At 48.6% G+C, this 57,671-nt stretch carries 56 protein-coding genes, 2 tRNA genes and 3 pseudogenes (1 of these 61 cut by a window edge); 29 read left to right on the top strand and 32 right to left on the bottom strand.

Features of this window, described 5'->3' with window-relative positions; genetic code table 11:
* Positions 1–15 precede the first annotated feature (15 nt).
* The 4 genes from J07HQW2_RS14995 (at position 16) to J07HQW2_RS14980 (ending at position 2,167) form a co-directional block, all read left to right on the top strand.
* The gene (locus J07HQW2_RS14995; RefSeq protein WP_021056470.1) at positions 16–444 is read left to right on the top strand and encodes a PAS domain-containing protein; all 429 of its coding nucleotides are present in this window, start codon (positions 16–18) and stop codon (positions 442–444) included.
* Positions 445–620: 176 nt separating this feature from the next.
* Positions 621–926 (top strand): divalent-cation tolerance protein CutA, encoded by a 306-nt coding sequence (gene cutA, locus J07HQW2_RS14990; protein ID WP_021056469.1) that lies wholly within the window; start codon positions 621–623, stop codon positions 924–926.
* Between the two features lie 177 nt (positions 927–1,103).
* Positions 1,104–1,511 carry a peptide-methionine (R)-S-oxide reductase MsrB gene (gene msrB, locus J07HQW2_RS14985; RefSeq protein ID WP_021056468.1) on the top strand — a complete coding sequence of 136 codons (408 nt, stop codon included), beginning with the start codon at positions 1,104–1,106 and terminating at the stop codon, positions 1,509–1,511.
* Between the two features lie 32 nt (positions 1,512–1,543).
* On the top strand, positions 1,544–2,167 hold the full coding sequence (locus J07HQW2_RS14980) for a peptide-methionine (S)-S-oxide reductase MsrA (protein ID WP_021056467.1): 624 nt from the start codon (positions 1,544–1,546) through the stop codon (positions 2,165–2,167).
* A gap of 188 nt (positions 2,168–2,355) precedes the next feature.
* On the opposite strand, the gene J07HQW2_RS14975 is transcribed toward J07HQW2_RS14980, so the two are convergent.
* Positions 2,356–4,104, bottom strand: coding sequence for a hypothetical protein (locus J07HQW2_RS14975; RefSeq protein WP_021056466.1), 1,749 nt, complete (start codon positions 4,102–4,104; stop codon positions 2,356–2,358).
* A gap of 284 nt (positions 4,105–4,388) precedes the next feature.
* Positions 4,389–5,806 (bottom strand): annotated as a pseudogene (locus tag J07HQW2_RS14970) (RNA-guided endonuclease InsQ/TnpB family protein); the annotation flags it as partial.
* Positions 5,807–6,402: 596 nt separating this feature from the next.
* Here J07HQW2_RS14970 and J07HQW2_RS14965 point away from each other — a divergent pair.
* Complete coding sequence (locus J07HQW2_RS14965) at positions 6,403–6,885, top strand: hypothetical protein (RefSeq protein ID WP_021056462.1); 483 nt, start codon at positions 6,403–6,405, stop codon at positions 6,883–6,885.
* Positions 6,886–6,902: 17 nt separating this feature from the next.
* On the opposite strand, the gene J07HQW2_RS14960 is transcribed toward J07HQW2_RS14965, so the two are convergent.
* The 9 genes from J07HQW2_RS14960 to J07HQW2_RS14920 all read right to left on the bottom strand — a co-directional run bounded on the left by J07HQW2_RS14960 (position 6,903) and on the right by J07HQW2_RS14920 (position 17,393).
* On the bottom strand, positions 6,903–7,868 hold the full coding sequence (locus J07HQW2_RS14960; RefSeq protein ID WP_021056461.1) for a DUF3060 domain-containing protein: 966 nt from the start codon (positions 7,866–7,868) through the stop codon (positions 6,903–6,905).
* Positions 7,869–7,925: 57 nt separating this feature from the next.
* Entirely contained in the window at positions 7,926–9,995 is a 2,070-nt protein-coding gene (locus J07HQW2_RS14955; RefSeq protein ID WP_303704226.1) for a pentapeptide repeat-containing protein, read from the bottom strand.
* A 148-nt stretch (positions 9,996–10,143) separates the two neighbouring features.
* Entirely contained in the window at positions 10,144–10,662 is a 519-nt protein-coding gene (locus J07HQW2_RS14950) for a DUF2617 family protein (RefSeq protein ID WP_021056459.1), read from the bottom strand.
* Between the two features lie 2 nt (positions 10,663–10,664).
* Positions 10,665–12,494, bottom strand: a complete 1,830-nt coding sequence (locus J07HQW2_RS14945; RefSeq protein ID WP_021056458.1) for a spermidine synthase — start codon at positions 12,492–12,494, stop codon at positions 10,665–10,667.
* Between the two features lie 127 nt (positions 12,495–12,621).
* Positions 12,622–13,398, bottom strand: a complete 777-nt coding sequence (locus J07HQW2_RS14940; protein WP_303704225.1) for a hypothetical protein — start codon at positions 13,396–13,398, stop codon at positions 12,622–12,624.
* 367 nt (positions 13,399–13,765) lie between these two features.
* Positions 13,766–14,176 (bottom strand): universal stress protein, encoded by a 411-nt coding sequence (locus J07HQW2_RS14935; RefSeq protein WP_021056456.1) that lies wholly within the window; start codon positions 14,174–14,176, stop codon positions 13,766–13,768.
* Between the two features lie 214 nt (positions 14,177–14,390).
* Positions 14,391–15,149, bottom strand: a complete 759-nt coding sequence (locus tag J07HQW2_RS14930) for an SDR family oxidoreductase (RefSeq protein ID WP_048075727.1) — start codon at positions 15,147–15,149, stop codon at positions 14,391–14,393.
* A gap of 326 nt (positions 15,150–15,475) precedes the next feature.
* The gene (locus J07HQW2_RS14925; RefSeq protein ID WP_021056454.1) at positions 15,476–16,315 is read right to left on the bottom strand and encodes a hypothetical protein; all 840 of its coding nucleotides are present in this window, start codon (positions 16,313–16,315) and stop codon (positions 15,476–15,478) included.
* A 133-nt stretch (positions 16,316–16,448) separates the two neighbouring features.
* Positions 16,449–17,393: a hypothetical protein gene (locus tag J07HQW2_RS14920; protein WP_021056453.1), complete on the bottom strand. Its 945-nt coding sequence runs from the start codon at positions 17,391–17,393 to the stop codon at positions 16,449–16,451.
* A 197-nt stretch (positions 17,394–17,590) separates the two neighbouring features.
* On the opposite strand from J07HQW2_RS14920, the gene J07HQW2_RS14915 reads away from it, so the two are divergent.
* From J07HQW2_RS14915 to J07HQW2_RS14895, 5 genes are all read left to right on the top strand, one after another.
* Positions 17,591–18,820, top strand: a complete 1,230-nt coding sequence (locus J07HQW2_RS14915) for a PstS family phosphate ABC transporter substrate-binding protein (RefSeq protein WP_021056452.1) — start codon at positions 17,591–17,593, stop codon at positions 18,818–18,820.
* A 156-nt stretch (positions 18,821–18,976) separates the two neighbouring features.
* Positions 18,977–20,110, top strand: coding sequence for a phosphate ABC transporter permease subunit PstC (gene pstC / locus J07HQW2_RS14910; protein WP_021056451.1), 1,134 nt, complete (start codon positions 18,977–18,979; stop codon positions 20,108–20,110).
* Positions 20,110–21,738, top strand: a complete 1,629-nt coding sequence (pstA, locus tag J07HQW2_RS14905; protein WP_021056450.1) for a phosphate ABC transporter permease PstA — start codon at positions 20,110–20,112, stop codon at positions 21,736–21,738. Before pstC ends, pstA begins: the two co-directional genes overlap by 1 nt.
* A gap of 5 nt (positions 21,739–21,743) precedes the next feature.
* A complete protein-coding gene (gene pstB, locus J07HQW2_RS14900) occupies positions 21,744–22,667 on the top strand; it encodes a phosphate ABC transporter ATP-binding protein PstB (RefSeq protein ID WP_021056449.1) in 924 nt (307 codons plus the stop codon).
* A 453-nt stretch (positions 22,668–23,120) separates the two neighbouring features.
* Positions 23,121–23,714 carry a type 2 periplasmic-binding domain-containing protein gene (locus J07HQW2_RS14895; RefSeq protein WP_343122485.1) on the top strand — a complete coding sequence of 198 codons (594 nt, stop codon included), beginning with the start codon at positions 23,121–23,123 and terminating at the stop codon, positions 23,712–23,714.
* A 250-nt stretch (positions 23,715–23,964) separates the two neighbouring features.
* On the opposite strand, the gene J07HQW2_RS14890 is transcribed toward J07HQW2_RS14895, so the two are convergent.
* The gene (locus tag J07HQW2_RS14890; protein WP_303704224.1) at positions 23,965–24,153 is read right to left on the bottom strand and encodes a hypothetical protein; all 189 of its coding nucleotides are present in this window, start codon (positions 24,151–24,153) and stop codon (positions 23,965–23,967) included.
* Positions 24,154–24,343: 190 nt separating this feature from the next.
* Between J07HQW2_RS14890 and J07HQW2_RS14885 the strand changes: the two genes are divergently transcribed.
* The 3 genes from J07HQW2_RS14885 to J07HQW2_RS14880 all read left to right on the top strand — a co-directional run bounded on the left by J07HQW2_RS14885 (position 24,344) and on the right by J07HQW2_RS14880 (position 26,274).
* Positions 24,344–25,015 (top strand): Yip1 family protein, encoded by a 672-nt coding sequence (locus J07HQW2_RS14885; protein WP_021056445.1) that lies wholly within the window; start codon positions 24,344–24,346, stop codon positions 25,013–25,015.
* A 677-nt stretch (positions 25,016–25,692) separates the two neighbouring features.
* Complete coding sequence (locus J07HQW2_RS19120; RefSeq protein ID WP_303704223.1) at positions 25,693–25,848, top strand: hypothetical protein; 156 nt, start codon at positions 25,693–25,695, stop codon at positions 25,846–25,848.
* Between the two features lie 246 nt (positions 25,849–26,094).
* Positions 26,095–26,274, top strand: a complete 180-nt coding sequence (locus J07HQW2_RS14880) for a hypothetical protein (protein WP_021056442.1) — start codon at positions 26,095–26,097, stop codon at positions 26,272–26,274.
* A 102-nt stretch (positions 26,275–26,376) separates the two neighbouring features.
* On the opposite strand, the pseudogene J07HQW2_RS19115 reads toward J07HQW2_RS14880, so the two are convergent.
* Positions 26,377–26,756, bottom strand: a pseudogene (locus tag J07HQW2_RS19115) (zinc ribbon domain-containing protein); the annotation flags it as partial.
* Positions 26,757–27,035: 279 nt separating this feature from the next.
* Here J07HQW2_RS19115 and J07HQW2_RS14875 point away from each other — a divergent pair.
* Positions 27,036–28,007 (top strand): pentapeptide repeat-containing protein, encoded by a 972-nt coding sequence (locus tag J07HQW2_RS14875; RefSeq protein ID WP_021056440.1) that lies wholly within the window; start codon positions 27,036–27,038, stop codon positions 28,005–28,007.
* A gap of 239 nt (positions 28,008–28,246) precedes the next feature.
* On the opposite strand, the gene lpdA is transcribed toward J07HQW2_RS14875, so the two are convergent.
* The 3 genes from lpdA to J07HQW2_RS14860 all read right to left on the bottom strand — a co-directional run bounded on the left by lpdA (position 28,247) and on the right by J07HQW2_RS14860 (position 32,204).
* Complete coding sequence (gene lpdA / locus J07HQW2_RS14870; RefSeq protein WP_021056439.1) at positions 28,247–29,659, bottom strand: dihydrolipoyl dehydrogenase; 1,413 nt, start codon at positions 29,657–29,659, stop codon at positions 28,247–28,249.
* A 252-nt stretch (positions 29,660–29,911) separates the two neighbouring features.
* Positions 29,912–30,436 (bottom strand): HPP family protein, encoded by a 525-nt coding sequence (locus J07HQW2_RS14865; protein WP_021056438.1) that lies wholly within the window; start codon positions 30,434–30,436, stop codon positions 29,912–29,914.
* Positions 30,437–30,962: 526 nt separating this feature from the next.
* Entirely contained in the window at positions 30,963–32,204 is a 1,242-nt protein-coding gene (locus J07HQW2_RS14860) for an MFS transporter (protein WP_021056437.1), read from the bottom strand.
* 663 nt (positions 32,205–32,867) lie between these two features.
* Here J07HQW2_RS14860 and J07HQW2_RS19110 point away from each other — a divergent pair.
* Positions 32,868–33,020 (top strand): hypothetical protein, encoded by a 153-nt coding sequence (locus J07HQW2_RS19110; protein WP_021056436.1) that lies wholly within the window; start codon positions 32,868–32,870, stop codon positions 33,018–33,020.
* Between the two features lie 93 nt (positions 33,021–33,113).
* Here the strand turns inward: J07HQW2_RS19110 and J07HQW2_RS14855 are convergent, their stop codons facing one another.
* The gene (locus tag J07HQW2_RS14855) at positions 33,114–33,329 is read right to left on the bottom strand and encodes a hypothetical protein (RefSeq protein ID WP_021056435.1); all 216 of its coding nucleotides are present in this window, start codon (positions 33,327–33,329) and stop codon (positions 33,114–33,116) included.
* 610 nt (positions 33,330–33,939) lie between these two features.
* Between J07HQW2_RS14855 and J07HQW2_RS14850 the strand changes: the two genes are divergently transcribed.
* The 3 genes from J07HQW2_RS14850 (at position 33,940) to J07HQW2_RS14845 (ending at position 35,595) form a co-directional block, all read left to right on the top strand.
* Positions 33,940–34,719: a tyrosine-type recombinase/integrase gene (locus J07HQW2_RS14850; protein ID WP_021056434.1), complete on the top strand. Its 780-nt coding sequence runs from the start codon at positions 33,940–33,942 to the stop codon at positions 34,717–34,719.
* 63 nt (positions 34,720–34,782) lie between these two features.
* Positions 34,783–34,953, top strand: coding sequence for a hypothetical protein (locus J07HQW2_RS19655; RefSeq protein ID WP_343122467.1), 171 nt, complete (start codon positions 34,783–34,785; stop codon positions 34,951–34,953).
* A 396-nt stretch (positions 34,954–35,349) separates the two neighbouring features.
* On the top strand, positions 35,350–35,595 hold the full coding sequence (locus J07HQW2_RS14845; protein ID WP_021056432.1) for a hypothetical protein: 246 nt from the start codon (positions 35,350–35,352) through the stop codon (positions 35,593–35,595).
* Between the two features lie 106 nt (positions 35,596–35,701).
* Here J07HQW2_RS14845 and J07HQW2_RS14840 read toward each other — a convergent pair whose 3' ends face one another.
* The 3 genes from J07HQW2_RS14840 to J07HQW2_RS14830 form a co-directional block, all read right to left on the bottom strand.
* Positions 35,702–36,409, bottom strand: a complete 708-nt coding sequence (locus tag J07HQW2_RS14840) for a hypothetical protein (RefSeq protein WP_021056431.1) — start codon at positions 36,407–36,409, stop codon at positions 35,702–35,704.
* 404 nt (positions 36,410–36,813) lie between these two features.
* Positions 36,814–37,143, bottom strand: a complete 330-nt coding sequence (locus J07HQW2_RS14835) for a hypothetical protein (protein ID WP_021056430.1) — start codon at positions 37,141–37,143, stop codon at positions 36,814–36,816.
* A 310-nt stretch (positions 37,144–37,453) separates the two neighbouring features.
* Positions 37,454–37,705 carry a hypothetical protein gene (locus J07HQW2_RS14830; protein ID WP_021056428.1) on the bottom strand — a complete coding sequence of 84 codons (252 nt, stop codon included), beginning with the start codon at positions 37,703–37,705 and terminating at the stop codon, positions 37,454–37,456.
* 398 nt (positions 37,706–38,103) lie between these two features.
* Between J07HQW2_RS14830 and J07HQW2_RS14825 the strand changes: the two genes are divergently transcribed.
* A complete protein-coding gene (locus tag J07HQW2_RS14825; RefSeq protein ID WP_048075326.1) occupies positions 38,104–38,361 on the top strand; it encodes a hypothetical protein in 258 nt (85 codons plus the stop codon).
* Between the two features lie 389 nt (positions 38,362–38,750).
* Positions 38,751–39,242: a hypothetical protein gene (locus tag J07HQW2_RS14820; protein ID WP_048075325.1), complete on the top strand. Its 492-nt coding sequence runs from the start codon at positions 38,751–38,753 to the stop codon at positions 39,240–39,242.
* Positions 39,243–39,292: 50 nt separating this feature from the next.
* On the opposite strand, the gene J07HQW2_RS19105 is transcribed toward J07HQW2_RS14820, so the two are convergent.
* From J07HQW2_RS19105 to J07HQW2_RS14810, 3 genes are all read right to left on the bottom strand, one after another.
* Complete coding sequence (locus J07HQW2_RS19105; RefSeq protein WP_303704222.1) at positions 39,293–39,430, bottom strand: hypothetical protein; 138 nt, start codon at positions 39,428–39,430, stop codon at positions 39,293–39,295.
* 344 nt (positions 39,431–39,774) lie between these two features.
* Positions 39,775–40,239, bottom strand: coding sequence for a hypothetical protein (locus J07HQW2_RS14815; protein ID WP_303704221.1), 465 nt, complete (start codon positions 40,237–40,239; stop codon positions 39,775–39,777).
* 270 nt (positions 40,240–40,509) lie between these two features.
* Positions 40,510–40,707: a DUF7987 family protein gene (locus tag J07HQW2_RS14810; protein ID WP_021056425.1), complete on the bottom strand. Its 198-nt coding sequence runs from the start codon at positions 40,705–40,707 to the stop codon at positions 40,510–40,512.
* A 217-nt stretch (positions 40,708–40,924) separates the two neighbouring features.
* On the opposite strand from J07HQW2_RS14810, the gene J07HQW2_RS19100 reads away from it, so the two are divergent.
* Positions 40,925–41,047: a hypothetical protein gene (locus tag J07HQW2_RS19100; RefSeq protein ID WP_303704220.1), complete on the top strand. Its 123-nt coding sequence runs from the start codon at positions 40,925–40,927 to the stop codon at positions 41,045–41,047.
* Positions 41,048–42,153: 1,106 nt separating this feature from the next.
* Here J07HQW2_RS19100 and J07HQW2_RS14800 read toward each other — a convergent pair.
* Positions 42,154–42,228, bottom strand: a tRNA-Arg gene (locus tag J07HQW2_RS14800).
* A 176-nt stretch (positions 42,229–42,404) separates the two neighbouring features.
* Between J07HQW2_RS14800 and J07HQW2_RS14795 the strand changes: the two genes are divergently transcribed.
* Positions 42,405–42,480 (top strand) — tRNA-Lys (locus J07HQW2_RS14795).
* A 365-nt stretch (positions 42,481–42,845) separates the two neighbouring features.
* Here J07HQW2_RS14795 and J07HQW2_RS14790 read toward each other — a convergent pair.
* A complete protein-coding gene (locus tag J07HQW2_RS14790; RefSeq protein WP_021056423.1) occupies positions 42,846–43,316 on the bottom strand; it encodes an FKBP-type peptidyl-prolyl cis-trans isomerase in 471 nt (156 codons plus the stop codon).
* 231 nt (positions 43,317–43,547) lie between these two features.
* On the opposite strand from J07HQW2_RS14790, the gene J07HQW2_RS14785 reads away from it, so the two are divergent.
* Positions 43,548–44,408, top strand: a complete 861-nt coding sequence (locus J07HQW2_RS14785) for a geranylgeranylglycerol-phosphate geranylgeranyltransferase (RefSeq protein ID WP_021056422.1) — start codon at positions 43,548–43,550, stop codon at positions 44,406–44,408.
* A gap of 274 nt (positions 44,409–44,682) precedes the next feature.
* A complete protein-coding gene (locus J07HQW2_RS14780) occupies positions 44,683–45,117 on the top strand; it encodes a CoA-binding protein (RefSeq protein WP_021056421.1) in 435 nt (144 codons plus the stop codon).
* 217 nt (positions 45,118–45,334) lie between these two features.
* Here the strand turns inward: J07HQW2_RS14780 and J07HQW2_RS14775 are convergent, their stop codons facing one another.
* Positions 45,335–45,640 (bottom strand): DUF5798 family protein, encoded by a 306-nt coding sequence (locus J07HQW2_RS14775; RefSeq protein WP_021056420.1) that lies wholly within the window; start codon positions 45,638–45,640, stop codon positions 45,335–45,337.
* Positions 45,641–45,946: 306 nt separating this feature from the next.
* Here J07HQW2_RS14775 and J07HQW2_RS14770 point away from each other — a divergent pair, with 306 nt between their 5' ends.
* Positions 45,947–46,882 (top strand): class 1 fructose-bisphosphatase, encoded by a 936-nt coding sequence (locus J07HQW2_RS14770; protein ID WP_021056419.1) that lies wholly within the window; start codon positions 45,947–45,949, stop codon positions 46,880–46,882.
* Positions 46,883–47,075: 193 nt separating this feature from the next.
* Complete coding sequence (locus tag J07HQW2_RS14765; protein WP_021056417.1) at positions 47,076–48,335, top strand: Glu/Leu/Phe/Val family dehydrogenase; 1,260 nt, start codon at positions 47,076–47,078, stop codon at positions 48,333–48,335.
* A 317-nt stretch (positions 48,336–48,652) separates the two neighbouring features.
* Here J07HQW2_RS14765 and J07HQW2_RS19095 read toward each other — a convergent pair whose 3' ends face one another.
* A complete protein-coding gene (locus J07HQW2_RS19095; RefSeq protein ID WP_303704219.1) occupies positions 48,653–48,823 on the bottom strand; it encodes a hypothetical protein in 171 nt (56 codons plus the stop codon).
* A gap of 254 nt (positions 48,824–49,077) precedes the next feature.
* On the opposite strand from J07HQW2_RS19095, the gene pyrB reads away from it, so the two are divergent.
* The 3 genes from pyrB (at position 49,078) to J07HQW2_RS19090 (ending at position 50,973) form a co-directional block, all read left to right on the top strand.
* Positions 49,078–49,992 carry an aspartate carbamoyltransferase gene (pyrB, locus tag J07HQW2_RS14760; RefSeq protein WP_021056415.1) on the top strand — a complete coding sequence of 305 codons (915 nt, stop codon included), beginning with the start codon at positions 49,078–49,080 and terminating at the stop codon, positions 49,990–49,992.
* Positions 49,993–50,060: 68 nt separating this feature from the next.
* Complete coding sequence (pyrI, locus tag J07HQW2_RS14755) at positions 50,061–50,525, top strand: aspartate carbamoyltransferase regulatory subunit (RefSeq protein ID WP_048075723.1); 465 nt, start codon at positions 50,061–50,063, stop codon at positions 50,523–50,525.
* A gap of 322 nt (positions 50,526–50,847) precedes the next feature.
* Positions 50,848–50,973: a hypothetical protein gene (locus J07HQW2_RS19090; protein ID WP_021056412.1), complete on the top strand. Its 126-nt coding sequence runs from the start codon at positions 50,848–50,850 to the stop codon at positions 50,971–50,973.
* An 805-nt stretch (positions 50,974–51,778) separates the two neighbouring features.
* On the opposite strand, the gene J07HQW2_RS19085 is transcribed toward J07HQW2_RS19090, so the two are convergent.
* The 5 genes and pseudogenes from J07HQW2_RS19085 to menD all read right to left on the bottom strand — a co-directional run.
* Entirely contained in the window at positions 51,779–52,000 is a 222-nt protein-coding gene (locus J07HQW2_RS19085) for a zinc ribbon domain-containing protein (RefSeq protein WP_303704218.1), read from the bottom strand.
* A 1,238-nt stretch (positions 52,001–53,238) separates the two neighbouring features.
* Positions 53,239–54,330, bottom strand: coding sequence for a mandelate racemase/muconate lactonizing enzyme family protein (locus J07HQW2_RS14740; RefSeq protein ID WP_021056407.1), 1,092 nt, complete (start codon positions 54,328–54,330; stop codon positions 53,239–53,241).
* On the bottom strand, positions 54,330–55,289 hold the full coding sequence (locus J07HQW2_RS14735; protein WP_021056406.1) for a 1,4-dihydroxy-2-naphthoate polyprenyltransferase: 960 nt from the start codon (positions 55,287–55,289) through the stop codon (positions 54,330–54,332). The genes J07HQW2_RS14740 and J07HQW2_RS14735 overlap by 1 nt, the downstream gene beginning before the upstream one ends.
* A 140-nt stretch (positions 55,290–55,429) precedes the next feature.
* Positions 55,430–56,353, bottom strand: a complete 924-nt coding sequence (locus J07HQW2_RS14730; RefSeq protein WP_021056405.1) for a 1,4-dihydroxy-2-naphthoyl-CoA synthase — start codon at positions 56,351–56,353, stop codon at positions 55,430–55,432.
* 158 nt (positions 56,354–56,511) lie between these two features.
* A pseudogene (gene menD, locus J07HQW2_RS14725) lies at positions 56,512–57,671 on the bottom strand (2-succinyl-5-enolpyruvyl-6-hydroxy-3-cyclohexene-1-carboxylic-acid synthase) (it continues 735 nt past the right edge of the window).

The raw sequence follows: 57,671 nt of genomic DNA, 5'->3' as shown, positions 1-57,671 counted from the left end.
AGTGTTATCGCGATAATGGACTATGAAGAAATAGTTTCAGAGATCAGTGACGATGGAACGTTTGGGTGGGTTCTGGATCACTATCCAGAATGTATTATGATTACAGCTGGTCCTGCACATGAGAAGCCAGAGGAAGAAATTCTGTTTGTCAACAAGTACTTCGAGCAGATGACTGGGTACTCAAAACAAGAAGCACTTGGAGAGACGCCGAAAATGTTACAGGGTGAGGAAACCAGTCAACATGTGATTGATAAGCTGACGGAAAGTCTATCTGAAGAAGGACGCTTTATTGGGGAAACAACAAATTATCGAAAGAGCGGTGAAGCATACAAAGTCCGATGGTCGATTGATGCGCTTCAACCGACCGAGGATTCGGGTGTGACACATTGGATTTCTATCCAGCGTGATATGAGCGATGATCCGTTGACCAACGGTTTTCTTTAAATTGGCACTAAACGATAGAATCGTGAGATGCCACCACAGTGTATTTTTTATTTACGGTGACAGACCACATTGTACTCGTTTGAGGTAGTTTGCGAGACCATGTCGAGCAAGCGACGATATGAACGCAGACCTGTTTTTCATCGAATTTTAGTGAAAAGGACAACACCATTCGAATGATGACTACTGTATATATCACAGCCCCGAGAGGGACAGCGAGTGAACTAGCCAAATTTCTGGTTGAGGAACGATTAGCTGCATGCGTGAATATCGTTGATTGTGATTCCACTTATCGATGGGAAAATGAAATGTATGAAGATGAGGAGGAGGCTATCTTATTCGCGAAAACAACAGCAGAGCGATATCCAGAATTGAAAAGAGAGCTTACTGAACGGCACACAAACGATGTGCCCTGCATCGAACGGTTTGATCAAATTGATGTTATTGACTCATTTGCTAACTGGGTAGAAACTGAAACGCGATAGCTCGTGGTGGAACTCATGAGTACGTCGAAATCAGTTACTAATTATACGATCATGCTCTCAGGCTCTAATTGAGGTCCAGATTATCGGTAAGTATGTTTCCGCCTTTGGAGATTGCATGCCATCATCTGTATTGCAAATGAAGCCAACTTCAAACGTCCCGAGTTCTATATTTATACTATGTCTGAAAGTCGGATTAGTAATGATGTACCGGAAAGCGATGAAGAATGGCGTGACGTGCTGAATGAAGAAGAGTATCATATCCTGCGTGAAGCAGGCACTGAGCGCGCAGGCACATCGGATCTATTGAAAGTCAGCAAAGACGGTGTATTTCGATGCGCTGGTTGTGACTCAGAACTGTTTCAGTCAGATGAGAAATTTGAGTCCGGAACCGGGTGGCCAAGCTTTTGGGCTCCTGCTGATACAACTGCTGTTGAGACACGACCCGACCGCAGTCACGGAAGAGTTCGAACTGAAGTCATCTGTAGTACCTGTGAAGGTCATTTAGGTCATGTATTTGACGATGGACCAGAGCCAACAGGGAAGCGCTACTGTATTAATGGCAAAGCACTGGATTTTGACGAATAACACACTGTTCAAATTTAATCTATCATACACTTGTGACGCTAACACCAACACTCATTGAGGAGTATGATCGTGCTGCGCTGGGTCATGACGAGACGGAGACTGCAACCTTCGGTTTGGGGTGTTTCTGGGGACCAGAGGCGCAATTCGGTGCAGTCGATGGTGCTATCCGGACACGAGTTGGCTACGCCGGTGGGAGGAAGTCTGACCCGACGTATCACAATCTTGGAGACCATACTGAGGTGTTTCAGGTTGACTACGATCCAACAGTCCTTTCATATCAACAACTGTTGAGTCGGGCTTTCGAGAATCATCGACCAAATCAGCAGATAAGAAAAACACAGTATCAGAGTCTCATTCTGCCAGCGACATCAGAACAGCGAGAAACGCTCAATACATTCCTTGGAGAACGTGGTTTTACTGCCGACGCTATTGGGACTCGTATTGAGCCCCTCTTTCGATTCTATCTTGCAGAAGATTATCATCAAAAACACAGTCTTCGTACGGATCCAGCACTATCGGATGTGTTTGATGAGATTGGATATGATGATGAAACGCTTCGGGAGTCACCCGCCGCTGCGAAGCTCAATGGTCACGCGAGTGGGCATGCAATCTCTAAGGATGATCACCTCCAGACAGCGCTCGGTAGAACGGTCTGAGAGCAACTATCAAGTAGGTGCGAAATCGCTCAGATCAATTGTCACGCACTGTTCAACATATTTGAGTGGAGTCCCCTTCCTCAAGGAGTGAGCAAAGCGAACGAGTAGGGAGCGGTAGTTGACGTGAGCATTCATGACCGAAAATACGTATTCATTTTTGATCTAGTAGCAACGGCAGATCATAGTGATCAGGATGTTGCGTTATTCGTTGCTGACGATTCCGAAGCAGTTGGTGTCGTTACTGTTGTGTTGCGCTGGATGCTCTCAATCGTCGCGGTTTGATTTTCCGGAACTTGAATCCGGTCAATAACGTTTCCATTCTCGTCGCGAACAACAATTACATATCCAATATTATCGCTACCTGAGGCAGTCGTTGCGGTCCCGGTCTGCTCTGCGCTATCGTTATTTTGATCTGCAACAGGAGTAACTGACGCGCCGGCAAGGAACGAGACGACGTCTTTAGTCTCTCCGAGTTCAATCGCCTCTTCAGTGTCAGCGTTAACAAATACATTTCGCGTCACAGCAGTGTTATCTGTTGGTGATACCTTTGTATGCCACCACAGTTGAGAATCAATAATAACTGGGATTGGCTCAACAACTTTGAATTGCCCATCTCCATTAGAACCAGCCCAGTTCGTTCGACTATCCTCTGAACGAACAATCCCAACCGCCCGTTCAGGACCAAGCAGAGTCTCTCGACCGGTTGAGAATACCTTCCGCTCATTACTATCGGCGTCAAACAACCACACTTCGTCAAGACCACGAGTTGACTCACCGAATGGCTCCATCGCCATCACGTACGTCATTCCATCTGTCTCTGTATCAATAACAAACGGCTGTTCATTACTCGCCGTGACTGGGAGTGATGCGGGTTCGATAACACCACGGAATGACCCAACAACAGAAAGTTGATTGATGATGCCATTTCGGAACCGGAGTGATTCAGCCTCCTCACGAGCGAGTGTCAGTGGGTAAAGACGCTGTCCATCGAGCACTTCACTATCCTGTGCTTCCTCAGGTGATAAATGCTCAATCGTGCCGTCTGGATGGACAAGCCCAACGCCATCCCAGACTGGGACCGTATGTGGAATTGGGGTCAGCTTCCACTCATGACCGGTTTTTGGATACGCCATGTATGCCGTTCCATCGTGCACAAACTCAACAGGATCATCCTGATATGTGCTCCAGTAGCCACCAGTTGTCTTGAGTTGCCAACTTGCTGATCGGAACAAAAACATATTTTGTCCGTGCTTGAAGTCCTGGTCGTCAAACGCAGAGATACTGCGGTTCTCAATCGATGTCATATCGCTCAGTAGCACGCCTCGCTGATTCCCCGTAAGTTGGATACGGAATGGGTCAGGCTCAATGGCATAACTCCAGACCAGTGACCCATCTGGGGAGCGGGCAATATCGCTTGTTCCAAGTCGATGTTGCCGATAAGAAACCGACCCACGTGTTTGAACATCAGAAACCGGACGTGGGACAATCCGTGGATTCTCTTCAGCAATTGCTGGGAGTTCGTCGATCTCTTCGGCATTCACTGTTGTCCGCTCAGCAAGACTCTTACTTTCAAATATTCCGGTAATCCCTCCGACACCAATCGAGAGAAAGAAAACGAACACAATCGCAGTTCCAGCCACATTGATGTCATTAAATCTGACAGCGCTTCGAAATCCGGGGAATAAAAACAGTAATATGCCGACGGCGATGCCAACAGTTGCGGTTCCAAAGAGAATGAGTCCAGTCGGGCTGAATAACATCCCATAGACCCAGAAATGAATCACTGGTCGGGCAAGATAGAGGATCACAAGTCCGAGAACTACGACTCCGATTCGTAGCGCTAATGACAACGGAGATGGGTCTGGACCGGCACCAGAACTAAGCAGTGAATTCAAATTACTGGACCCAGGAAGAATGGAGTCATTGTCTGATGACATATATTCTACTCCTTATAATTGGTTTTCAGCCAGTCTGGACGGTACATATGCGAGCGCAGCGCCTCGTTTACTCAATTGAGGAGCTATAGAAATTAGTCGAGTCACGTTATTATGCATACATATAATCTGTGGTGAACGGGCATTTATGTATCGTTTTACAGATATGAATCATGATGACGATTATGATCATTGATGTGTTGGGTGTAGTGAGTGTAGATTGACATCCTCCTCCGCGTAACCGCGGAGGAATCCCACGGCACTGCACCGCTTGGGTTGGGATATGAGGGTTTGCAGTCTACCACTTGACCCTGCGGTTGGAATCCGCAGGACAAGTCGTGAAGGTAGACTCCGGGCTGTGCCAATCAGCCGAGCTGGTACTCCTATTCCCGTTCAAATTGGGCGAAGACTCGGAGTTACTTTTGATCAGGTCGAGACGGATATTCTCCGCCCCCGCCCCGTTCACATCAGCGTTGAACGCCGCATCACACGACTCACGGACAGAGAAGAGAGACCACGTCACGCTGACTGTCGTCTTCTGTCCCGCAGACACAACACGTCATGTCTTGCTTGTGTCGCGCTCTGACACTTCGCCGACTTCGATGCCCTCAGCCGTCGGCTTGTATTCGAGGATGTTTGAGAATCGGTCGAACGCCCACGCCCACGCCCACCCGTGCAGGTCGAGGTTGCCGTGCCGACCCAGACCCCAGTTCTTCGACTCGCCGTTGTCGTTGTCGGTGTCGTCTTCGCGGACACCAGCGAGTTGCCCAATGTTGAGACGGCTCACTTCCTGCTCGACACACCGGTCAATGATGTGTGTCGCTAAGGAGTGGACAAAATGGTTTCGGCACTCTGACTACTTCCCGTGGAGCCGAGTGGCTCGTTCGCCGCCCGAATCGTCGCAGTTGGCGATTTCCTTCGGGAAGTAGTATCCATCTTGTTTGAGACGGTTTCCGGGGTACAGGTCGGATTCTTCCGTGCTGTATGAGACGGCGGCAAAGTTACAGATACCGAACCGAGGTCAACTCCCGCCGTTTCGTTGCCGGGAGCCGTGGGTGTCTCGATTTCCATTTCGTCTGTGCAGACGAGGTGGAGTTCCCAACGTTGTTTTGCCTTGTCGGAGACGGCACGGACTTGTTGCAGGTTGTCGACGGTGACGCCGGGGCGTGTCTCGTATTCGACAACGACAAGGATGTATTCCCACGCTTTCGGGTGTTGGTTGTGGTGTGGGCCCTTCGAGAGGCGAAGGCGAAGGCGGTTGTTCTTCGAGTCGTGTCGTGTCGTGTCGTGTGTGATGCCGTTTTGTTTCCACGTCACGGTGCTCCGTGGGTGTTCTTCGTGGACGCGACAGCCTTGGTTGTCGTAGTAGTTTTGTTTGCGGTAGCCGGGCGGGTTCGCTCAGTCATCGGATTTCCTCTTTCCGTCCCACGACACGAGTTCGAGTTGAAGGCTTCAGCGAGTTCCTCCAGAACTCGCTGACTGGACTGACTGTGCAGTCGCTTGTACTTGTTGTGAGTCTTCAACTCGTTTTTAAGCTCGCGATAGTCAGGAATCTCGCCCGTCTCCTTCCAAACGTTGCGGGAGTGGTAGTTAGCGACGTTCCAGTGTAGAGTTTGCTGGCACTCCACCCGTGCAAGTCGAGCATTTCCTCTAGTTGTCCGTGGTTGAGGATTGTCGCTCGATGGGTGCGGTGGACTTCTAGCATTCTGAACGCCTGTATAAGTACTTATAATTGCTCTGTGGTAACGGTAAAGGTTAGTATCTGGAGTCGGTGGAGGTGGAATTGGAATATCCTGCCTTGCCATCGACGGTGGGTTGTGGAGGCGTTGTCGGTGTCGGATTCATCCCGCGGCTAAAGACGCGTTCTCCTTGAATTTCTATAATCGATTAACTCGTTTTATACGGCGCCTTCGTGCAAACTTTTCTCTTCCTTCCGTGTTTTTTGACCGATGCCGTTTTGATGAAGACGACCGCCGACGGTTCTCTCGAGACCGGATATGCCGGGCAGTGACGCTTGAGGATCGGTCGATGTCAATATCAGCCTTATCAAAATCATCGTCTCACGGTGGATAAAAAGATCTTATCAGGTATGGATCACCACCGGAATAGTAAGCTCCCACGCCCTGAAAAGCGTGGCACTCAGTGTGGACTCCCGTTCTAACCGCTGAGAGCGGTAGGCGAATGCTCGCCGTTTACCACAGGGAGGATGTCAGATCAGTATTATTACTGTGGATATTATTATTATACCAACGATAAGATGAAGAGTAGACATTCATCTGTTTGGAGTGTGAATACGTTAACATGAGTAAGGAAAGTCAAAAAGATCAAACGAAAACAACAGAGACGAATCGCGATGATACTGTGCGGACTTCGAGTTCACGATCAGGGTCTAGAGTGTCTCCTCGACCAGTCTCAGACCGTAGTAGTTGGTCTGGTTTGCTTACGCGAACGTTCAATATACTCAGTTCAAAAACACACACGGGACAAGGAGACGATTCACGCAGTACCGCTGTTCTCGCCGGGATGATGTTTATTGGGGCATTCATCACTGGGGCAATTCCGCTACCCCTGACATGGATTGGAGGCATCGCAGCCGGATCAATTATCGGAGCTAAGACCGAGAATGGGTCATTACTGTCTGCAACAGGGATTGCCGCATTAATCGGATTTGTCTTTGGGCTTACTTTCGCTCCAGCTCTTTTCGGATTGGGTGTCATTGTAACACTGATACTAACTGTTGTCAGTGCAGCGATTGGTGGAATTAGTTTTCTTCTTCTTGAGTAAAGAAATAAGTTAATTGATTAGCCTAACACTTGTTTTCGCTCCTCTTCGGATAACTGTATCTCTGGAACGGCAATAGGCGAGCAATTTTCACACTCATATGAACTCCCTCCAGCATCAAATCGGTAAACAGGGGTGTTAGTAATAAAGAATGTATCCTCCTGACGACGGGTGATGACTGCATTCGCATTCGCACCACAGTTAGGACAATAATCCTTGTCTGTGGCCGGTTCCTGAAATGTAACAGTATCTCGTCCAAGTAGGTGACCAGTATATGCTTCTTCTCTCGTTGTTTCAATAATATCACTGGCAGGGACTGGTTCCTGTTCGATTGTATTCTCAATGCCAGCCTGTGTATCTGTCTCAATGGTAATATATGGACTTGTCCTCACGGTGTTTTGAGATCCAAGTAAATACACCGTAACGGTCGCTGTTCGCCCAGTGATATCGACTGTGTTATTCCAACCAGATACAATAACTTCGATATCTGCCGTCACGTCAGTGATCTCTGCGGTGCATCGACCACCGGTAACACTGACACCATGTTTGGGATCAGATACAGAAACAGAGCGTTTCCACCCGACCCCGTGTGCGTCGTATACACCATGTCCGTACGGAGAGTCCGTGAGTTGAGTATAGAAGAGTTGTTCCTCTCCAACAATCTCGATATTACCGCTGATTGCATTTGGCTCAATATACACATCCTCTGCACCATCGATAATGACCGTCCCCTCAATACCGTTGTGTGGGACGTAAATATCCTCGATTGAGCCACTGACGGTGGTCTCTATATCATCTGATTGGACGGCCTGATCGGTTGGTCGTTGAGAGGAAAATACGTATTCAGGGTTAACGAGTTTGACATTTCCAGTGACCGAATTCCGTCTGAAATGAACATTTTCAGCATCAACAACTGAAATCGGTGTTTCCTCACCTCCATTGAGTGTAATATCTCCCGTGAAATCATGTGCATGAGTATTGCTCATTGTGTGTAACACCGTATCCGCTTGAGTGTGTATTACCCTTTTGCTGAGTTACTCAGTTTAAATCTCACTGCGTTTAATTAGAGAGTAAATGAAGAGTCCAGCAAGAATGACATTGAGATATACAAGAGTCGCAGCTAGGAACCGAGCGCCAAGACCAAGCGGACCGATGCCACCATAGCCGATTGTAAGAAATGTAATATATGAGAAATATATGTTGAGCAAGAGAATACGAGTCCCGCCACCTCCAGTGTCAGTCACTAGCTGAGACAGTGAAGTCTGTCCGGCACCAGTTTCGAATAGTGGTCCTCCAAACGCAAAGAGAATCGCAGCTACCAATGGGAATAGAATAAATACGGCAGTAATTCGATATAACCGAAGTCCATACCCGCATGAGAGTTCAAGAAACGAATTCTCTATTGTTCGAAGCCCGTTTTTGATCCGTGTTCGGATTGGCTCTGCGGAGTCGGTTGCAATCTGAGCGAACTTTCGTTTTGCATACTGTTGGCGTTTTACTCGAAATTCACCAGCAGCTTTAAGATTGCTCTGTGCCGAAGCACTGGATTTTGCTTTCAAATATGTTTTCTCAATACGTGCCGGCGTGAATTCAAGCGCTGGTGAGAACTCAGTCTCTGGTTGCACAAACCGATGAAGAATCCAGTCGTTTCGGTCAAGATACTCAAGATGTTGTGAGAAGTCAAACGCATCAAACGTTGTATCACAAAACCGAAAGTAATCAAGTAACTCTCGTCTGTCAGCCGGGTCAGCCGCCGTTAGTGATACGTCTCCGATCGTTGCCCGTGTAAAGTCAAAATATCCCCACCCACGTTTTGGTTGGGTAATTGTCCCTTCCTCAATCGTTGCATCGGTGAAATCGAGATATGAATCGTCGGTGAATGTTGGAGTCTGAATGATAACGGTGTCAGTGATTTCAGCGTTCGTGAAGTCGACAGTCGATTGAAACTCAGTTTTGCTAAATTCAATTGAGACAATATTTGTATCACTGAAATTAGCTACATCGTTGAATATGACGTCAGTAAAGACCGCATCAGACTCAAGATAATTTGTTCCACCATTAAATTCAGCGCCTCGGAAGACAGCGTCTCCGTTGAACGTGCTGTCTGTGAATGCTACATCACCATCAAAAATGACTTCATCAAAATCAGCGGTGTTGGCGAATGTGACGTCACAAAAAGCTACATCATCAGTAAACGTACTTCGTCTGAAATTTACGCATGTATTGAATTCTGCTCCTTCTGCATTCGTGAACCCAAACGTTCCACGTTCAAACGTAGCCTCATCATTGAACCTAGCATTCGTTAATGAGAGATCATCCGCAAGGACATCTGCGCCTCCGCTAATTGATACCCCTCTAAATGACGCTTTTCCATCAAATATCACATTGCTGAATGAGATGTCCTCTTGACAGTGTAACTCATCAAAATCAACATCAGCGTGAAATCTTGATCCATGTAATCGAATTGTACCGTTTGCTGTAGCGTGTTTAAAGCTAGCAGTGTCATGAAATCTGACGTCTTGGAACGACGTATAATAGAACGAAGTATGCTTGAATGACGCGGTATCATGGAAGATCGCATCGTCGAAAATAATATTATCATCGATTGTGCTCGCCTGTTCGGTGAGCAATGCGCCATCAAATGAAACGCAACCGTTGAATTCTGCATTCTTGAATGACACATCAACGGAGGCTGTTATTTCCTCACAGGTGAGAGACTGCTCAAAGGTCGCATTGGCGAAATCGATCATATCACCGTTAAAATCTGTATCAGACAGTGTGACTACATCGGTGAAGACTGTCTTGGAGGCGAGTAATCCGTCCTCAAACGCACAGTTTGGTGAATGAAAGCCGCCAACAGTGCTATTTCGAAGGTCGACGCGTTCTTCGAATCGTGCGTGAGCAGCCGAGATCCCATCTTCAATTGTTGTATGTCGAAAATCAATCGGATACTGGTTATCTGTCTCAATATCAATATAGTCAAGATCAAGATGTGGGATATGTGCCCCGATGAACTCTTTTTTATCATTTGTCTCAGCCGCTAATTCAGATATAAGCGCCGCTTGAAGATCCTGTGGTGTAATATCGTTATGTCTCCGTTCCTCGGGAGTCATGTGGAACAGACAATGTTGATTTGCTGGATGGGAGTCATGTGGACAGGACCACGTGGTTGTCAGTGACGAGTGTTTCTGTTCTGGATTAAACGTATATTGACAGCTCATCCGTTGTATTCTGAAATAAATAGTAAGTGTCTGTCAGCGATCATTGTGTATTTGGTTCAATTGCATCCAAAGACTCGGTGTTCAGTGGGGAGCCAACTTGATGATATGAAATAACCGTAAGATCATGTTCAGGGTATGTATGATAAGTTCGGTACTCGCTTTGTGAGATGCATTTAATTGCTGTATATGCGTCTGTATCGAATTTATACACAATCGTGAACGACTCTGTGTCTGGAAATGATGCAAGTGGCTCAGTTCGCACAGTTGTATGGACACTCTTTGGGTGGTTTTCGAACGTATGAGTAATATTCACCTCTATATCCAGCGAAAGTTCAACGGTGGTGATTGCTGTATTCGGTGTCTGCTCTGTCCGTGTTGGTCGGCATGAAAAAAGTTCATAGAACGGAAGCGCTGGCACACTCACGGCATGGGATTCACCAACAACGTGAAATGCTGCTGGGTGTGCATACAATACTGTTTCATGAGTTGTTTTGACGTCAATACCGTCTAATGATCGTGGACGGTCAGACTGGATGAGATAGAGTTCATTTGTCGACATGGTTATGTGAGATCGGATAGTGTCATGTTTTGGAGTCGATTGAGTCGATTTGAGAGCGGTTCTGGCTCACGCTGGGTATCTATGAGGATTTCATAATTAGGATTGAACAGTGTATTCGGTCTAACACTACGATACGTCGGTGTTGAGCGCCATCGTTTCGATTGATATTTATCTCGATGTTTTTTGACGTAGTGAGTCCCGTTTGCGGGTGCAATTAGCGGTCGTGATGAATCGGGGGCAAATAGATAAAATAACTCCCCCCGCGTAGTCTCCCCATCGCCAGTATAATCATCATATGCGTAATATGATTGATACTGTGTAAATCCAGCCTGAGAAACGGTATTCAGATATGCTTTTTGATGGGATGGATATGTATATCGTGAATAGCCCCACGTTGCGACAACACCCTTCTCGGTGAGTGAGTCTTCCAACAGCCGATAGAACTGTGTCGAGTAAACCGAAAGAAGGTCATCGGTTTTTGCACCGGGTAGATCGAGCAAAATAACGTCATACTGTGCGTCTGTGCGCTGCAGATAATCATAGATGTCAGCTTGATGCGTTTCCGCAGATCTGTATGTGTAGGCGTTATCATGATATTCCGCAAGGAATGTGTTTGTTTTTGCGTGCTGCATGAATTCTGTATCAATGTCAACATGATCAACAGAGACATCGTGTTGACGTAGATGATCAAGTGCAATCCAATCGCCACCACCAACAAGAAGTACGTCGGTATCTGTGGTGTTCGAATACATTGAGAGGGGAACATCTACCAATCCATTGTGATATGGACGCGCTGTACTATCACATACCTGAATGGCTGTGTCGAGACGAAGACATCGCTCTGTTTGTCCAGCAAAAAGCGGGTTCGCGCTACTTCCCGTCCAAGTGCGATTATACTGTACAACGTGTTGATATTGGGTGGTGAACTGTGTCGTAATCTCAGCATCGACCGTTTCAGGCGGGTACTCTTGTTCAATATTTCCCTCAAGATAATACTCTGTCAGTGTGTCATCAACCGTCTGGTGTGATACAACAGCTCCACCAAGCGTCGCTGTGAGCATAAGCGTGACAACAACCAGTACAGTTCGTTCGTTTGTGACGATATCACGATCATCTAAGGCGAGGATCCCCCATGGTCGGGAGCTAAATCGACAAATAAACAAAAGGGCTGCAACGACGTTTATGAGCGCTAAAGCGAAAATAGAGATAATAAGCCCGACGCTCGGATACAGAAGAAAAACATAGATCAGGGCACTGATGAGTCCCCCAAGATAATCCATCGCGAGAACTGTCGAGTACGTATTATACTCACTGCTTGAGCTGGACGTATGGAAGAATGGTCCGACAGCCATGTTGATCACTCGGTCAGCACCGTTCGTAATTCGCCGCACTCGTGACGATAACGCCGGTGAGTCTAGGTCGTTGACAAGTGCAAGCAGCAGCGGGAGTTCGAAGCCAGATAAGACCCCAATCCCGACTACTGGTAGGCGGGCTAGCAATGCAAGCAGTGTTTCTGGGAGCAACTGCGGCACTGCAGCTGTATTGACCCAGATAATAAATAACAAACCAATGGGAGCTGTTGCTGCTAAATAAAGTTCAGTACGGAATACATTCTCAGGACGGGTCTCATCGAACTGCTTGGCAATGTATGACCCAACTCCAAGAGATGAAAAAAAGATACCAATTGTTAATCCATACTGAGTTACTGTCCCGCCATACATTATGGTTAGAAGTTCTGAATATGCAAGTTCGTATGTGAAGCTACAGAATGCGACAAGAAAGGTGATGATATGGAGGGTCGTTTGTGCCGACGGGGTTATGCGCCGTTTCACTGGTTGCAACGATTGTATTGGGTAAGAGAGTTGGTTATCATATTAACCGAGTGTCTATCAGAAACAGAGTATAATCAGAGTTGAATATTGGAGTTAGCACAGGTGTAAGTTATCATTGTCCAGACGGCTATATTCGAGGTGAGACCTTCCACGTTTTCGTTATTTCTTCTTCACTGCCATCGGATTGAACACGGAAGTCGATACTCTCCCACCCAAGAGACCGGGTTCCCCCCTCGGCGAGTTCAGCATTGACTTCTGCACCAACTCGGTACCATCCACGGCGTGGACCGAGATCAGCTCGCACTTCTCTCGCTGGGTCATCGTATGTTGTTTCCCAGTTGATTGGTCCAGGTCCAGGCGATCGTTCAGTGAATGTATCATTATCACCAATGAATCCAATCCCGAGCGTGTCAATTGTCACTGGAACACGAGAGACATCATCATCGTGATCATTGTACCAGGTAGCTGCATATGCGCCGCCACCGTACCACGCACGACCATTTGATGTGCGTGGTGCAGATGAGAACCCACCGCGCCCTCTTCCAGTTGCACCTCTTCCCTTTGCTGCTTCGGCTGTACCGATTGGGGATACTGAGTCCAGACTCGAATCAACCTCGGTAATGGAGAGTTGATCCCAGTCAATATGCGTATCAGTATTATCGATCTGAGCCTGAGCCTGAGCCTGAGTCTGTGAAGACGCAGTATCGATTTCTTGTCGAGTCATCACCCACTGTGACTCCGCTGGAGCGGTTGTCACTTCGAGTGCTTCGGCGTCGCTCATGACACTGATATCACCGATAACATTTGATTTGCGCGGAGGTGGTGACTGATCAGATTGGAAGAGACGAATACAACCTGCTGTACTCCCGATAGCAATAGTTCCGACAACCGTTCGGATCAGCATACGTCGCTTCATGATATTATGAGGGGTGATATTGGGATAATGGTCATATACATGTCTTAGCAGTTAGAGTTGATATTGATGACATTGTATAAATATTGTCTGTCGATTGTACGTGTCTGATACATATGATTCCCCAGTTTGAGTTCCTCCCGCGGCTAGCCATTGGATTTCGTTTTACCATTGTCTAAAGATACCGTAGAGTTCTCGATCTTACGAATGATTTGATATAGTTGATTTAATACATCAAAATTAAAAACGGGTTTCATAAACGTCAACGAAGTCCGGTGATCAAATCTCATATCAATATTATAACATGCTGGGAACCTATACTGTCAGATGAACATATATGAGTTTATCAACAGAGGTGTTAGTTGACCGCTTCGGGGACAATCGTCACTGGAACTGCTGCCTCATCGGCGACGACGAATCCAGTGTGTCCCTCACGAGCTGTGGTTAGGCGACCTTTTGATCGATGTCCAATCACAATATGGTCAATATCGTCACTTTCTGCAATTTCAACCAATTGTTTACCGACTTCTGTCCCTGAGCGGAGTCCACTTCGACTGAGATGGTCAAGTCCAATATCAATAGGGATGGTCGTTTCCTCAAGGAACTCACGGATGTCATCACGAAAGTCTCGCTCATCCCCAGATGCACTCTCGGTTTCTGTTATATGAGATACATACAATTCTTCATCAAGACCATCGGCTAGTTGTACTGCCACATTTAGCACTGTCTCGAATTGACCATCATCGCTAACCGCGACCAGAATCCCCATAATTAGCTAATGAGTTAGAATTAATAATAGTTGACGCCGTATGAAACCACTTCACAGGCTGAGTACAGCTAGAATCCTGAAGTTGAGACCATCGTCGATATGTGTCATATAACGTCCGATTATCTCAAGAATTGTATCTGTATCGAGCCCTCAGATTCGGTATTCGATACACGATACAAGGTTACTTATATGGAATATATGCCACGCGGGCACACTACAATTCTTGTTGCGTTGGTCTAATTAGTAACTCGTTGACGTCGACGCGGGCGGGTTGACCCACAGCGTATGTAATTGATCGGGCAATATCTTCAGAGGTGAGTGAGTCCATTGTCTCATGCACTTCTTTTGTTTGTTGTTTCCGTTCTTCATCAGGAATGTGATCGTCGAGTTCCGTATCGACGAATCCTGGTTCGATGAGCGTCACTCGGATATCTCCTTCACCGGTGACTTCCTGTCTAAGACCTTCAGAGAATCCGTTAACACCGAACTTTGTTGCACTGTATACACTTGATCCAGGGAAGGACTTGCGACCAGCCACCGAAGAAATATTAATAATGTGACCGCTGCCGTGTTCTTGCATGATCGGGAGAACCGCGTGAGTGAGCTTCATTAAGCCGCTCAGATTCACATCGACCATCTGCTGGAAATTATCGGTATCAGCATCTTGGACTTCCTCAAGAAGCATTACACCAGCATTGTTGATGAGAATATCAACCTGCCCAAAGGCATCGACTGTCTGATCAACCAACTGTTGAATATCTGCATCGTCGGTCACATCTGTAGGTACAACAAGACTATCTCCGCCGTCTAACTCGATCTGGGCTGCTAGATCCTCAAGCTCGTCTTCACGACGGGCAGCAAGCACAACACGAACTCCTTCATTTGCGAGTAACCTTGCCGTCGCTTCGCCAATCCCAGAGGATGCGCCAGTGACGATTGCGACCTTACCGCTAATATCCTCAATAATACTCATCGTCATTATGTATGTTATTGGGAGGTAAGGTCTAGATGATAGAAGAAACATTGTCCGGGGCTCTCGTCGGTCTATAATGATACCACTGAGTCGATCGTGGAGTATCTCAACCTGACGAAAATTATTATAATATCCTCTCAATCATAAATCAGATTCATTCCCAACGTAAATATTCAAGTGGTTTACTCAATTTTCAGATACGCTCTTATCGTGATTTAGCATAGATTTTACCCTCGGAGCTGCCCTCTTGATCGGTCTTTTTGATTGGAAAGACAGTAGTCATAAACTCTGTCGTTAGGGAAATTCCGGTGAGGAAAGCTAGAAGATTAAGACGATATCGGTGGGACGAAAACGAACGCTGAAGTATTGATAGGTGTCTCTTGACGGCTCTCTACTTTGGCGGCAGGAAGCCACGCGGGCGGCGCAACGGCTCTTTCCGAGCGAGACGTTACAGTATATTGGAACCGCTTTGGTTCAGCTCCTTGTGTGTACAGAAGGTGTGCATCCCGAATGACCCCGTCGGTATCGACGGTCAGATATCCACGAATATCGGTCGGGTTGCGAACTGCGACATCAACGATGGTATATCGAATGCGGCGGTCCCCGCCCTGTCCGGTCACTTCGACTGCTCGAAGCTCACCAACAGTAAGGATCCGAGAGACCACTGCCCACATCGAGTCAGCTGCACGAAAGCGAGTTTCCTCTATTGAGCCGTTGCTTGATTCAAAATCGACCAGTCCATTGCGACCGCTACGACTATGCCGAACAGCCGATTCGACGTACACATCGCGTTCTGTGACGTCCGAATACCCGTTGTGCACATCAAGTCGGAACCGAGCCCGCGTATTGCTCGCCTCATACTGGTAGTCAGCGTATGCTCCAGGACGGAATCGCTCGAGAGCAACACCTGAGACTTCTTCGGTCCTAAGATATGTGATTGAATGCTCACGTGCTGTGGCACCGTCGATATCCGACCGTGAGAATCCATCAGGGAACTCGACATCTGTGAGCGGTACTGTGGTATTACTGGTCGCCGTGGGTGTTGAGTCACCTGTTGCTGTTGGTGAATCTGTCACCGGCGTGGTGTCTTCAGACCCAATACTACCACACCCAGCGACGAGTAAGAGCAGTGCAACTCCGACCGCCGCGGTACTACTCCGAGACACGCATTTTGTCCGTGGTCATTAGATTATGGAACTGCTGAGGACTCCTTTTGCGACTGATGATGTCAGCGTGTGAGATGTGCGCCGTATAGCCGGCTCATGACCCCAGTGGCTTCAAGCTATCTGGGTTGACAGCTCACCCTTCATGAGTAGTTTTGTCGTCTGCATCAATCACCTCACGTGCTTTAGCTATATGACCATCCACCTGCGCCCACGCGATGGGAGGCTCAAGTGCCTCAAGTTCTGCTTCAAGCACTTCGAGTCGCTCGTCGAATAGGGGGTCCCAGTCAGGGTGATCTGCGAGCGCTGCGGCACTCGCTGCTGTTTCGTCTTGGAGCGACTTGATTCGTGCTTCTACATCGTCCGGGAACGATTTTTCCTCATGCTCTGCCCATTCACGAAGGTCAGCTTCCTCGACGCGGAGGTCTGCAACGACGGTCTCAAGAACGCGTGTCTGGATTGTCGCGTCGAACCAGTGCTCCGAGTTGGGTTCGTCTGCAGATTGGAGCGTTTCAATTGTCTCGGCGATAGATGATGCGGACGTTTCGGCAGCCTCAATTTCATCAATAAGCGCATCGTGTCGTCTATTCGCCGAGTTGAGCCACGCTTCGAATGCTTCTAACTCGGTTTCAAGATCGTGTGCAACTCGGACAATATCTTGTGCGTCAGTCGTTATCTCATGTAGCCTGACGCCTGCTTGATAGATGTCTACCGCTGAGCCCATACCAGTCCGCACTGCAGTAAGGTCTTCACCAAGTTCGTCAACGTCAGCTCGGAGGTCGGCGAGTCGTTCCTCGAAAGCGCGGTCTCGCAGTTGAACAATCGACAGATCCGGGACTGCAGCAACAGCCTCGCGTACGTCCGCAGTAGTTCGCGTCGCGAGGTCTACCCGTGTCTCGGCGGTGGCGAGTATTTGTGAGACATCGGTGACGGTCGCTTCGATAGCGTCAGAGGTAACCGCTCCATCATCGACGAACGGGTCAAGGAATGTGCGAATCGACTTCGGATCCTCGTCCGTCCGTTCAGCGATACGCTCAATGAAGTCGTCAAGAGAGACCGATTCGGATACGAACTCAATCATATACATTCAGGTTGTAACAGTCTGTGGAATATCTTTTGAAAGGTCTAAATATAATCAAATAGTGTCAAATAGAGCATTACGCTGCGGTATGTATAATATATATCTCAATATAGCAATGTTATTGATACGTATCACTAATCACGAAGACATAGTAAAATTATAAGCTGTTTTCATATGCTGTCTGGAATACCTACATGATGTCAGAGAAAAACTGGGCTGACGGTGGGATGTCACGGCGGAAAGTTCTTATCGCTTCGGGGGCGCTCGGAACTGCTGGTCTGGCCGGCTGCGGTGGTCAGAGCAGCGAGAGTGAATTAAGTTCCGGCGGCGATAACACTGAAGAAAGTACGCTGAGCAGCGAGGGCGACAGCAGTGCAGACAGTTCGGGACCAGCCACGACGTTGCTCAACGCCGAGGGTTCCTCGACAGTATATCCTATCTCAAACACGGGGAGTTCATACTGGAATTCCAATGCACCACCAAGCGACGGCGAGTACTGGGGTGCAAACGATGAAGGATCGGTCCCTGGCTGGAACACACTTTCATCTGATGGCGCGGGCGACATGCTTCTCGCTGATTACTTCGCTTCGAAGTATGGTTACGAGCCGACCGAACAACGCTCTTCGCCGCCGTTCCCAACGACGGTTGGACTGAGCCACTCGGGAACCGGCTGTGAAGCTGTCACTGATGGGCTCGTCGATATCGGTAATTCGTCCGGTCCAATCACTGCAGAACTTGGTATTAGTGAAGAAGAAGCACAAAATACAGTTGTCGACAACGTTGTCGGTCGTGATGGACAACCGGTCGTCATAAGCTCTGACGTCTCGGACGCTGGCGTAACTCAGTTGACTGGCGAAGATATTCGCGGAATCTACCAAGACGAGATTACAAACTGGAACCAGATCGAAGGTATCGATTACGATCAAGAGATCTACGCAATTGGTCGTGCTGAGGGATCCGGAACTGACACTTCATTCCGACTAAACATGCTCGGTAGCGCCGACGCAGCAATGCCAGGAATTAATACTCGATTTGGGCAGAACCAGCAGGTCGCACAAGCAGTTGGTCAGAATGAGGGTGCTATTGCGTATATGGCACTTGCATTTACTGGGCCAGAAGTGACGCCTATTGCAATCGACTTTGATGACACGCTGTATGAAACGAGCCGTGATGCGGAAAACACGATATTCGACAGCGAATACCCGCTCAACCGTGACCTCCACATGTACACCCTCATTGAGGATAGTAACCCGATGGGTGGTGGATATGACGAGCGTGAGGCAGCATTTGTCAATATGTTCCTCAACGAATACGGTCAGACTGTCTTTGTTGAGGGGAATAACTATATTCCACTCCCAACAAGCGATCTTGAATCGATGAAAGAGCAGGTCTCCTCGGTCGCGACCGAAGACCTACTTCAGCCATAGGCTCCTCAGAGTATCTAATACACGCCATTAAGAAGCGTTTAAGCCCCTAATACGACTGTCTTGCGGCTCGAAATGCGGTTGCGGTTCACGTCCGGTTGTATCCACATACAAAAGATATTTTATGAGCATACAAGAGAAGTTATTCATACCAACTCCATGGCACAGGTGACGCCCCCACAAGATGGACGGATAAGAGGTGCAATCAGCAAACGTATCCAACAGATACGAGCCTTTGTCGGCGATGCTGAACCGGCTGCGCTCGCAGTCATCACGGTCATGACGGTGTCACTTCTCGGTGCACTTATTGGATTCCTTGCTGTGTCGAATTGGACTATCCTCCCATTCGCTGCCTTCCTTGGCTCATCGGCAATCGGTTGGTATCGATATCAAGAGGAGACCGCATACGTAATTGCGTTAATGATGACCGTCTCGACGATTCTAATTCTTGGATTGATTATCGTCTTTATTTTCCGGGAGTCGATTCCGGTAATCCAATACGAGAGCGCGACTGTGTTCGGAGTCACGGTCCCGGGACTTCGAATGTTCATCCAGCCGAACTGGGACGCTGTTTCACCACCGATTCGGTACTCGATGGTGCCGATGATTCATGGAACGGTGATGGTGACGCTCATTGCGTCTGCTGTCGCCGCACCTCTAGGCGTCTCAGCAGCATTATTCCTTTCAGAAATCGCTCCATCAACTGTTCGTGAGATTGTCAAACCAGGCGTCGAGATCCTTGCTGGTATCCCCTCTATTGTTTATGGATTCATTGGTTTCACTGTCCTCTCCCCATGGGCTTCCGATCAGTTCCAACTTACCGGTCAAGGCTCGTATTTATTCGTTGGTATCGTGGTCGGGTTAATGGCACTTCCAACCGTCGTGTCTGTCGCAGAGGACGCGTTGAGTAGTGTCCCTGAATCGATGAAGAGCGGATCGCTGGCGATGGGCACGACCGACTGGCAAACGATGACCTCAATTACTCTTCCAGCAGCGTTCTCCGGAGTATCTGCGGCGGTCCTCCTTGGCGTTGGAAGAGCTATTGGTGAGACGATGGCTGCGACTGTCATGCTCCGCGGTGTACCTCGGCTTACGGAGCCACTCACCAACGCCTTCTATGGTCAGGAGACGCTAACCTCGCTCATTGCCCGAAACTATGGTGAGGCTGATGGACTCCAAATGGATGCGCTGTTCGTGGCTGGCGTCATCTTATTTATCACCGTATTAGTCATTTCGATCGGCGCACAATACATTGAATGGCGGATGCACAAGCGTCTCGGAGGTGAGATGTGATGGCTGGTATTCAAGAAACTGACACGCAGTTAGTTGAACAGGAGACCACTCAGACAGACGCGATTGCTGCGCTAGCTATCGGTGTCTCGGCGATACTATTTGCTCTCGCGGTCGGGGCAATGTTCGAAGTGATCAGTCTCACCGGGACGCTCGTTGGCATACCGACTGTGAAACTATTGGGCGGTCTGTTAACGATAATCGGCAGCACAGTAACCGCCTACGGCGTCGGGTCACGACTTGGCTATATTGGAACTAATCCTGACCCAAGTGCTGGTCTCATCGCTGGAACAGGCGCTGCAGTACCCTGGGCGCTGATTGGTGGCAGCGTTGCGAGCGAGACGTTAGGCTTAGGATCGGCTGGAGGGATTATTGGTGCCGTCGTGGTCGGCGGAATTGCCTTTGTAGCTACCGTGCTCACACGCGAAGACGTTGGATCAACGGCTCCATTTGGGGCGCTCCTCATCGTGACGGGGCTCGTCTTTCTGACTGGCATTATCGGTCCCACGTGGGTCTGGAATCTTGGCTGGGAGCAACAGGCTTCTGTCACCGCTGAGTTCCTTATTCCGGTGGCAACGCTGTTCACCGCTTTGTACGGCGGATGGGCGGCGGCGAAGTCGTATGGCGGCTTCGGCGCCCGCGGTCGTCACATGGGTGCATACGTGCTTGTGTATCTGAACGCAATTTCAATCGTTGCTTTTCTGTTTATTCTCATCGCATATGTCGTCATTCAAGGAGTTCCAGGGATACTGACAGGGCTCGAAGTTGGACTCGGCACTGGACCGGAAACAACAATTCTTGGACTCTCAGTTACACTTCCGTTCTCTATCCCATTCGTGATGAATGGTGTGGCATTGTTGAATACGTTCCAGGGTGTACTCCCCGCCATAGTCGGTACCTTCTGGCTCGTAATTGGTGCCGTCCTGTTGGCAGTTCCACTAGGGGTTGGATCGGCTGTTTTCCTCACAGAATATGCTGAGCGTGGTCGATTTACTCAAGTCGTTGAAGTTGCCACCAACGGACTGTGGAGTACTCCAAGTATCGTATTTGGACTATTCGGCTTTGCCTTCCTCATTCCACGCTTCGGAAATGGGAAGTCACTGCTTTCAGGGATGATCACGCTTGGATTCATGCTTTTACCGTTGGTGGTGATTACGTCTCGTGAGGCGATGCTTTCGGTCCCAGATGAATATCGAGATGCGAGCGCTGCGCTTGGGGTGTCGAAATGGCAGACGATTCGAAGCGTAGTCTTGCCTGCCGCTCTCCCGGGTGTCGTCACTGGTGTCATCCTTGGCGTTGGCCGCATCGCAGGCGAGACGGCACCAATCTTATTAACGATGGCTGGCGGGACCTTTATTAACGGCGGACAGACAGTCGACGTCATCGGTGGATTTCAGTTTACTGCTGCGCCACCGTTCGTCGCTAACCCAGCATTACTTGAGGCAACCTCAGCGCTTCCCTACCAGCTTTTTGCACTTATCACCGCAGGCGTTGGGCTCGGAAGCAGCGTTTCCGATCCGAACGCGTTCCGCTGGGCAACAGCACTTATTCTTCTGATCGTTGTACTCTCATTTTATGCAATCGGCATCGCGACGCGTTACTACTTCCGACGACAGCTTAGACACACCTGATCACAATGAGCGAGAATCAAAAACCACAGACGAAAATAAGCACCGAGACAACGAGCACTGACCAGCCTCTCACAACGACTACTGGTGAGACGGAAGAACAAACGCAGGACGCGTGGACAGATTACGAGTTCCAAGGCGACGCGAAGATGACCGTTGAAGATCTCGATGTCTACTACGGCAATGATCACGCCCTCAAAAACGTCGCGATGGAGATTCCTGAAAAAAGCGTCACTGCACTGATTGGACCATCAGGGTGTGGAAAATCGACGTATCTTCGATGTTTAAATCGAATGAACGATCGGATCAACTCCGCACGAATAGATGGCTCAGTCCGGTTTGATGATCAAGAGATCTATCAGGATGGAGTCAATCTTGTTGAGCTTCGTAAGCGGGTTGGCATGGTATTTCAATCACCGAACCCGTTCCCAAAGTCGATTCGTGAGAACATCGCGTATGGTCCTGAAAAACATGGTGACCTCGACACAGGCATTCTTGCCCGGCTTTTGAACCGGAGTGACGCAGAAGAGCGCGACCGGTTGGTCGAACAGTGTCTCCGCGATGCAGCCCTGTGGGACGAGGTTAACGATCGACTCGATGATAATGCACTCGGGCTTTCCGGTGGACAACAACAGCGACTCTGTATCGCCCGGTGTCTTTCTGTCGACCCAGAGATTATTCTGATGGACGAGCCAGCATCGGCGCTTGACCCGATTGCCACAGCGAAAATTGAGGACCTAATCAATAAACTCTCCGAAGAGTATACGGTCGTAATTGTCACGCACAATATGCAGCAGGCGGCACGTATCTCGGATCAAACTGCAGTCTTCCTTACCGGTGGTGAACTTGTCGAGTACGGCGACACTGATCAGGTGTTTGAGGATCCACACAGTGAACGCGTTGAAGACTACATTACTGGAAAGTTCGGATAGCGACATTACTCATAACAGCAGTATCAGTGCTGACAGTATCGGTAACAGATCTGGGTTGAATACTAGATGATATAAACAATCTCGACACAACGGAGATGTGCGATCTCAGACTCACTATCAGCATGGTGATACTTTGACATCCTCCCCGCCTAAACAGCGAGGATTCCCACGACATCATGCCGCTGCGCTGAGTTGGGATATTATGGTTTGCCATCTTCCGACATGGAACACGACTGGCTGTGCCAACCAGCCGGGGCTCCTCTCCTCGACATGAGGACTCGGAGCTATCTGTGCTTGTGCTAACGACAAGCCTGAGTGTCAGCACAGAAAGCAAAGGGTGTTTCTGCCTGAAATGCAGCGTGAACCGATACTGTCCGATTACACGGGACAGGCGGGGAGACCGCCTCGGTTAGCGCACGGCGGTTTCTTTACTGGTCTAAATCTGCCGGATTCATTCCCATCCCCATCCTAAACGACCGGGCTTTCTCCTCGACTCTCGGTAAACGTACGTTCAGCCAGCATCGTGGGAACGGTCAGGAGAGTCCATACAATATCATCCGGTCTTCGAATATCTATGAGGAACAGACTCACATCATCGAGACTGATCATATGCATGTGCTACTGGCGATCTTGCTGAATGAGGAGGTGTTTCGGAGCCTCAGCGATAATCAGCAGGTATTCTATGACGCGGTCCGGGAGGTCCAGCCGGTGACAGTTGAGATCCCGGAGTCAAATTTGGAAGACATCAAACAGTTGTTTCGTGATGCTATGGTCACCATCGTCTCAGCTTCAGAGATTGATTTTGATTATGATGCCCACCGATTGCGACCAGAGCCAACATCCGAGAGCAGTTTCCCGAACTCATCGACACGGGCAAGTCGCTGGCATACAGCAGATATATCGCCTGAGATAGCTGGAGACACGACCACTCAGATATTGAAATCACATATTACAACTGAGAGATTTTTAGAATTATTGAATCAAAGTCCGAGTCTCTGGATCTGTTCTGACAACGGTCGGTGGGAAATTTGCGAATCGTGGTCGTGAGTATCTCAATATTCATCCTCGTATTTCGTATTATATCCAGAGTTATACAGATAAGTAAGGCGAGTATCTTGGGGTTGACCCCGAGACGGTTCACGTATCGTAATCGCAATTATAATTGAGAGGGATCGTTGCCGCCGTCGAGGTCTAAACTCTACTGCAAGTCCTCGAATTACCGCTTTGAGGGAAAGTACTTATTTTCTCAGGTCACGAGAGACCGACTAAGCTATCGAGAGTCAGGAAATGAGTATACTCAGACGTATCGTTTCCACGTTTCAAACCCAAGAATACCGAACGTCACTCCTAGACCAACGGCAAAAGAAAGCACGAGTGCGGAACCAATTGATCCTCCGCGTAGATATCCCACGATAGCAGCCAACATAGCGGCAGCAATCACATATGGAATTGACTGGAGAGCGCTACATACAAGATTATGTATCACACATGACAGTGATTCGTATAACTGAATTAAAACCCACCGCATCGTGTATGAGTCTGAATATGCCAGTCATAATCACAGTTGTAGTCACAAACTAATCACTGCATCTCTTTTTGCAATCTAATTCGAGCAATCAGTCACATGGGTTATATGTGATTCACAGTGAGGTAGATATAGAGATACAAGGTTGAGTATGATATCGGATATTCAACGCGCCATCATACATCCAGCATCGTTCTTCAGAAACAATGTACACATGGACACAGCTGAGTCCAGTCTGTTTCGTCCAGCGTTAGTGGTCGCTGCCGTCGGAATTGCCGGACTTTTCGGTTCAGTTCTAACATCATTCGCTACCACCGAAATAACATTTGCAGATGTCGGTGTAGTTGATCTCATTCTGGTGATTATCGGGGGATTGCTTGGAGTAGTTGGACCATTCATCTCATGGCTGATCATTGGAGCGCTATTTTTCATCGGTTCGCTTATATTCGCCGGTGATGGCGAGTTTCGTGACCTGTTAGCAGCCATTGGATGGGGCTTCGCTCCACGAGTCCTTGTTCCTATAGTCGGGGGAATCATCGCATTCGTTTTTACGCCCGGAGCGAGCATTACTGACCCACAACAGATTCAACAAGCCGTTCAGAGTCCAGGAGCTATCATCACTTACGTGGTGAACACAGGAGCGTACGTCTGGGCTGGAGTGATATGGACGTACGCGGTCGCGAGGGTCAGGAATATCTCAATTCGGGGTGCAGCAGTTGTGGTTGGGGCAGTCGTTGTGATTGAAATCCTTCTCAATGTAGGTCTCCCGATCATAGCCGCCTTCCTACTCGAATCCGTTCTAGAATCCACACCAACGTTGTAACCGCGGACTGAATACAATCGGTAATATATGGTCAAAGCTAGCGGTTCTCATCAATCATAACGTATAGGCCTCAATAGCAGTATCTGATGTATGCGTCTTCTATCCACGAAATAGACACAAATCAATGTTTAATACATCAGCAACTCACCAGTATCAATCAATTAAACACACTATAATTACGCAGTCTGACATAACGAAAAAATAGTGTTGCTACTCTGAGAATAGAAAAATCACTAGATTTTTTATGATAGCATAACAATAAGAATGACTGCTAGGGTATGGGAAATTGAGTGATAATCCCGGCTCTCAGAATTAATCGAGGCTGACTCATCCAGAGTGATATTCTCGACTAATCCGGAGATATACCCTAGCAATCACGCTATACTACCGGTTTCATACGTTAAGTAATTTGGCACAGTTCTATGATTGCCTGCCATATTTGTTCCTTGGTCTCGTTTGATCCAATGGTTGGTCATCTTCTCTTCTTTCGCGTGTGGATTTATCCGGACCGCTGAGTCTCTATTTTTATGTGAACAACTGCCAGTGGGAGTTCTATAAACTGTGGTTATGACTATACTAATAACCGTGTCCATTCATATCACATTATTTCTAGAGCCCCACGTATGTTGACATCCTCCCCGCGCGAAAGCACGGGGCTTTCTACTCGATTCCCGGTAATGCCAACCACAACGCCAGCCATCGGCGATGATGTTGGACTCATTCTGTTGATAATGCTCAAAGCCGGGTTAGAGTTTTTGCGCATACCAATAGCAATTGTAGTCGGGTTAGCTGTTCTATTCTGGGCGTCACAACGGCTGCCAGAGTCGAATTAGTCTCCTGTGGATTACCCCCGACCCGACCCGGACCCGGGTCTCGACATGATCCGCTCACGTTGATTATGAAAGCCACAGAGTGTGTGATAATCTACTATTCGTAGACCGTTTGGGGTCTAGAGATTGTGTCATACATATCATGTGATTATTAAAATAAATATGTAATATATACTTACGTCTCAGCCGATTTTCACGGTCAGAAGATTCAAACTACATTTTTATTTCTTCTTATAACAATCTAAGATAATGGGATTAGTTCAAAGCCCTCTCTTCCGACACGGGCAATCAATACTGACTGCAGGGTTAATCGTGGGAATGGCGGTTTTCTTCATTGAAGACGAGCTGGTCAGTAATATTATGTTGTTGTTTGCAGCCGTTGAGGTTATCGTGACGCCACAGATTCTAAAGCGGGTAGCTGATCAATAATTCGACACTAATCGACAAAAAAATTACATCGTGCCCACATAGTTGCTAGAAGTGATCTGTTAAGAGGCAGTTTAATGTGAACTACCCCACCCTACTCAGCCGCTAGCGCGGCTCCGCTCCGGTGAGGGTGAGGCTTCCGCTTCCTGTTTCAACGACGCGCTTTCCATCCACATCCACATCCACAACATCGGACACACCCGACGAAGTGAACAGAGCGAGCGCGAGCGCAGTCTCCACAGACCTTCCAGAGTCGGATTGTCCCAATCCTAGTCCTAGCGCTTCAAAACCACGAGAAAGTATATTCAGCGCTGCGTTTGCATCCCTACCCTATCCATGTCAAAACCACAAGCAGGTCACGAGTGCTCTCGAGCCCACAACGGCTTATCAGACGCAACACCACACGAAGCACATTCTTTGGTCGTGCCAGCAGGTGCAGCTTCGACTTTCAGAAAATGCGTGCCCTCACGTGTGCACTTGTATTTCGGATTCGCATCACTCCTTGAGGACGGGGCTTAGCGCCTATAAACTGCTAAATATCGTAGAATAAACCACAAATATGAGCTAGTGTATATGATTCATATCCAAGTGACCGGTAATCGGTTACTACAAAGACGTGAACACGGGAATCATCTACCTGACAATTTATCAGAGTCAGAAACGACTGTTGCCATACCGAGGAACAGTGACCCGAACCCGGCGACACGAGCCGGGATTGATATCTAAAGCAGAATTATTCCAATCAACCCCACATTCACCAAATAATGCTCCAAGATGAATTCTCAATTCCAAATAGCGACACGCTCACGAAAACAGATATTCAATCTGATGCTCATCTCCCAGAAGCGGACCTCTCTTACGCCATTCTTTCGGGTGCCGATCTCAGCGCTGCCGACCTCTCGGGTGCAGATCTCTTCCATGCCACCCTTTCAGGCGCAAACCTCACCAATGCGGATCTTTCCGATGCCGACCTTACCGTTTCGAATCTCATTCGCGCTACCCTCTCAAGTGCGGACCTCTCTGGTGCCGAACTCACATATACAGATCTCTCTGACGCTACTCTTCGCTTTAGTTCCCTGCTGGAGGCAGACCTCGCTCGTGCCACCCTCTTACGCGTCGATCTCAGCGCTGCCGACCTTTCTGGTACCATCGCTCGCTCCGCTGACCTCTCTGGCGCCGACCTCTCCAGAGCCGATTTCACTGATGCTGACCTCTCAAACGCTAACCTCACGGGCACCAACTTAACAAATTCGGACCTCCCCAATGCCGATCTCTCTAGTGCAAACCTCACTGATGCCGACCTCACGGACGCTAACCTAATGAACGCGAGCCTCCCTAGTGCCAATCTTTCTGATACTAACCTTTCTGACGCCGCCCTTGCCGGTGCCGAGATTTCAGATGCCGACCTCTCTGGTGCGAACCTCACTGATGCGGATCTCACCGGTGCTGACCTCATGGGTGTCGACCTCTCGAATGCCGACCTCATGAACACCAACTTTACGAGTGCAGATCTGTCCGGCACCAGTGCAATAGGCATGGACCTTTCCAAAAACCAATTCCCGTTTACAAACTTCACCGGCGCCGACTTGAGGGGTTCCAAGTTCACCGGCGCCAAACTCAACGGTTCTATCCTCACTGATGCCGATCTCCGTGGTGCCGACCTTTCCGACGCCGATATCGAGGGTGCAGATCTCACCGGCGCTAACCTCCCGGACGGCGTGCGAGATTCAGAGTGAAAAATTCATACTGTACCCACATCAGCAAAATTAGCTATGTGGGTGACTCTGACAATCACTGTAGTTCTTCTATGCAAGCAAACATGTTAGATTGAGTATCGTGGATATATGCTGATCTAGGGTAATATATTAAATAAAGAATCTTCGCTTCAGGACACATGCTTTCGAGGAGGTTATTGAATTGCTGGCAATTTGCGTGAGAGTCATACTCAACAGTCGGCGTTTGGACTAGCCATGGTTTAGTGAACGTGAATTGCCTCACCTTGTGCGGCTTCGGCAGCTTCAACAAGGGTCTCGGGAAACGTCGGGTGGGCATGCATCGTTGTCGAAATGTCATCCAACGAGGCACCCATCTTGAGCGCCAGCGTCGCCTCAGCGATGGTGTCAGACGCGCGAGCACCGACGATCCGTACGCCTAACAGTTGCTCGTCGGTATCGGCAATAATCTTGAGATAGCCCGATGTTTTATCAGTGGTCAACGCGCGACCTGAACTCTGCATCGGCACGCGACCGATCAACACGTCGTCGTGTTGCTCGGTAGCCTCGGCTTCCGACAGACCGACAGTCGCGACCTCGGGGTCGGTGTACATGACTGTCGGCATGTACTCAGCGTCGACAGTCCGTTCCTCACCGGCAGCGACCGCCGCAGCGGTCTTTCCATCTCGGACCGAGATATGGGCTAGATATGGCGGACCGGCCGCATCACCGATTGCGAGGATGGAATCGTCGGCTGTTTGAAACTGATTATTAACCTCAATGAAACCATCGTCGGTGAGTTCAACATTGGTGGTGTTGAGCGCTAACCGATCGTACGCTGAAGTTGGTGTTCGACCGGCAGCGACGACGATATGATCGCCCGACAGTCGGATTTCCTCTCCGTCCTGTTCAGCAACGAGCACAGGCGTTCCATCGTCGTACTCGACGCCCTGAGCCAGTGTCGAGGTGTATATATCGTTGTCGTACATCTCGCTTGTCTCCTGAATCGAGTTGACGATCTCCGGCTCAAATTGGGTGAGCACGCGGTCGAGTGCCTCAACGATTTTGACGCGCGCGCCGAACTTCGAAAATTTGGTGACAGCCTCCATCCCAATGTAACCGCCACCGACAACCACGATCTCGTCGGGAACGTCGTCGACCTGTAGAATATCCCGTGAGGTGATGACACCTGGTTGGTCGTACTCGAGTCCGGGAATCTCGATCGGATTCGAACCGGTGGCGATAATCGCCGTCTCGAAGTCAATTGTTTGCGTCTCGTTATCAGTGGTGCCGCCGCTACTGTCGACCTGAAGTGTCTCTGAATCAACAAAGTGAGCGGTCCCTTCGAGTAACTCGACGCCGTGGTGATCAAGACTATCGAGAACCTGTTGGTCGAGTTGGTCGATCACACTGTCTTTCCAGTCTTGGATGGCGTCAAAATCGACGTTGACGGAATCGGTCTCGATGCCAAGAGCATTCCAGTGATCGATGTCCTTCTGGAATCCAGCAGCGTGAATCAACGCCTTCGCCGGAATACAGCCGTGATTGAGACTAACGCCTCCGATGGTTTCACGCTCAATAAGGACGACATTAAGATCCTTCTGTGCGCCACGAATAGCCGCGGTGTAGCCCGCCGGACCAGCACCGATAACAGCAAGATCGGTCGTTGCTTGCATTATACCAGTTCTTTGTTCAATAAATATAGTAGTTGATGACGTCCGTGACGTCACTCATCATAAAACTAATCAAGCATAACAAATCGCTGCCTGGAAGCTGGTGAATTTAGCTCGTCGGGTAGTTCCGAGGTTGTGGATGGGATGGAAAGCGCGTCATAGAAACAGGAATCCACATCCTCAAGGAGCGAACGGTGCAGGCCGTGAGCGGGTCGGGTGGGGTGGGGTGGTTCACACACGAAAACACACTGCTCGTTAACCGGACTTCTCCTCACTGTATAGCGGGTGAGATTCACCAACAATGCGCTTGAATATGAATAGCACGCCAGTGTGAAACAGAACCAGAACACTGACACTTCCAATAATAATGGCGACACGCAACGGTGTCGAAAGCAGACCAAGTGATATAATGAGTGTCGTAGCACAAGCGGGTGGATGAATCGCATCAGCGGCTATCATTGCCCAACTGGTCAGTACGATGGAGATTGTTGCACTTGCAGCTAGGCGAAAGCCCTGTATGGAGAATGGTATTGGCGTCTCAGTAATCGAAGCCCCTGCTGCCACCACTGTCCACGCTGTCAAACCAACAATTCCACCGATAGAGTGACTACCGATGATTCGATACGTCTGTGTTCGTTCACTCCGTCGGTCAAACGCGAGAACAAAAGCGGTTGGACCGAGGCTCGGAAAGATGACCGGCTGCCCACTCCCCCACGCAATCACGCCGAGTACCGTGAACAGTACTCCAGCATATAGACTCGTTCCAACTCGGCGTCTCATATTCTGTCACTCCGCACTTGATTCATAACTCTCCGTGGCATCGATAGCAGAGCAAATATGTCTATTATCTTTTCATATTTATGTAGGAGTCAAATGAGAGCTCCTACTATACTCTCATAAATTCTTATCGTAAATTGTGTGAGTACAGTAGATACACCTGTGAGGGGTCACTTGTCAGGATTATCGAGACGTTTGCCGCCTCTACAGAAGATGACAGACGTCTTTTATGAGATGAAAAGCTGGAGGCGTCCATTACCTGATCTACCTAAAGGATAAGATTCGGGAGACGGATGCCGAATAATATCACCTCTGGCGTGGGCGGACACGGCACACATAATCGATAGGGGCACATCTGATCTGTGCTACATCCGCATCCGCGGGAGTGCTCTCACACCAGAAAGCAATAGTCAGCGCCACTGTCATGATGATTGTGACTGTGACTGTGACTGTGTAAATTAACGAGTAGATCAGTGCGAAAGACGAAAGACGAATCTTGCACACACGGTCAGCCAGGTAAAGGGTGCAATCAGGCTAGCGTCGTAGGGTCGCCAGACTCGCCAGACTCGGCCATCTGCCAGACAGTAAGTCCTCCCATCACACTGAGACCGACCGCGAACACGAACACGACATCGATTCCAGTAGTAGCGACCAGTTCTCCGGCTACAACGGGTCCAATGAACGACCCACCCATCCCGGTCACGCTCGCGAGCGAGATTGCCGTCCCGGCAGCCTGGGGGTTAACGAATTCCTGAATCGACTGGTACATGAGCCCGATCTGCAACTGGACGAACACCCCTGCAAGAACAAGTATCGCGACTAGCACCGCGATCGTCGTGCTGTAAAACATCGCAACCACGAGCACGGTAGCTCCGACGAATGAGGCGGCGAAGACAGGCCGTCGTCGTTGACCCAGCACCGTGTCCGAGAGCCATCCTCCAGTCGGTCGGGCGAGAATCCCGACCGCGGGAAACAGCGCGACGAATGTGCCGCTCTCTGCCAGCGAGACGCCGAACCGGCGAGTGATGTATGTCGGCATCCATGAATTGAATATCATATACAACGAGTAGCCTAGGATCGTGACGACGAGGACCGCCCACACGTTCCGGTTCCGAATCACCCGTTTGAAACCGAGCATTGTCATCGGTTCCGTAGACGCATGGAACCGCGATACGCGCCCGACAGCGGTGTAGAAGGCGAACGACATCATCAGCACCGCGACGCCGAAGACCGGAAATACTCCTGGCCAGCCCACAATAGCGGCGATGCGTGGCGCACCCAGTTGTCCGAGCGCATACCCTGCCGGATAGCCGGAGATGATGACTGATGTCGCCGTTGCCCGCCTAGTCGGTCGAAACGTACTTGCCGCAACGCTGATACAGGTCACCCACAGCACGAACATCCCGACACCGGCAAGTAATCGCGAGGCGATCAACAACGAGACGATGCCCCTGCTCGCAGCGAACCAGTCACCGGTGCTGCCAATAAAGAGCACGGCTGCTGCGGCCGGAACCGCCGCGCGGGTCTCAACGCGGTCAAGATAGATGCCGACTGGAATACCAATTACTGTTGCAGCGATCTGTGGCATCGAAACAACTGCAGCCGCTGTGGATTCAGTGATACCGAGATCGGTCATCACCAGCGGGAGGATACTAGCTGGCGTGATTAGGTATGCACCGACGAATAAAAGTAGCAGCCATCCGGTCGCGATGGTCGCCCAACGCCACACTGAGTCGTCGTCGAGTGTACGGTCATCAATCAGTCCGGTCACTATTCTCCATCAGAGACGATATAATGAATCGCTCGATTGTTTCAGTATCTCTGTTTCGTTTGTCGGCGGGGGCTCTCTGTTCCATACAAATGAATAGATGACTCGTGGTCGGACTGTTCTGTAGCTTGTGTAAATAACATGTTTATACAGTAGCGAATGATTTCGTCATTCATGATTTCCCTGCCCACGTCGCCCGAGGGAAATAGTGAGGACGCTACGGGAGGAAGGAGTATGTGAATGATTAAGACGAGCTTTAGATTCAGTATATAGATTACTTGTGTGGCTATTGTAGACTCACCTCAACCCCCCTCTGTCGGTGTGATCATGCCCTCACTTACTCCAGACAAACCCCTTACTCCAGAGGGGCTTGCATTAACAACTGATTTAATATAATATTCACATGAAAATTTTCTCCGGAATTAAGCGAATTTGCATCAGTTGCTCCAGCTCCGGGAGGCTCCCGTCCTCTCGACTAGGATTGATTATCAAAATCATGTCTATACAATCTTCTTGAGAATTCCATATCCATGTTTTCGGGTTTGCATGAAACGTAACCCAATAATCATCTGACTCGCTGATTGGCGCGTCGGGGTTGGATTGCAGCAGTCATCTATGATGAATATAATCTTATGTTATACACTATCATATCAATGATGCAGGATTATGTCACCTGCACATGACACCGATAATGTGGAACGAACCTCGATTCAAATTAGCGAAGAATTAACCGACGAGTCGTATGAACAGAAGCACCGTGGCGATAGTTGCGACAATGTCATCTGGAGATTGCTTGAGCCTACTGATAATCACAGCTAATCCGGTTTGAGAGGAAATTAAGTTGAGATTCAACGATGTCCCTGTATCTCTCACGATCCTAATTATCAAAACTGACATGATGAAGGGGTAATGTTATGATCGTGATCTCGATTCCTCACCAGACAAGCTGTTCGAAGTGACAACCCCCCGCCAGGCGCCAAGCACTGTGAGGGCAAGACTATATATAATCACGAGCACACAGAACTCAACTGCTGCGGAATATGAGACGCCAGCCTGACCGAAGTCAATTGCTGAGGATTCTACATGAGTGCAACCACTTTGTATCTGAGTGTATGTGTATTGTGACATATCGGTATCTATCCATTGATTAAATTAAATATAATTCGATAGAGCTAGCTTCCTGTAGAGCAACTATTTGACGATTATATGAGCACTCTGGCGCGCTCTGGAACGTCCTCCCTATTTTTATGATAGACTAGGAGGATCGCCGCGAGTGGCTCCGAATGAATATGGGCCTGCTGACACCCGATTGCTACTGAGTTCTGTTCTGATTTCACACACTGTACGGCTAATGCCACCTGTGTTGGGGGAACCGCTATGACAGCAGGATTGTCGGTCAAGATCGATAGTTCATATCAACAAAGAGTGCCATCGATGATTGTACCAAATAAAGACAATAGAGTCAAGCCGCTCGTAGTCATGGGCGCTGCAGGATTTGGAACCTAGGGAAGGGAACCTGACACATCGCTACGCTCGTGCCAGAACCCCCTTCCCATGTTCGCGGTTCAGTCGCATCCCGGCGGTCGCTCCCTGCACCCCTCACCTGCGACAGCATCGAAGCCACCTGGCGAAACCACGTGGGCTAAGCGGCCGGTCGATACCACACAACAACCGGACGCAAACACTCAGTAAACAACACCGAGTCAAGCACGTCTCCCGATTCGTAGAGAACATACCAATGACGCATCTCGAATCAATCGAACCGGCGACTGCACTCAACCTGTATCTCACACAAAAAGAAACTGAAGTCTCCGACTGGACCCTGTATAGCCACGGATCACGTCTTGGACATTTCATTCGGTGGTGTGACGAAAAAGCCATTGACAACCTCAACGACATCATCAGCCGTGATTTGAAGCGATACAAACTCTGGCGACGTGACGACGGGGAAATCAACAATGTGACTCTCAAGACGCAGATGGATACCCTTCGTGTGTTCATCCGCTGGTGTGAGTCTATCAATGCCGTCACACAGGATCTGTCTACATCAGTCGAATCACCCAATCTAGATCACAACGACAACGTTAGAGAAGTGATGCTTGATCCTGAGGATAGCACACTGGTGCTTGAGTACCTCCGCAAGTACGAATACGCGTCTGTCGAACACGTCGCTGTGGAACTCTTGTGGCGAACTGCGCTTCGACGTGGGGCAGCTGTCGCACTGGACGTGGGTGATTACGATGCTCAAAGACAACAACTCGCCGTCAAGCATCGCCCCGAGACAGGAACGCCAATCAAGAATAAAGGACGTGGTGAACGGGTCATCGCCTTGCGAGGATCACTCTGCGAACTGTTAGACGACTGGATTGCTAACCAACGCCCGGCTGTGACTGATGAATACAGGCGTGAACCGTTATTGGCTACGTCACATGGTCGGATTCATGGACAGACTATCCAAAGTCATGTCTACGCATACACGCGTCCCTGTGTGTATTCTGATGACTGTCCAATAGACTGACGAGACCCAGAGACCTGCGAGGCTGCACAGGGGTACTCTGCCGCCTCAGGATGCCCTGAGAGCGTGAGTCCACATGCAGTTCGACGTGGAAGCATAACCAATTACCTCCAAGCTGAAACTCCAAAGCAAATTATCGGTGACCGTGCGAACGTATCGGTCAATGTGCTTGATAAACATTACAATGAGATGACCGAATCCGAGAAGGCTGAACAGCGACGCCAATTCTTCGATTGAACGAGCATCTAACATGGTCGGTGTCCAGACTCACTTCTTCATATTTGTCGCACAACAGGTACGTGCAATGAATGACCTATGACAAGGCTCCGCGCTCTCTGGACGAAGCAATTATTTTTGATTTCGTGCATGACACCCGGTTTTAAATTTTGTACATGCCCCTTAGCGAACTGCTGAGAAGATAGTTGAGTATCTCGCTTCGCTCACACGTTGAATTAAGCCGGTTTAACCTCGTTCAGTGCCGGTCAGTGTCATTAAATTATGTGTTGTTATGGGTTCGATAATTTCTCTTGAAACGACGATACCGGCTCCTGACAGAGATGATATCAAGACTGGAGAGGATATTCGGTAGCTCAGGCACCTGATTTTTTCAAACATGCTTTCAATACAGCAGATATGGATAACCCGATAATCCCTACCGGAGATATTAGACAGGAGAACCCTGGACCTGACCGACAAGGGGCATTCAAACGAGGGTGGACAGCCGCCGTGAAGGATCTCAAAGACAATGATGAATCATCAAAATACTCCGATGGACCACCACCAGAGGATCTTACGTGGGACAATCTCGGATACCGTCTGGGGTGTAATTTCGGTGAAACAGATGATGAACTTCAACAGGAGCTTTTGAGTGGTGCGTAAAGAAGCAGAACAGAGAGTCGGCACAGTCGCAGTCGTAGAACAGTCATCTTAGTATTTCAGTTAGTCCGCCTCGTATCGACGCTACATGGTGATTCGTCTGTGAGATTCAGGACTCAGTCTGAGCGTCACCACACAGATACTCTTGAGCTACTTCCGCAAGGCGATTAGCCACCGGTCCCTCTGAAACGGTCCCATCAGCCGTAATGCGGTACTCCTCGCCGAGTTTGTTGACCACCAGCACAGCGCTCGTCTGGTCGTCTGGATCTCCCTCCACCACAACCTCGCTGCGGTCGCTCAACCGCTCACGAAGATCCTGTTGTCCTGTCGTGAGTCGTTCCACGGGCGGAATGTCACTACTCTTGTCTTCATGTTCGTCTTCGTCCTTATCCTCATTCTGTGTCTGCTGCTGCTGCTGCTGATCAGAGACGTCAGTCTCAAAATTGCTTTGATTCTCTTGATGCCGATGTTGATCCAGCTGCTGTGAGTACGTGCCGACACGGCAGAGTCGTCCGCGTGGAAATGCATACGTCTGGCAATCAGCCGGTAATTCAATCGGGGTTGTCCCACCCCAGTCAGAGTAAGCACTTGCTTGAGTAAGTGTCGACAAGAATGCCACCACGATTACTGTCGACTCGTCGGGATACTCCGGATTTGTGTTTGCGACTGTGTCGGTATCAGTTACTGTCCACTCATGTGCTTCAATTGGAGGAGTATTTATGACAACAGCGTCATCCGGATCATCATCTTCGATATCATGGACAACGGTGCTAATCTCAATGTCATCATCAGTTTCTGTTTCAGTTTTATCCACCATCTTCACCCAGTTTAATTCTGGATCTACGTCTGCGCCAAGCTACGGCTCTATGTCCGTGTTCGTAATTGTGAGTCCGTAACATGGACGTGACTGTGATTACGATGACTGTCTGCGTGAGTATGACTGTAACTGTCTCTCTACTAACCTCATAAGTATCAACATCGGAATTACCGACGGATTCTCGATTATATGAGCAGTTACTGGGATGGAGATGACTGATTTATAATTGAGTTACGCGTTTGCAGATAATTGCTGAAGAATTGCAGAACAGTGAGGATATGCGCATGAATGTGCGATTAGATAAAATTGAGGATTTGCGAGACGAGACGAGACACAGGACGTTGATTTCGATGGTCCGTCATAGTTACCGATTGTACATGTACAAGTTGCCGTGGTGGGGATTGTTAATACATCAGCTGTGCATCGAGTGGTTCCCACTCGATGGGTTCTTCGCCGTGATCTCGACTCGTTGCACCAGAGCGTTCACGGAGTAAATCATCGTAGGTTTTGGCCTCTGCTTTTTCTTTGTGAATTTTGAGTAGCTCTAACGTTTCGTCACTGACTTTGATAACACCCTTATCATCGAGCGTGTTTGCGTCTTCGATGGTTCGAGTGAGGGAGACATCATTGATGAGAACGTTGACCACAGTTTCATCGAGGCTGCTATAATTGTACTCTTGACGGATTTCGATGAGATGGTCTTTGAGTGGTTGGGTGAGACTGGCAGTGGTCATGATTCGACCTCTTGTGCTGTATCAGTGTTCTTTCCTGTGTGTTGTGAGTGTGTGTCGATAGTTTCTGTGAGCCACCACACACGTCCGGATGAGCCGACGGATTTTGTTTGACGCGATTCTGTGTTTTCAGTTCACGGAGTCGATTGTACGCGGTTGAATGTGAACAGTCGACAGCGACGGCTATTTCTTTTGTCGTCCACGGCTCACGCTTATTGTCGGCGTGCTTGCATGGCGACGATAACATCGTCGCGGGTTGTCTTTCGTGTAGGTCCTGGCATAGTCGTTAAGACATCTGCTAGGAGGATAGTCATTATGGGAGCGATTGACTCATAATATCGAGCGTACTCGCGCCGCGACTGTGAGGCACAATAGTATACTCATCGAGCCACTCACTGATGGTGATTTCGTGTGGATTGTCGTATTCGCCGATAACGACGTGGGCAATGTCCGATTCGGGGTTGACGGTCATCGTATGAACCTTATCGACTTGTTCACCGTCACGATATATTTCATATGATTGACCGGATTCTAACTCAGTAGCACTGGTCACTGGTTGACGCATGATGATACGTCATGTTTGCACAGTATTAATTAGATTGTGCCTAACTTGCGTGTCGAATTAAAATAAGTTCACTACTATCTCGATATGATAGTATCAATTACAATCATGTGAATGAACTAACAAGTATTAACTGTATGAAGTGCGTTACCATATGTATGTCAAAAGAAACTGATATTTCAACTGACACTGTCTCAAACCACAACCGAGATTACTGAGTTCCTTCGCAGTGAGGATGATCCATTCCCATGGGCGAGTGATCCAACAGGATTTGAAAAGACACGACTCGTCACGGCAGCTGCGATGCTGGGTGATTGTCCGACTGATTTTGTCCCGTTCGAGAACGTCCTTGACGCGGAGTTTGGCGATGATTAAGGAAACACTACAACCGTTCAAACTGGTTGGCAGATCAACACCCAGACTTGTGGAAAAAGAAGACCGAATCTGGTCATGCAAAGGTGCGTCCTACCGCTAAAGCGGTATACTTGATACGTGCATGCAATCCCGAGGAAAAAGTGCCATGGTGGGAGCCAATCGAGGCTGTTGATGCCGGTGGGAATCCCCTCCCTGTCCAGCGATTTGATGAGCGGCTTGGCTGGAGACGAGGGTCTGAGAACGGTCTGAACGATTCCCAATTAGGGCTGGCATTGGATTTATAGCTGATCATCGGTCGACACTGGTTGATGACGAGGGCGGTTCCAAGAGACTGGATTCAGGTGCAATACCGGCTGTGCAACGCGTTGGGTGTGCTTCTCGGGCAAACAATTTAGTGGAGAATTATAAATATCATGCCGATGAGTTAGAGCGACGGTTTGAGTCGGGGGTGGTGCTAACTTTGACATTGCCGCGAGCGGTGGCTGATTCAGCGGTACATTCGTATGAGGTGATGGCTGAGGCGTGGAAGAGGTTCAGGGATAAGCTACAGTATGATCTGAAAAGCGCAGACAAGCCCACTCCGGGGTGTGTACCGCCGTATATGTGGGTACAGGAGCCGCATCAAGATGGATGGGCACACAGACACGTCATATTCGGTGGAGTACGTCAGTTAATGGATGCAACTGATATCCGCGATAATTGGGCGGACTGTCTTGATATTCCGAATTGTGCGGATGTGACTCCGTGGGTTCGTGTTGATACAATTCATCTCGCGGATGGATGGCATGTTGTTGACTCGAATGATGCTGGACCAGCAGTGATGGCACCGGTTGATACACCGCCGATGGCTGTGGCTGATGGAGGGACTGTCGTCCCTGCCCGATATGAGGATGCTGGTGGGCTACGTCCGTACTATCGAAAGAGCATGAATCGGTTGAGTGAATTAGCGTCATTATCTGTGCCACAGATTCGTGAGCGAGCGGAACAACTTGGCGACAAAACTGCTGAGGGTGCTAAAGAGAGGAACCGTGAGATGGCGTTGTTGTCGTTCATGTGGGCGTCGAAAGCACACGGTTCAGTGGTGCTGCAAACAGGCTCAAAGGGCAGTAAGAAAGCGAGTTCTGGAAGACGTATTCTGACTGTACTCGATATGTGTGTATGGTGAGGGGGCAAGAGGATGGGAGTTCATCTAAGCAAGGGAGAGTAGTGGCTGTGCTATGACCACGGCGTGTGATGTGAGGACTCTGAAAGCCCTCGGTCAGTTTCGGTCCCGCGACTCGCTGCGCGCTTTGGTCGCGATGGACCGTCAGTGCTTGCGTCGCCGGGGGTCCCGAAACTGATTCGCCGTTTCAATCCACCAGGATCCAGCTGACTGTGAGTTGGCGTCAAATAACACTTGTATGGCTGATACGTAGTGATGTATGACTGCGATTGTCGCTGAGCTATGAGTTGCAGGCGGTGAGAATGAAGATGAGGGATATACGCTGTGTAGTAGGCGTGGTATGATCATATGTCTCGTATCGTGCGGACGCTCAGTGACTCGATACAGCGTTTCTCACGAACGAGAAGTCCTGCACAGGATTCGTTGAGGAGCGATGTGAACCGACTATGATGTATCTGCAGACGATGCTGTGGTGAGCAGAACGAATTTGTGTTGGTTGGTTACTCATGGCAGTTTTCATGCGACGTAGTTATGATTAATTTGAGTTGACCGATTTCACATATGGATGGTCTTGGTATGGGTGATACACAGCAACTCGGTCGATTGGAACTGTGATAGTCCATTGCTCGGTGTATGATCCGGTTGAGACGACGCTGGGGGACAGTGTGTCGGGGTCGGGGTCAGAGTCGGTGATGACTGATTCCTCGCGGATGACGAGCGTTGTACCAACGACCTGTGCGTCGGTTGGTCGGAGGACATGTGATGGGTTCCCAACGGCGTCCTGTCGGCTCACTGTGTACTGCGTTTGATTTTCGACAGTGACGGTGAACCGAGCGTCTTCTGGAGACTGAGACTGACTCAAATTCGCTGTCTGAGGTGGGTCGAACGCGGCTGATTGATTAACTGGCAATTCGTTTGTTGAGTAATACGCTCCGCCAGAGACAATCTGCAAAACAGAAGGGATGGAGGCGAGCACAAGCACAATCATAAGTACACTCACGCAGATCACGGCACTGATGATAACTACTCGACGGTGAGCGTCCAGCATTTGACGAACCGTCATCATATGATGCACCTGTGGAGCGATATTCGAGCAGAAATGGAGTCGTGATTTCGTGAAGACGGTGCCACTGGGAGCGTGAGTAGCGACAACGTGAATTCTTTTTCGAAGTGAACACGGAAGTTCAAAACAGTGATGAGGTTACTCTTGCTCGGGGTCATGAGCCATTGTATCAGAAAGCGAGCCATGTAACGGTTCATCGCTTCATACTCAGGGCGATTCGATTGTGTTGAGATGTTCATTCACCAGTATTGGAGCGATGACTCCAACGCCAATTAGGATGACGTATGGTAGCCATTTGGGAGGAGTTGGTCCATCCAGGAATCTGATGAGTCCGGCTAGTGGGAGTGATAATACCATTGCCAACGCGATGAACGTGATAATAACTGTATTTTCACGGGAGAGCATCGAATAACACCATTCGTGGATTCAGGAGAACGTCAGAAGAGACGAAACGTGAGAGGCGTTAGGGAAGATGTGCAGTTGGGGATTGTTCAGTCGGTTGTTGTTACTGTTGTGGGAGTGGTGTGAAAGGTCATAATCGTGTGTGGACTCGCAGTGTGGCGACTGAATATCATGAAGTAGAGATGATACGTGACGATGACACTACAATGGGTTGACCGGTGTGACGCTCGTGTCAGGCGGTGCGACCGGCGAAGCATACACACAGGCAACTGAGGCGATGGTAATTAACACCGATGGCACAGTTACAGCATCAGAGATAATGCGTCGTGGTAAGACGAGGTAACGAACACAATGATTGCAAATGGTGGTATGCTGCCGGTAGAGAGCGGGTACAACGCAGAGAACACATAACTTGGGGTTAACGATGCACCGGACTGTGTTGAGTACGGTGACACCGAGCAGGAGATTGATATGTGCCATCTGATTACCGCTGACCCCGTCTTCGGGCAGATTAAAGAAGTGTTACATTGGGACGCCCGGCAGTGGATCACTATCAGATTCCAGCGCCGATGTGAGCCCTATATTGAATAGCATCAGGAATGTGAGGCTTGATATCACAGTAGGTGAGAAGTTCATCCTGCTCTGTGTTTCTTTCAGTCTTCAGTCTATGATAATCTCGTTTATACCGTACTCCCGATATAAACACTAGTGTCCAGACGGCTGAGAAAAAAAGAGCGAGGAAATGAGTTATTATCAGATAGTCGAATTTAATCATACACCGCCCCACTGAGCGGAGTTTCAAAAATATGTCTGGTTAATCACTGAGCTGACTCCAGTCACTGGTTTTCACCCTGACCGGCTGACCCTGCTAATATATTCTCAATGGTTATCTTGTCCGCATCGTTGGTTAGTAGACCGGTGGTCGTACTTACGAAGTCGTCGCACCACGGCTATTGGCGTCGTAGTAAGTAGTGTATATCATAAGAGAGTCGTCAGTCTTGCCACGCTTGTCGCAGCGGTCATAGGTTTGTTTGGTCTATCGTTTATTAAACCCTGGCGCAGGGGACAGTCGGCTCATTATTTCAACTCGAACGACGAGTGTGATGTGGCACACTCGTCACAGATCCGTCCACGCTGGTTGGACGGGAGGATGATAACGACGGTGTTGATTGCGAAGCAATTAAGTAATGATCACTTGATACTCAGCGCGCAGTGATATAGGGTCGAAGCAACTTGGAGCACGCACAGTCGTCTGGTGGATCTTGAAATGAACGTGGAAACCGAGTGAGCACGCATACTTTTGTCACTGTGGATATGATTGGCATTTGTGAATCGGCAGACGTGACGACCCTGGAATACGCTGCGTGTTCAACTCAATAGTCAGTTTGGTGAGGGTGTTTATATACACCTCTACGCTGTCTGTTGGATTTTGAGGAATAGGAAAGCGAATGGGCGCTGCAGGATTTGAACCCGCGACAGCTTGGTCCGAAGCCAAGTACTCTGTCCAAACTGAGCTAAGCGCCCAATTATCATCTCGCGTTCGCAATAGTGAATAACCAGGTTTGATTTAAGTCTGTTTTCATTCCATCCACTCATTTGCTTCGTGAACACGTAACAGGATTGTGTGGTTATCACAAACACCTTGATCCGACATAACAAATTGAAGCTCTTTTATATCTGAGTTACTCGTATTTCAATGTGGGCTGGTAGCTTAGATTGGCCCAAAGCATCTGGCTTTTAACCAGAGGATCGAGGGTTCAAATCCCTCCCGGCCCGTTATTCATTTATTATTGATCTCATACGAGCAAATATGATTTGTGTAAGGATAATTCAACAAAAGTGAGAATTATCCCCAGGGACTATACTACGCAGATCGTTCGGATTGTCATTTGAGATGCGACTGGACGGTATATACCTAATGTAACATACGTTATGATATCTCAGCCATAATCAGCCACATATCGATTAAATATAAAATACTGTTCCCTTATTTTGAGTATTTTTACGATTCGTTCCTCTCACGTTCAGAGATACTCAAAGGTATGGTTAACTCTTCAGGTCAAAAAATCAGGAGATTATGTTGCTCATTATAAAGAAGTGTATGCGCATATTAAAAATAAAACAATATTGAGGATACTGAGTTACGCTGTTCGTACACTGATGATTTCAATTTCGAATCGCACTGTATTGCCAGCAAGCGGATTGTTATGATCAACTCGGACAATGTCCGGACCAGCATGCGTGATCTCTGCAACAGTGCCATCGTCGGATTTGATATGTGATCCCTCCTCAATGGTCCCACCGGCTATCTCAACACTATCTGCATCGTATTCACGAACGCGACTTTGCTTCCATTCACCGTATGCTTTCTCCGGTGACACTGTAATGTTCGAATGAGTACCTTCCTCAAGTCCGACCAACGCTTTATCAAGCCCTTCGATGACCACCCCACCCCCGACTTCAAAGGTAAATGGTTTATACTCGCGGTCAGGTTGTGTCTTGCTCAACCCGACCTCTGTCGCAATTGATTGCCGTGATGTATCGAAAACAGTCCCATCACCCGTTCGAGCAGTATACTCAATTGTCACAGAATCTCCAGTAGATATTGTCATGCATATATCACTGGTGCGACACGGATAATATGCTGCATCTCTTGATGGTATAATAATTTTACTGTTTGGGTGGTGCGCATATGAGGTGCTGCTTACTGCATTACCCGTCATGAGTCGAGACTTCGCAGTATCATGACTCAATTTATCAAAAGTGTGTACAAACACAGATATTGATTATTGTTGACAGTGATTTCGGGTCACTTATTTCCTCGATTGTAGCAAACTAAATTGATGAATAATGACGTCCGGGGAACAATCCGTGGGATCATTGATCTGATGCGGATTGGGAACGCGGTCGCAGCGGGTGTGCTCACCTTCACTGGAGCCTTTGTCGCCGGTGGCCTTGCAGTGACAGCCATTCATTTAATCGGTGCTATTGCGGCAACAATATTCGCGACTGCAGCTGGGAATGCGATTAATGACTATTTTGACCGCGCAATCGATCGAATCAATCGCCCAATGAGACCAATTCCTCGCGGAGCTATCAGTGAACGAGGCGCTATTATATTCAGTGGATTACTGTTTGTTGCTGCGATTGTCTCAACATTGGTTCTCCCAGTTATTGCGATTGCACTTGCGGTAGCGAATCTGCTCGCATTAGTCGCATACACTGAGTTATTCAAAGGGCTTCCTGGTGTCGGGAACATCGTCGTTGCATACCTTACCGGTTCAACATTCTTATTTGGAGCCGCAGCAGTCGGTCAAGTCACCGACTCCGGTGTGATTGTCTTGTTTATACTGGCTGCGCTCGCAACAGCAACTCGAGAGATTATCAAAGATATTGAAGATATTGATGGTGACCGCCAAGAAGGGCTTCAGACATTGCCAATTGTTATTGGGGTCACACCTGCACGCCGTATTGCAACGGGGGTGCTTGTGATTGCTATCACTGCAAGTGTCGTGCCATACATCATAAGGAGTTTTGGAATCTGGTACCTCACGTTAGTCGTGCCCGCGGATATGATCATGCTGGCTGGAGTCTGGCAGGCACCACATAAGCCCGCACAGGGACAACAGTTACTTAAAATCGGTATGTTCGTCGCAGCAGCAGCATTTGTTCTTGGACGGGCTGTGACCGTGGCTGGGATATAAATAGCTTACATAGCCGATACTGTCGCTCACAGTGGATTGTGCATGAGAAGCATCAGCGCTCAATTATACTTCGACAATAGGCAGATTCGCGGGTCAGTATCGTCGCGTCGGGTCGCGTCGGGTCGGATTCACCACTACGACACGTTTTGATAAGCAAATACAGATGAAATAACCTAGGAGTGTCGTATGAGTGGTGAAATGCACACAACTGAGAGTAAAAACACGATAAGCAATATATACGTGTATATATGGCTCACAACTGAAGATTCAAGTAATGACAATCAAAGAAGATTCACCGAGCGTAATTGAGCGGGCGCTTACAGCGACAACGATTGCTGTTATTGGATGTTCAACGACGCCAGGAAAGCCAGCACACGATGTTCCTAAGTATCTTATTCGGCATGGATATGATATTATGCCGATTAATCCGTTTGCAGAGCAGATCTTCGATACAACAGCGTATGATTCACTCACAGCTGTCCCAGATGACGACATAATCGATATAGTCAATATTTTTCGACCAAGCGAGGAGGTACCAGAAATTATTGAGTCGGTAATTGAGCGACACGACCGCGTTGGCGATGCCGAAATTGTCTGGTTACAGCGTGGAATTCGTGATGATACAGCAGCCTCAAACGCCACCGAGGCGGGAATTGATGTCGTTCAAGACCGCTGTCTCAAAGTTGCACACAGTACGCATAGGGCATGATTCACAATATGGTGTGTATGCGCCTACGAACATTGTACTCTCAACGGACAGGACACCATCTACTATGTGTGAATCATCTCAGGATCGTGCCCTACGGTATTCGTCATAGTAATCATTAACAGAATTGTTTAATGCGATATTTTCACTAGTTGGCAAAGAGCATTCAATGCACGATCAGTCCCACAATGCCAGTTATGCCGGACTATCAGGAGTGACGTCAGAGTCCAGAGTCAGATCCTGATTCTGCTGCTGATTCTGCTGTCTCTGCCTCAGCCTCAGCCTCAGTGATGTGTGCGTCTGCAATAACAGTTTCAGTATCAATATCTTCTTGATCAGCGATTGCCTCAACAATAGCTCGAATCTCAGCAGTTTCAGTCTCAAGTCGGTCAACAGTCGCTTGTGTCTCACCGGTCGTTTCCCGCATTTCTGAAATCTGCGCTCGCAGTTCATTTAATCGCTGATAGACGTTTTCCGCCATCTCCGTTACCTTTTGTAGCTTCTTCGCTGTTGTTCCCAATCCCATATGATACAACTACTCATCAAGCTACCTGTATATTCCGACTAGTTCAGATACGGATACGGATCATTATCTATACCAGCGCAACTCATAGCATACCATCTAGCCAACAAACAGAATCATAAAATAAATCTCTTAATTCGCAAGCTGGAGCAGGGCCCGAGTATAATGACAATAATGGCGGTAACTCAAATATACTGGATGAAGACAGAGACTAATCGATTCCTGACCGAAGCGCGAAGTAATAGCCATATCTTAATTACTTTTCACCGGAGATATTAAACGAGTGGCTTCGTCAATAAAATCACATACATGAACGAGTCACCACCTGATTCTGAGTCTAACCCCAGCTCTAGAGGGCAATCACTATCGCTTACAGATAATAAGACAATCACATCAATTCTCGACATACTTGCCCGCACGGCTCCAGAAATTCGAAGTGGACTCCCAGGACGGCGTGTCAAGACTGATGAGGAGAATCCGTCTGGAGAGTCGCCAATGGAGGCAGATATGTTCGCTGATGAACTCCTCCGTAACCGTCTTGGCTCGCTTGATGGAGTGGGAGAGTACGCCAGCGAGGAACGTGCATCAGCCGACGATACTGGATCAGGGTTTTCAGTCTGTGTCGACCCACTTGATGGCTCCTCAAATCTCAAACCAAACGCTGCAATGGGGACAATTGCAGCAGTATACGATGCACCCCTTCCAGCACATGGGTCTGACCTAGTTGCTGCGGCATACGTTCTCTATGGTGCAACGACAACAATGATTGCAGCAGTCGGTGGTTCTGTCACGGATTATGTCATTCACCAAGATGGAAGCTATGAACCAATTGAACAGGAAGTAGACGTCCCAACGGAACCAACGGTGTATGGTTTTGGTGGGCGTGTGCCGAATTGGCCTGCTGATTTCGAGTCTTTTGTTGATGAGATTGAATCTGATCCATCGATGAAACTCCGATATGGAGGAGCGATGATCGGTGATGTGAATCAGGTGCTCACGTATGGTGGGATTTTCGGGTATCCAGCGCTCACGAACGCTCCATCCGGGAAGCTTCGCATCCAATTTGAAGGGTATCCTGTCGGGTATATTATTGAATGTGCTGGTGGAGCTTCTTCAGATGGCTCGCAGTCATTGCTTGCGGTCGAATCAAATGGCATTCATGATCGGACGCCAGTCTATGTTGGAACACCATCACTGATTGAGCAACTTGAGACTGCACTAACAGGTGAGGCTAACGCCGATTGATTGAATAGATCTACTGGAATATATTGTTCACAGTGTTGATTTGCATATGTCATATCAACAGCGGGCTTTTCGGTCATTATCGATAGTCGATTTGCGGTAATCTGAGATGCGAGAATGCAGTTTATTACTTTCAGCGGTCACGATTGTACATTTGGTCGATATTTTTAACCGAGGCGACCCCCGAATTTGACATATGGCATCTGAGGCGAATCCCTTCGAGAGCTTACAAGAACAAATCGATGATGCAGCAACATATCTCGATGTTCGTAGCGACCTCGTTGAGCGACTAAAACGACCTGAACGCGTTCTTGAAGCAAATTTGTCCGTTGAAATGGACGATGGGACAATCGAGCATTTCAAATCATTCCGCTCACAGTTTAATGGTGATCGCGGACCGTACAAGGGGGGGATTCGCTATCATCCAGGTGTCACACGTGATGAAGTAAAAGCGCTCTCGGGGTGGATGGTATATAAATGCGCACTTGTTGATATCCCATACGGTGGTGGCAAGGGAGGTATTGCTGTTGACCCGAGTAAATACTCAGCCGGAGAATTAGAACGATTGACACGCTCATTTGCGACTGAACTTCGTCCACTTATTGGTCCGAATGTTGATATTCCAGCCCCAGACGTGAACACCGGACAACGAGAAATGGACTGGATTAAAGACACATACGAAACCCTCGAGAATACGAATGCCCCAGGAACGGTCACAGGAAAGTCACTCTCAGCAGGCGGAAGTGCGGGTCGTGTTCGGGCAACAGGTCGGTCTACGATGCTGACCGCCCGAGAGGCGTTTGAATATCGTGGACAAGATATTGCAGATGCAACCGTCGCAATACAGGGATATGGTAACGCTGGGTCTGTCGCTGCTGAGTTGCTTGAAGACCAAGGAGCAAGTATTGTTGCTGTGTCGGACTCATCGGGTGCAATCTATGACCCAACGGGATTAGATACACGTGCGGTGAAGTCAGATAAGCGTAAAACCGGCTCAGTAATCGAGTACGAGGGAGCAGAAACCGAAGTGCGGTCGAATCGCGAACTATTGACGCTTGATGTTGATGTGTTGATCCCAGCAGCATTGGAGAATGCTATTGATGGATCGATTGCATCCGATGTGCGTGCTAATGTGATTGTTGAGGCGGCAAATGGACCCCTGACACCGGAGGCAGATGCCGTCTTGACTAATCGCGATGTTGCTGTATTTCCAGATGTGCTCGCAAATGCTGGAGGAGTGACTGTATCATACTTTGAGTGGGTACAGAATCGACAGCAGTTCTACTGGGCAGAATCACGAGTCAAAGAGGAACTAGAAACGATTATCACGAATGCATTCGATGACCTTGTCGAAACCTATGAGTCACGTGATCTTCCAAACTTCCGAACGGCTGCATACGCTGTTGCAATTGAGCGGGTTATCAAAGCGTATGATCGACAGGGCACGTGGCCTTAATCGATCTGAAACGCACTGTGGTTACTCTTAATCATCAGATGTTCTATATTCGTGCAGTGAATTATTTATAAACTATCTGAAATACGTTAATTCGGACTTAGATACAGTATTTCTGTTTTTTATGTGTCCAATGGAATGGCTTTGATGATCCAGAATGGAATATTGTAGAGTGGGAAATCTCAGCTTATTAATTCAAAATGCATCATACAGAGTTAGGTTCAATTCAGACAATCACTCGTCCAGAAATTTCAGAATTGATATCCTTTCCGCCCGTCGGCGAAGATTCCTCGCAGAGGAATTCAAGCTTGCACGGGTCCTCAGTTCTCACAGACGCTGACGCTGTCGCGTGGACCGTCGAAGGAAGCCACCCACTTATGACCGAGTGTGCCGTCCAGCGCATGGAGCTCTGTCATCGGAGCCTTCTCACTCAGACATGCCGAGCGGGTCACTGAGACGAATACGAAGACGAATACAATTCGTCCCTCCACGATATGGTATTCATCCTCCTGAGAACCGTCAGTCGCAGTCGCAGACGACAGTCGCTATCGAGGGAACTCCAATAGATTATGCTCTCAGAGAAATCAAAAAATTTCCGTCGGATTCATTCCCGCCCTCAAGGACGGGCGCTGGGGGTTGAGCTTTCTCCTTGATTTCAGTAATCACGACAGTATCTGGCAGGGTAAGATGAAGAAGATAATCCATCCCGAGTCATTGAAGTTAGTTCCACACGCTGGCATAGATGATGCATCAGGACCACTTACTCTCCGCAACACAGCTATCGCGAGAGGATATTGAAACAATTCTCGACCGAGCAGCAGCGATTGAGACAAACCTGGATGGGTGGGAGGCCCAATACAGTGGAATGGTGCTTGGATTATGCTTTTTTGAACCAAGCACTCGAACTCGGATGAGTTTCGATGCTGCGATGAAGCGACTTGGTGGACGCACAATTGATATGGGCAGTGTCGACAACTCATCAATATCAAAAGGCGAAACACTCGCTGATACAGTCCGCGTTATTGCCGGATACGCCGACGTCATCGTGCTTAGACATCCATCTGAAGGCGCAGCAAAGTTAGCTGCTGAATTTGTTGACGTGCCCATAATTAACGCCGGTGACGGTGCTGGACAACACCCAACACAGACACTGCTGGATTTGTATACAATGCGAGAGAATGGTGGACTTGATGAGACTACCATCGGGATCGCTGGCGATTTAAAATATGGTCGAACAGTTCATTCACTCGCAGCAGCATTGACTAACTTCGACGTTCGACAACACTTCATCAGCCCTGAAAGTCTTCAACTCCCTCGAAATATTCGATATGATCTGCATGAATCTGGTGCAGAAGTGCGCGAACATACAGATATCAAACCAGTACTTCCTGAACTCGATATTTTGTATGTAACACGGATTCAACGTGAGCGTTTCCCTGATGAGAACGAGTATCAACGAGTTGCTGGGCAGTATCGTGTCGATACTGATGTTTTATCACATGCAGATGATAATCTGACCGTGATGCATCCGCTTCCTCGGGTCGATGAAATTGCACCAGAAGTTGATGATACCGAACATGCGGCGTATTTTGAGCAAGCACATAATGGGGTTCCTGTTCGAATGGCACTGCTTGACGCGTTGATACAGGGAGCAAAATGAACGATCACGATTACGAGGAAGATCAAAACCAGGGTGAGGCTGAAGATATTGTATCGACAGCGAGAAAGATCGATGATCAACAATTGCGTGTCTCGAAAATCCGCGATGGGACTGTAATCGATCATCTCACCGCTGGAGAAGCATTGGATGTGCTTGCTATTCTTGGAATCGATGGGTCAAACGGTGAGGGGGTCTCCATTGGGATGAATGTCGTCTCTGACCGGCTGGGAACAAAAGATATTGTCAAAGTTGAGGATCGTGAGCTAAGTCAATCTGAAGTTGATGTCCTCGCGGTGATTGCTCCTGAAGCAACGATCAATATCATTCGAGACTACACAGTGATAGATAAAAAGCGAATTGAGCGTCCGACAGCGGTCACCGGTGTTCTGTCATGTCCCAACCGAAACTGCATTACAAACGCTAATGAGCCGGTTAATACTCGTTTCATGGTCCTCGATGAAGGGCTTCAGTGTAATTACTGTGGATCAATTGTCCACGAAGATGAAGTGCCAACTTATCTTGATGTTGCATAGCCGACAATTCTAACACAATCCATCTGTCCTGATGTATGCAATTTAGATTACGCCATTCATAAATGATTAAGAGTTATCAGAGCAATACTATTAATATGTCAAAACGAGCAAAAATCATAGCCGTTGTTGCTGTTGTTGCATTAACATACACGCTTATTGCCAGCCGTTCAAACAGTGGTGACACTGAACAAGATTCAACTTAATTATATTTCACACCGCGGTTCTGAGCAATCTCTGACGGATATACTATTTTTCTTGACTGTGTCGACGGACAGAGTATCTCAAAAATTCGCTCGTACAGAGAGCGCATTAATTATTCGAGATGATTGAACATAGCGCTACAGTGAATGATGCCGTTCGAGTTGATGATGTTGGATTTCCACGAGAGGGATGCTACAGACGCGACCGATGTCAAGAGTTATTCAATGAGAGCACCGCAGATATATGACAATCGTGGCGTGATGACATTATTACGGAATTTGTAGAAATAGCAACGGAATTAATTCCAAGGCGAACGCATTTTACACTCTATCCTGACCCATACCCAGGACATCTCTTCGACCGCAGTGGGATCAATGGCGAGCGAATCGCTGAATATGTTATTCCATTGTATGATATGCACTATGAGATGACATATTGGCTAGAAACAATGATAAAATGCTTCCAGAGTCGGATCGATGCGATTGAATCTGATAGGGGCGTTTCTATTGAATTGTGTGCAGTTGATGTCGATGTTTATGATCTTATACACGCTCCAAAAGTAGCAAAAGCATACAGCACACACGTATAGTTTAAATATGATGCCTCAAGTGCAGCTGCAGCGTTACGACGCACGGGTGCCGATAGCCGCGATGGAGGAACTCACCGACCTGACTAATCGAAGATTAAGCGATAATATTGAAACTAACTCAGAGGCTCCCAGCAAGATATGCAATCACGAGTAATCCGCCGATGAAGATGAATATCGCAAACATAAATAATCCAACGAGAAGACGCCGTTGTGCCGGGGTCGGATCAGCCATTATTCTCTCTATTACCAGCGAATATAATAACAATATCTAAAAACCACTCACATGAACTGATATCACTGAAGTCAACTACCCCACCCTACTTCGCTCGGTGAACCCTCGCTCGGTGAGGCTGGGGTGGGGCTTGTCAGTGGTCTCTCCCCCTGCCTCTAACCCGTGACGGCTATTGTCGGTTAGGGCTGTACACTTTAAGTTAACTCGGCGTCTTCGACCTCGACCCTGACTTCAGAGCATATTGACTGATGCTCCTCCCACGAGGTGGCTGATGACCTCGAAGGAGAGACAGTTCCGCAATGCAATGTTCTTCGCTGCGTGATAATCGGCGTGATTCTGTTTCCCGTATCGTTGTCGCTGGCACTCACACTCATCATGATGACGATTCTCATCTCGAACACTTCCACAGTCGGTATACCATTTCGAAGTGTTCTTAGAATTCACCGTCTCCACGAACACCCCATGTCCATGTAGTTCAGCTTTGTATTCGACACACTGTTTGAGCTTGCGGAATGCCCATTTCGACTGCCAGTCAGTATGGGAGTCGGTCTCGAATCACAATCCCAGCAGGTTCCTCGAATATTATTCCGTCGCACTCGTGTGTCACGGCTTCTGCGACAATCCCGTTCGCAACAGTATGCAGTATGGCACGTACTTCAGATACTCATCTTCCCGACCACCCAGTTTCTGAAGCGTTCGATGAGCTGATTGCGTGCCACACTCTTGGAGGTCGCCACGAGTCTTTTTGAACTCTCTGCGGGCGTGGTTGAGCTGAGCTTGCCTGCACTGACAAAGCGAGCTATGCTTGTGACGGCAATCCAATCTGATTCACACCAAGGATCGAGATCGACACCCAGAACCGTTCTATTCCGTTCGGTTCTGCGTCGGTGAATCTTGCTCAGGCTTTTCGTTTCGATACCCGATGTGCAAGCACCATTCTCCGTCTCTATCTCGGTGATGTAGCGTGCTTTCCGTGTATTCGCATTCCACTCTCACTGTCCAAGTACTGGTATTGGTATCCATCATCCTCGTTTGCGTTTGGCAGTGCGAGGTTCGCCCTCATACGTGAGTGATCTCACAGTACTGTGAGTGAGAGTTGCTCTGTTTGTGGGAACACGGTGAGTGTTCGCTTATCATACGTGATGGAGTTGGACGTGAACTGTGGTTGTGTCGATTTTTCATTTGTCCGTTGCTCAATGCAGGATTGGATGTTGCTGGCGACTTCGTGGCAGGCGAGAATCAAGAATCGAAAATCGAGTGTTGACTCCCCAGTTTTGTGTCTGCCTCTACGTCGTCTTTGGCTTGGTTCTGCCTCTGACACCAGACTGCGTATGCACATTCTCTCACGCATGATTGGCTGAAATATGACACCCATCAAGCTACTTGTCCACGGTAGCTTGGGGTAGCACGTGGTCTTTCGTGGAAAGCCCCTCAAGCCGCGTGATAGCAGTTCGACGGTAGTGCTCGTCATTCAATGCTATCGTGCTTTCGTAGAAATACTGGTGTATGCTCAAATGGATTGTTTTCTATGGTCCTGTTGTGCTTGTCGGGTTCCTCCGCTGCGTTGCTTCTTGAGGAAGGGGACTTCACCTCGAACATGTTGAACGTCAGGTGATGACTATATCGCCTCTATCTTCTGTTCTGTGATTGAAATATTAGTCAACTGATGATCACAGTTACAATAAGTCATCTCAGAAATTACAACACGATTCGAGAGATTCACCGGCTAATCCGGGTCCCGTTGGAACGGGCATTTCACCATCAATAATAGAGATTGGGTCCATTGTAAGATCATCCTCAAGCATTGAAGCTGTAGCAAGTCCACATGCGCGTATATTTGAGCCGGGAAGTGCGGCGGCAACGTGAAGTGCCCCAGTACGCGCAATGACACCATCAATAGTTGTTGTGACGACAGTATCGATATCGACTGCCTCTGCCTCACGGGCGACCGCAACTGTCTGTCGTGGACCACCGAGTGCCATTGGTTTGCAAACAATAATATCAGCTGCACCGGCGGTGAAGATCTGTTCTGGGGTAGTCACGCTCATTGACTCATCAACTGCGATATCAACACCATGACCACGAAGCAGAGCATGTCCATCAAGATCTGATGCCGGAAGTGGCTGCTCAATGTACTCAAGATCCACCGTCCGAGCTGTTTCAAGAAACCGCTCAGCAGTAGCTCTGTCCCAAGCACCGTTGGCATCGACGCGAAGTGTCACGTCATCTCCGACCGCTGACCGAGCAGCGATAACGCGGTCACAATCGGATTCAATATCTTGAGCGCCGACTTTTAATTTGATTGTCGTATATCCATCCGCAACAGCTGATTGTGCCCTCTGGCGTGTTTGCTCAAGATTACAGTCACCAATCGTTGCATTAACTGGCACTGACGTGGCTGGTGTATCTGTCGAGAGAAACTCTGCAACTGAATTGTTAGTATCACGAGCCATAGCATCAACGCACGCCAGCTCAACTCCATGGTGTGCAGCTGACGTCGTCTCTGGCGATATTCCCGATATTGATTCGATGTCTGTGTCCGTGTTGGTGTCCGTTTCCATTGAGACCGAGCGAAGCGCATCCTGACAACTGCTGTGAGTCTCTGTCCAGTCTGGAAGCGGTGTTGCCTCACCGACGCCGACGACTTCATTAATCTTTATACAGATAACATGCCCACGGCGTTGTTCAATTTCACCGTTAGCTGTGGAAAGCGAGCGTGATAGTCCAAGTGTGAATGGGTCAGCCTTCATATAGGCTGGCTCAAGAGATGTTAATTCGTCCATTATATCACTGGAAGCGTATCGATAGCAAGTCCAATACTGAATAAGAGTGCATATCCAGCCAGTAGTTTCCCGACTCGCTCAAGGGTTGGATTGAGTACATTACCGGCAGTTTCGGTGCATATACTGCGAGCAGTCGAGAGAGCGACTGGCAACGTCACGAGCGGTAGCCCTGCAGTAAGCGTGTACGCTGGCTGAAAAAGAAACCAGATTGGGACAGCGTATGCAATCACCAACAATGTGACAAACTCGGCACGTGCGAAAGTATAGCCGTATCGAACCGCGAGCGTTTGCTTTCCGGTCGTTACGTCTTCATCACGGTCGCGAACATTATTTACAACGAGAATATTTGTCGATAGTGCGGCAATTGGCACTGATGCAACGATGGCTGTCAGTGAAACTGTCCCAGCGGGGATTCCAAGCGGGAAGACACCAGCGGTGAATGTTGCTGCTTGAACATAATACGTCCCAGTTACGGCGATTAAACCAAAAAAGACGAACACAAACACATCACCGAGACCATGATATCCAAGTGGATACGGTCCACCGGTGTATGCAATTCCTGAAGCAACAGAGAGAATTCCGACAATCAAAATTGGAATTCCACCAATCCACACAAGAGTTGTACCAACAAGAACTGCAATTGCAAAGGTGAGATACATCGCTCGTTTGACTTTAGCGGGGTCAATGAGACCATCTGCGGTGACACGGGTGAATCCTTCACGATCAGCGGTATCTGCACCCTTAATCGCATCATAGTAGTCATTCGCGAAATTCGTTCCAATCTGAATGAGGGCAGCACCAATCAATGCAGCAAGCGCTGGCAGTGGCGCAAAAACGCCATCATGAATCGCAACCCCAGTGCCAACGAAAACAGGCGCTGCTGCGGCTGGAAGCGTCTGTGGGCGTGCCGCCATCACCCATGCCTCCTGACGGCTAATGGACTGTGTCTGTGCGCTCATTGGCTATATTCATTCACTGGGAGTGCCTGAAACTTCGGTTCATGTCTCAGATCTCTGCTCGTGTGGAATTATGTACTTGTGAGATATTGCTATGATATCCGATCATGCTGGTGATGGAGGTATGGTGAGTGCATACCTGGTTAGTAATGCCATGGATATGAGGAGAAATCGGGGTCACGTCCTTCTAAGAACGCATTACGACCCTCGCGTGCCTCATCAGTCATATAAGCAAGTCGGGTTGCTTCACCCGAGAACACCTGCTGACCGACAAGCCCATCATCAGCAAGATTAAATGCGTACTTCAACATCCGAATTGCTGTGGGTGACTTATTCGACATTTCAGCTGCCCACTCAATCGCCACGTCCTCCAATTCTGCGTGCGGAATTGCCTCATTTGCCATCCCCATATCAACCGCCTCATCAGCGGAATACGTCTTTCCACGGAAGAATATCTCTCGCGCCTTTTTTTGCCCAACCTGCTTAGCGAGATATGCCGATCCAAATCCGCCATCGAATGAGGCAACATCTGGGTCTGTCTGAAGGAATTTGGCGTTTTCTTTTGATGCGAGAGTAAGATCACAAATAACATGTAGTGAGTGACCACCACCAACAGCCCACCCTGGAACAACAGCAATCACCGGTTTCGGCATGAATCTGATCAATCGCTGAACCTCTAAGATATGAAGTCGTCCTGCCTTTGCTTCACGAACCAGCGTATCCTCATCATCTGATGCTTCATCATCATCACGATACTCATACCCAGACTCACCGCGGACAGACTGATCACCACCAGCAGAGAATGCCCATCCGCCATCATCTTCTGATGGTCCATTACCGGTGAGAAGAACGCATCCGATATCTGCCTGTTTGCGTGCGTGATCAAGAGCAGCGTACAACTCATCGACAGTCCCTGGTCGGAATGCATTTCGCTGTTCTGGGCGATCAAACGCGATTCGGACAACTGGAGCATTGTGCCCACGATGATATGTAATGTCATCAAACGTCTCGGTTCCGTCGATGCTATCCCACTGTTCGGCATCAAAAAGCTCTGAGACAAAAACCATAATAACATGCCAGCGCGGATGCGCGAAAAGGATTCGGCTCCTCACTCATACTCCACGCTCAGTTGGTTGGTCGAATGATATACTATACTATACTATACTATACTATACTATACTATTTGAAATCATGAGCCTCACCGTGCAGCGTCGGTGCTCAGGAATCAGGAATCAAGAATCCGATCAACCACACGATCATGTAATCGTTCCCGAACCCGGTGACTTGACTCAGAATCTGTCACAACTTCGATAACGTGTGACCCAGCGGTTGTCGTTGCCTCTGTGAATGCTGTGTGAAATCCATCACGATTTGTCCCACGAACTCGTGCGAACGAGAGATCATATATCTCCTCAGTCGGTTCGAAATCAAGCCCATGAGGTGTTACAAATTGGCTGGTGAATGGTGGATCATACGATTCGATTGGGAGTTTATGAAAGATGCCACCTCCATCGTTGTTAATTAACACAATGGTTGCTGTGACATCACAGCGTTCAAGCGCTGCAAGTCCATTCATGTCGTGATAATACGCAAGATCACCCGTTATCGCAATAAGATGCTCAGTGGTGGTGATAGCCGAGCCAGCACCGAGTGCTGTCGAAAGAATCCCATCGATGCCTGATGCCCCACGGTTTCCGAGGACTGTTCGGTTCTGCGTTGTGGGACCCCCAAAGCGGTCAAGATCGCGAACTGGCATTGAATTCGAGACAAAAATTGTCGCCGGATCCGGTGCTAACGTCATCACGTCGGAAAGAATCCGACCCTCACAAAACCATGTGTCATCTCCGGTGTTATCTAAATCAGCATCACCTCCGGCTATACCGCCGTCATTTGAATCTGTGTCTGTGTCTGTGTCTGTGTCTGTGTCAGTGTCAGTGTCAGTGGTTGTGTAGACTGATCTGTGGATGAATTAGTCTCTGCAAGTACATTTGCATGCGCATCATCAGCATCAAGCCAGCGCTGTCGCCACGTTGACGACCCGGGATTATTCAGAACTCTTGATAATTGCCACAGAAGTTGTGTTGGATCAGCAATAATGAGATCTGTCGCACTGAATGTCGCCTCGCGCCATTCTCCAGCGGGGTCAACAAGATATTGCGTCGGCGTGGTAGCCTCAAGATACTGTCTAAGCGGCTTCGATGTTGGTGAAGCGCCAAACCGAAGGACAACATCTGGATCCGGCCATTGGTCCCATAGCTCATCGGTGAGGAAACTATCGTATCCGCCAATAACTGGTGTCGTTCGAGTCACTCCACCGTAACGAATACCTGAAAGTGGATCAGCAAGAACGGGGAACCCACTTGCATGCGCAAACGCTGCTACCGC

Origin of the sequence: Haloquadratum walsbyi J07HQW2 (genome assembly GCF_000415985.1) — an archaeon.
Lineage (GTDB): Archaea > Halobacteriota > Halobacteria > Halobacteriales > Haloferacaceae > Haloquadratum > Haloquadratum walsbyi_B.
The sequence above is the reverse complement of the archived record's forward strand: the minus strand, read 5'-3'. Positions and strand labels throughout refer to the sequence as shown.

Coding starts and splice junctions, on each gene's coding strand:
- pyrB (WP_021056415.1), top strand. CDS start 49,078: ATGCATCAGGACCACTTACTCTCCGCAACACAGCTATCGCGAGAGGAT.
- J07HQW2_RS14740 (WP_021056407.1), bottom strand. CDS start 54,330: ATGGACGAATTAACATCTCTTGAGCCAGCCTATATGAAGGCTGACCCA.
- J07HQW2_RS14875 (WP_021056440.1), top strand. CDS start 27,036: ATGCTCCAAGATGAATTCTCAATTCCAAATAGCGACACGCTCACGAAA.
- msrB (WP_021056468.1), top strand. CDS start 1,104: ATGTCTGAAAGTCGGATTAGTAATGATGTACCGGAAAGCGATGAAGAA.
- J07HQW2_RS14975 (WP_021056466.1), bottom strand. CDS start 4,104: ATGTCATCAGACAATGACTCCATTCTTCCTGGGTCCAGTAATTTGAAT.
- J07HQW2_RS14865 (WP_021056438.1), bottom strand. CDS start 30,436: ATGAGACGCCGAGTTGGAACGAGTCTATATGCTGGAGTACTGTTCACG.
- J07HQW2_RS14965 (WP_021056462.1), top strand. CDS start 6,403: ATGAGTAAGGAAAGTCAAAAAGATCAAACGAAAACAACAGAGACGAAT.
- J07HQW2_RS14810 (WP_021056425.1), bottom strand. CDS start 40,707: ATGCTCTCCCGTGAAAATACAGTTATTATCACGTTCATCGCGTTGGCA.
- J07HQW2_RS14855 (WP_021056435.1), bottom strand. CDS start 33,329: ATGTCACAATACACATACACTCAGATACAAAGTGGTTGCACTCATGTA.
- J07HQW2_RS14735 (WP_021056406.1), bottom strand. CDS start 55,289: ATGAGCGCACAGACACAGTCCATTAGCCGTCAGGAGGCATGGGTGATG.
- pstC (WP_021056451.1), top strand. CDS start 18,977: ATGGCACAGGTGACGCCCCCACAAGATGGACGGATAAGAGGTGCAATC.
- J07HQW2_RS14775 (WP_021056420.1), bottom strand. CDS start 45,640: ATGGGATTGGGAACAACAGCGAAGAAGCTACAAAAGGTAACGGAGATG.
- J07HQW2_RS14850 (WP_021056434.1), top strand. CDS start 33,940: ATGACGCATCTCGAATCAATCGAACCGGCGACTGCACTCAACCTGTAT.
- J07HQW2_RS19090 (WP_021056412.1), top strand. CDS start 50,848: ATGATTGAACATAGCGCTACAGTGAATGATGCCGTTCGAGTTGATGAT.
- J07HQW2_RS14780 (WP_021056421.1), top strand. CDS start 44,683: ATGACAATCAAAGAAGATTCACCGAGCGTAATTGAGCGGGCGCTTACA.
- pstA (WP_021056450.1), top strand. CDS start 20,110: ATGGCTGGTATTCAAGAAACTGACACGCAGTTAGTTGAACAGGAGACC.
- J07HQW2_RS14960 (WP_021056461.1), bottom strand. CDS start 7,868: ATGAGCAATACTCATGCACATGATTTCACGGGAGATATTACACTCAAT.
- J07HQW2_RS14995 (WP_021056470.1), top strand. CDS start 16: ATGGACTATGAAGAAATAGTTTCAGAGATCAGTGACGATGGAACGTTT.
- J07HQW2_RS14770 (WP_021056419.1), top strand. CDS start 45,947: ATGAACGAGTCACCACCTGATTCTGAGTCTAACCCCAGCTCTAGAGGG.
- J07HQW2_RS14830 (WP_021056428.1), bottom strand. CDS start 37,705: ATGCGTCAACCAGTGACCAGTGCTACTGAGTTAGAATCCGGTCAATCA.
- lpdA (WP_021056439.1), bottom strand. CDS start 29,659: ATGCAAGCAACGACCGATCTTGCTGTTATCGGTGCTGGTCCGGCGGGC.
- J07HQW2_RS14730 (WP_021056405.1), bottom strand. CDS start 56,353: ATGGTTTTTGTCTCAGAGCTTTTTGATGCCGAACAGTGGGATAGCATC.
- J07HQW2_RS14880 (WP_021056442.1), top strand. CDS start 26,095: ATGGGATTAGTTCAAAGCCCTCTCTTCCGACACGGGCAATCAATACTG.
- J07HQW2_RS14885 (WP_021056445.1), top strand. CDS start 24,344: ATGATATCGGATATTCAACGCGCCATCATACATCCAGCATCGTTCTTC.
- J07HQW2_RS14940 (WP_303704225.1), bottom strand. CDS start 13,398: ATGCTGATCCGAACGGTTGTCGGAACTATTGCTATCGGGAGTACAGCA.
- J07HQW2_RS14765 (WP_021056417.1), top strand. CDS start 47,076: ATGGCATCTGAGGCGAATCCCTTCGAGAGCTTACAAGAACAAATCGAT.
- J07HQW2_RS14920 (WP_021056453.1), bottom strand. CDS start 17,393: ATGATTGAGTTCGTATCCGAATCGGTCTCTCTTGACGACTTCATTGAG.
- pstB (WP_021056449.1), top strand. CDS start 21,744: ATGAGCGAGAATCAAAAACCACAGACGAAAATAAGCACCGAGACAACG.
- J07HQW2_RS14845 (WP_021056432.1), top strand. CDS start 35,350: ATGGATAACCCGATAATCCCTACCGGAGATATTAGACAGGAGAACCCT.
- J07HQW2_RS14955 (WP_303704226.1), bottom strand. CDS start 9,995: ATGACTCCCGAGGAACGGAGACATAACGATATTACACCACAGGATCTT.
- J07HQW2_RS14820 (WP_048075325.1), top strand. CDS start 38,751: ATGGATGCAACTGATATCCGCGATAATTGGGCGGACTGTCTTGATATT.
- J07HQW2_RS14835 (WP_021056430.1), bottom strand. CDS start 37,143: ATGACCACTGCCAGTCTCACCCAACCACTCAAAGACCATCTCATCGAA.
- J07HQW2_RS14915 (WP_021056452.1), top strand. CDS start 17,591: ATGTCAGAGAAAAACTGGGCTGACGGTGGGATGTCACGGCGGAAAGTT.
- J07HQW2_RS19120 (WP_303704223.1), top strand. CDS start 25,693: ATGCCAACCACAACGCCAGCCATCGGCGATGATGTTGGACTCATTCTG.
- J07HQW2_RS14935 (WP_021056456.1), bottom strand. CDS start 14,176: ATGGGGATTCTGGTCGCGGTTAGCGATGATGGTCAATTCGAGACAGTG.
- J07HQW2_RS14930 (WP_048075727.1), bottom strand. CDS start 15,149: ATGAGTATTATTGAGGATATTAGCGGTAAGGTCGCAATCGTCACTGGC.
- J07HQW2_RS14950 (WP_021056459.1), bottom strand. CDS start 10,662: ATGTCGACAAATGAACTCTATCTCATCCAGTCTGACCGTCCACGATCA.
- J07HQW2_RS14785 (WP_021056422.1), top strand. CDS start 43,548: ATGAATAATGACGTCCGGGGAACAATCCGTGGGATCATTGATCTGATG.
- J07HQW2_RS19110 (WP_021056436.1), top strand. CDS start 32,868: ATGTCACCTGCACATGACACCGATAATGTGGAACGAACCTCGATTCAA.
- J07HQW2_RS14840 (WP_021056431.1), bottom strand. CDS start 36,409: ATGGTGGATAAAACTGAAACAGAAACTGATGATGACATTGAGATTAGC.
- J07HQW2_RS14790 (WP_021056423.1), bottom strand. CDS start 43,316: ATGACAATATCTACTGGAGATTCTGTGACAATTGAGTATACTGCTCGA.
- cutA (WP_021056469.1), top strand. CDS start 621: ATGACTACTGTATATATCACAGCCCCGAGAGGGACAGCGAGTGAACTA.